The 57,671-nt window shown below is 40.4% G+C and carries 45 protein-coding genes, 1 pseudogene and 1 riboswitch (1 of these 47 only partly in view); of the genes and pseudogenes, 23 read left to right on the forward strand and 23 right to left on the reverse strand.

Features of this window, described 5'->3' with window-relative positions; all coding sequences use genetic code 11:
* Positions 1-63: 63 nt before the first annotated feature.
* Both AC27JL_RS12710 and AC27JL_RS12715 read right to left on the reverse strand, forming a co-directional pair.
* The gene (locus AC27JL_RS12710; RefSeq protein WP_487195756.1) at positions 64-1,227 is read right to left on the reverse strand and encodes an HDOD domain-containing protein; all 1,164 of its coding nucleotides are present in this window, start codon (positions 1,225-1,227) and stop codon (positions 64-66) included.
* A 46-nt stretch (positions 1,228-1,273) separates the two neighbouring features.
* On the reverse strand, positions 1,274-1,855 hold the full coding sequence (locus AC27JL_RS12715) for an anthranilate synthase component II (protein ID WP_010557686.1): 582 nt from the start codon (positions 1,853-1,855) through the stop codon (positions 1,274-1,276).
* 243 nt (positions 1,856-2,098) lie between these two features.
* Here AC27JL_RS12715 and AC27JL_RS12720 point away from each other — a divergent pair, with 243 nt between their 5' ends.
* Positions 2,099-2,341, forward strand: coding sequence for an HP1242/YdcH family protein (locus tag AC27JL_RS12720; protein WP_058430008.1), 243 nt, complete (start codon positions 2,099-2,101; stop codon positions 2,339-2,341).
* A 130-nt stretch (positions 2,342-2,471) separates the two neighbouring features.
* Here AC27JL_RS12720 and AC27JL_RS12725 read toward each other — a convergent pair whose 3' ends face one another.
* On the reverse strand, positions 2,472-3,281 hold the full coding sequence (locus AC27JL_RS12725; RefSeq protein WP_487195757.1) for an SDR family NAD(P)-dependent oxidoreductase: 810 nt from the start codon (positions 3,279-3,281) through the stop codon (positions 2,472-2,474).
* Positions 3,282-3,533: 252 nt separating this feature from the next.
* On the opposite strand from AC27JL_RS12725, the gene galE reads away from it, so the two are divergent.
* From galE to glpD, 7 genes are all read left to right on the forward strand, one after another.
* Positions 3,534-4,547, forward strand: a complete 1,014-nt coding sequence (galE, locus tag AC27JL_RS12730; RefSeq protein WP_487195758.1) for a UDP-glucose 4-epimerase GalE — start codon at positions 3,534-3,536, stop codon at positions 4,545-4,547.
* A gap of 1 nt (position 4,548) precedes the next feature.
* Positions 4,549-5,613, forward strand: a complete 1,065-nt coding sequence (locus AC27JL_RS12735; protein ID WP_058430005.1) for a UDP-glucose--hexose-1-phosphate uridylyltransferase — start codon at positions 4,549-4,551, stop codon at positions 5,611-5,613.
* Entirely contained in the window at positions 5,603-6,751 is a 1,149-nt protein-coding gene (galK, locus tag AC27JL_RS12740) for a galactokinase (RefSeq protein ID WP_006791295.1), read from the forward strand. The genes AC27JL_RS12735 and galK overlap by 11 nt, the downstream gene beginning before the upstream one ends.
* 14 nt (positions 6,752-6,765) lie before the next feature.
* Entirely contained in the window at positions 6,766-7,767 is a 1,002-nt protein-coding gene (locus AC27JL_RS12745) for a Gfo/Idh/MocA family protein (protein ID WP_487195759.1), read from the forward strand.
* A gap of 27 nt (positions 7,768-7,794) precedes the next feature.
* A complete protein-coding gene (locus AC27JL_RS12750) occupies positions 7,795-9,123 on the forward strand; it encodes an alpha/beta hydrolase family protein (RefSeq protein WP_487195760.1) in 1,329 nt (442 codons plus the stop codon).
* A 203-nt stretch (positions 9,124-9,326) separates the two neighbouring features.
* Positions 9,327-10,829, forward strand: coding sequence for a glycerol kinase GlpK (gene glpK, locus AC27JL_RS12755; protein WP_487195761.1), 1,503 nt, complete (start codon positions 9,327-9,329; stop codon positions 10,827-10,829).
* A 203-nt stretch (positions 10,830-11,032) separates the two neighbouring features.
* Positions 11,033-12,520 carry a glycerol-3-phosphate dehydrogenase gene (gene glpD / locus AC27JL_RS12760; RefSeq protein WP_487195762.1) on the forward strand — a complete coding sequence of 496 codons (1,488 nt, stop codon included), beginning with the start codon at positions 11,033-11,035 and terminating at the stop codon, positions 12,518-12,520.
* An 82-nt stretch (positions 12,521-12,602) separates the two neighbouring features.
* Here the strand turns inward: glpD and AC27JL_RS12765 are convergent, their stop codons facing one another.
* Positions 12,603-13,544, reverse strand: coding sequence for a 2-dehydro-3-deoxygalactonokinase (locus tag AC27JL_RS12765; RefSeq protein WP_033018828.1), 942 nt, complete (start codon positions 13,542-13,544; stop codon positions 12,603-12,605).
* A 3-nt stretch (positions 13,545-13,547) separates the two neighbouring features.
* Positions 13,548-14,306, reverse strand: coding sequence for an SDR family NAD(P)-dependent oxidoreductase (locus tag AC27JL_RS12770; protein WP_475604069.1), 759 nt, complete (start codon positions 14,304-14,306; stop codon positions 13,548-13,550).
* 197 nt (positions 14,307-14,503) lie between these two features.
* Here AC27JL_RS12770 and AC27JL_RS12775 point away from each other — a divergent pair.
* Positions 14,504-15,205 (forward strand): annotated as a pseudogene (locus tag AC27JL_RS12775) (FadR/GntR family transcriptional regulator).
* Positions 15,206-15,268: 63 nt separating this feature from the next.
* On the opposite strand, the gene AC27JL_RS12780 reads toward AC27JL_RS12775, so the two are convergent.
* From AC27JL_RS12780 to AC27JL_RS12810, 7 genes are all read right to left on the reverse strand, one after another.
* Positions 15,269-17,401, reverse strand: a complete 2,133-nt coding sequence (locus AC27JL_RS12780; RefSeq protein ID WP_487195763.1) for an alpha-galactosidase — start codon at positions 17,399-17,401, stop codon at positions 15,269-15,271.
* A 305-nt stretch (positions 17,402-17,706) separates the two neighbouring features.
* Positions 17,707-19,170, reverse strand: a complete 1,464-nt coding sequence (locus tag AC27JL_RS12785; protein WP_058429999.1) for an SLC5 family protein — start codon at positions 19,168-19,170, stop codon at positions 17,707-17,709.
* A gap of 2 nt (positions 19,171-19,172) precedes the next feature.
* Complete coding sequence (locus tag AC27JL_RS12790) at positions 19,173-19,922, reverse strand: SapC family protein (protein WP_010557672.1); 750 nt, start codon at positions 19,920-19,922, stop codon at positions 19,173-19,175.
* 22 nt (positions 19,923-19,944) lie between these two features.
* Positions 19,945-21,486 (reverse strand): tryptophan halogenase family protein, encoded by a 1,542-nt coding sequence (locus AC27JL_RS12795; RefSeq protein WP_487195764.1) that lies wholly within the window; start codon positions 21,484-21,486, stop codon positions 19,945-19,947.
* Positions 21,487-21,567: 81 nt separating this feature from the next.
* Positions 21,568-24,348, reverse strand: a complete 2,781-nt coding sequence (locus AC27JL_RS12800; protein ID WP_010557670.1) for a TonB-dependent receptor — start codon at positions 24,346-24,348, stop codon at positions 21,568-21,570.
* Positions 24,349-24,560: 212 nt separating this feature from the next.
* Complete coding sequence (locus AC27JL_RS12805; protein ID WP_487195790.1) at positions 24,561-25,526, reverse strand: aldose epimerase family protein; 966 nt, start codon at positions 25,524-25,526, stop codon at positions 24,561-24,563.
* Between the two features lie 246 nt (positions 25,527-25,772).
* Positions 25,773-26,162 carry an acyl-CoA thioesterase gene (locus tag AC27JL_RS12810; RefSeq protein WP_138740548.1) on the reverse strand — a complete coding sequence of 130 codons (390 nt, stop codon included), beginning with the start codon at positions 26,160-26,162 and terminating at the stop codon, positions 25,773-25,775.
* Positions 26,163-26,195: 33 nt separating this feature from the next.
* Between AC27JL_RS12810 and AC27JL_RS12815 the strand changes: the two genes are divergently transcribed.
* Positions 26,196-26,900: a 2OG-Fe(II) oxygenase gene (locus AC27JL_RS12815; RefSeq protein WP_006791311.1), complete on the forward strand. Its 705-nt coding sequence runs from the start codon at positions 26,196-26,198 to the stop codon at positions 26,898-26,900.
* Positions 26,901-26,961: 61 nt separating this feature from the next.
* Here AC27JL_RS12815 and AC27JL_RS12820 read toward each other — a convergent pair whose 3' ends face one another.
* From AC27JL_RS12820 to AC27JL_RS12850, 7 genes are all read right to left on the reverse strand, one after another.
* Complete coding sequence (locus AC27JL_RS12820; RefSeq protein ID WP_138740547.1) at positions 26,962-28,197, reverse strand: cysteine desulfurase-like protein; 1,236 nt, start codon at positions 28,195-28,197, stop codon at positions 26,962-26,964.
* 9 nt (positions 28,198-28,206) lie between these two features.
* Positions 28,207-28,839, reverse strand: coding sequence for a 2OG-Fe dioxygenase family protein (locus AC27JL_RS12825; protein ID WP_203985376.1), 633 nt, complete (start codon positions 28,837-28,839; stop codon positions 28,207-28,209).
* A 220-nt stretch (positions 28,840-29,059) separates the two neighbouring features.
* The gene (locus tag AC27JL_RS12830; RefSeq protein WP_487195765.1) at positions 29,060-33,229 is read right to left on the reverse strand and encodes a PKD domain-containing protein; all 4,170 of its coding nucleotides are present in this window, start codon (positions 33,227-33,229) and stop codon (positions 29,060-29,062) included.
* A gap of 225 nt (positions 33,230-33,454) precedes the next feature.
* The gene (acnB, locus tag AC27JL_RS12835; RefSeq protein ID WP_286889685.1) at positions 33,455-36,052 is read right to left on the reverse strand and encodes a bifunctional aconitate hydratase 2/2-methylisocitrate dehydratase; all 2,598 of its coding nucleotides are present in this window, start codon (positions 36,050-36,052) and stop codon (positions 33,455-33,457) included.
* A gap of 292 nt (positions 36,053-36,344) precedes the next feature.
* A complete protein-coding gene (locus AC27JL_RS12840) occupies positions 36,345-37,400 on the reverse strand; it encodes an OmpA family protein (RefSeq protein ID WP_006791316.1) in 1,056 nt (351 codons plus the stop codon).
* 389 nt (positions 37,401-37,789) lie between these two features.
* On the reverse strand, positions 37,790-39,199 hold the full coding sequence (locus AC27JL_RS12845; RefSeq protein WP_487195766.1) for a protein adenylyltransferase SelO: 1,410 nt from the start codon (positions 39,197-39,199) through the stop codon (positions 37,790-37,792).
* A 2-nt stretch (positions 39,200-39,201) separates the two neighbouring features.
* The gene (locus tag AC27JL_RS12850; protein ID WP_006791318.1) at positions 39,202-39,906 is read right to left on the reverse strand and encodes a DNA-3-methyladenine glycosylase I; all 705 of its coding nucleotides are present in this window, start codon (positions 39,904-39,906) and stop codon (positions 39,202-39,204) included.
* A 191-nt stretch (positions 39,907-40,097) separates the two neighbouring features.
* Positions 40,098-40,294, forward strand: a riboswitch (Lysine riboswitch).
* 128 nt (positions 40,295-40,422) lie between these two features.
* On the opposite strand from AC27JL_RS12850, the gene dapA reads away from it, so the two are divergent.
* The 5 genes from dapA to AC27JL_RS12875 all read left to right on the forward strand — a co-directional run bounded on the left by dapA (position 40,423) and on the right by AC27JL_RS12875 (position 45,633).
* Positions 40,423-41,307: a 4-hydroxy-tetrahydrodipicolinate synthase gene (gene dapA / locus AC27JL_RS12855; RefSeq protein ID WP_487195767.1), complete on the forward strand. Its 885-nt coding sequence runs from the start codon at positions 40,423-40,425 to the stop codon at positions 41,305-41,307.
* Between the two features lie 15 nt (positions 41,308-41,322).
* The gene (locus AC27JL_RS12860; RefSeq protein ID WP_006791320.1) at positions 41,323-42,063 is read left to right on the forward strand and encodes a 2,3,4,5-tetrahydropyridine-2,6-dicarboxylate N-succinyltransferase; all 741 of its coding nucleotides are present in this window, start codon (positions 41,323-41,325) and stop codon (positions 42,061-42,063) included.
* Positions 42,063-43,268, forward strand: a complete 1,206-nt coding sequence (locus tag AC27JL_RS12865) for a PLP-dependent decarboxylase (RefSeq protein WP_487195768.1) — start codon at positions 42,063-42,065, stop codon at positions 43,266-43,268. Before AC27JL_RS12860 ends, AC27JL_RS12865 begins: the two co-directional genes overlap by 1 nt.
* Positions 43,269-43,273: 5 nt before the next feature.
* Positions 43,274-44,395, forward strand: a complete 1,122-nt coding sequence (locus tag AC27JL_RS12870; RefSeq protein ID WP_487195769.1) for a succinylglutamate desuccinylase/aspartoacylase family protein — start codon at positions 43,274-43,276, stop codon at positions 44,393-44,395.
* 203 nt (positions 44,396-44,598) lie between these two features.
* Complete coding sequence (locus tag AC27JL_RS12875; protein ID WP_006791323.1) at positions 44,599-45,633, forward strand: phospholipase A; 1,035 nt, start codon at positions 44,599-44,601, stop codon at positions 45,631-45,633.
* Between the two features lie 67 nt (positions 45,634-45,700).
* Here the strand turns inward: AC27JL_RS12875 and AC27JL_RS12880 are convergent, their stop codons facing one another.
* Complete coding sequence (locus tag AC27JL_RS12880) at positions 45,701-46,594, reverse strand: bifunctional GNAT family N-acetyltransferase/hotdog fold thioesterase (RefSeq protein ID WP_008127021.1); 894 nt, start codon at positions 46,592-46,594, stop codon at positions 45,701-45,703.
* 172 nt (positions 46,595-46,766) lie between these two features.
* On the opposite strand from AC27JL_RS12880, the gene AC27JL_RS12885 reads away from it, so the two are divergent.
* Positions 46,767-47,492 (forward strand): spermidine synthase, encoded by a 726-nt coding sequence (locus AC27JL_RS12885; RefSeq protein ID WP_487195770.1) that lies wholly within the window; start codon positions 46,767-46,769, stop codon positions 47,490-47,492.
* Here AC27JL_RS12885 and dtd read toward each other — a convergent pair.
* A complete protein-coding gene (gene dtd / locus AC27JL_RS12890) occupies positions 47,476-47,913 on the reverse strand; it encodes a D-aminoacyl-tRNA deacylase (protein WP_487195771.1) in 438 nt (145 codons plus the stop codon). The genes AC27JL_RS12885 and dtd overlap by 17 nt on opposite strands.
* A complete protein-coding gene (locus AC27JL_RS12895; protein ID WP_305400248.1) occupies positions 47,914-48,816 on the reverse strand; it encodes a virulence factor BrkB family protein in 903 nt (300 codons plus the stop codon). It abuts the gene before it with no gap.
* A gap of 85 nt (positions 48,817-48,901) precedes the next feature.
* Between AC27JL_RS12895 and AC27JL_RS12900 the strand changes: the two genes are divergently transcribed.
* The 4 genes from AC27JL_RS12900 (at position 48,902) to AC27JL_RS12915 (ending at position 52,101) form a co-directional block, all read left to right on the forward strand.
* Positions 48,902-49,555: a DUF2959 domain-containing protein gene (locus AC27JL_RS12900; RefSeq protein ID WP_006791329.1), complete on the forward strand. Its 654-nt coding sequence runs from the start codon at positions 48,902-48,904 to the stop codon at positions 49,553-49,555.
* Between the two features lie 142 nt (positions 49,556-49,697).
* Positions 49,698-50,786: an MBL fold metallo-hydrolase gene (locus tag AC27JL_RS12905; protein ID WP_058429985.1), complete on the forward strand. Its 1,089-nt coding sequence runs from the start codon at positions 49,698-49,700 to the stop codon at positions 50,784-50,786.
* A gap of 88 nt (positions 50,787-50,874) precedes the next feature.
* Positions 50,875-51,300 (forward strand): BLUF domain-containing protein, encoded by a 426-nt coding sequence (locus tag AC27JL_RS12910; RefSeq protein ID WP_039038301.1) that lies wholly within the window; start codon positions 50,875-50,877, stop codon positions 51,298-51,300.
* 72 nt (positions 51,301-51,372) lie between these two features.
* The gene (locus tag AC27JL_RS12915) at positions 51,373-52,101 is read left to right on the forward strand and encodes a CBM9 family sugar-binding protein (protein WP_487195772.1); all 729 of its coding nucleotides are present in this window, start codon (positions 51,373-51,375) and stop codon (positions 52,099-52,101) included.
* A 299-nt stretch (positions 52,102-52,400) separates the two neighbouring features.
* Here the strand turns inward: AC27JL_RS12915 and typA are convergent, their stop codons facing one another.
* Positions 52,401-54,221: a translational GTPase TypA gene (typA, locus tag AC27JL_RS12920; protein ID WP_277053766.1), complete on the reverse strand. Its 1,821-nt coding sequence runs from the start codon at positions 54,219-54,221 to the stop codon at positions 52,401-52,403.
* A gap of 506 nt (positions 54,222-54,727) precedes the next feature.
* Here typA and glnA point away from each other — a divergent pair.
* The 3 genes from glnA to glnL all read left to right on the forward strand — a co-directional run.
* Entirely contained in the window at positions 54,728-56,134 is a 1,407-nt protein-coding gene (glnA, locus tag AC27JL_RS12925) for a glutamate--ammonia ligase (RefSeq protein ID WP_276754210.1), read from the forward strand.
* A gap of 114 nt (positions 56,135-56,248) precedes the next feature.
* Entirely contained in the window at positions 56,249-56,770 is a 522-nt protein-coding gene (locus AC27JL_RS12930; RefSeq protein ID WP_277053767.1) for a DUF4124 domain-containing protein, read from the forward strand.
* 83 nt (positions 56,771-56,853) lie between these two features.
* On the forward strand, positions 56,854-57,671 hold the 5' portion of the coding sequence (glnL, locus tag AC27JL_RS12935; protein ID WP_006791337.1) for a nitrogen regulation protein NR(II). Its footprint extends 253 nt past the window's final position; only the first 818 of its 1,071 coding nucleotides appear in the window; the start codon lies at positions 56,854-56,856; its stop codon lies off the right edge, out of view.

Here is a 57,671-nt window from a genome sequence, read left to right on the forward strand (position 1 = left end):
TTACGGATGAATCAGTGGGAATGAATGAATAGTCGTAAAAAAATTAACAAAAAATTTAATTTTTTAGTCAATTTGAATAGCAAGATTGGTAAAATTGCTTGTTTGAAGGGTTTTTAGTTCCGTTTTAGTGAACTGAAAATACGAAAACCACGCTGTGGTTTCGTCGGGCTCAATTAGTTGGTGTTCTTTTAAAATTAAGTACTGGGAGTAACACCGCGCTTTTAACATGACCTGCGTTAACGGTAAGGCACTATCGCCTTTATTTACGCCATTTTGTAGCTGTTCCATCACGCCTTTAAATGGCAAATATTTAAAGGCCATTTTGTCGATGACTCGCGCACTGACCTGAATTGACTTATTGCACAGCAATGTAGTTAAAAATAAAGGGTCGGGCTTTAGCTCTAATAATGCTGTGTGGAGGTCTTTTTGGTTTTCTTGACGTGCTATTTGTACTTTTCGTTGCCAAACCTGCTCAAAGGTTTTTAAGTACAAACGTACTAACGTAATACGCCCTACATCTAATAACATACCCAAGGTAAATGCGTGTATCTCGTTTGCGTCGTTTAGTTCTGCAATTTTTTGCGCGGCAATGGCGTTGGCCATTGCGCTGTCTCTGAGCCTACGTTTTAGTAACGAAAAAGGCTCGGTACTATGGGGCATCCAATGGCGAACTGCAAATGTGGGAATCACTAACTGTAAGTTATCAAGCCCTATGTAACGCAGAGCAAGTGCAGGGCTGTCTACTTTTACCGCGGTATTTTTTTTACTACGCTGGTTTCGGTAATACGGGAGGTTAACCAACGTGACCAATTCGCGCCCTAGCCAGCTTAAATCGTTTACTAACGGCTCTAAACGGCCAACTGAGGCCGACTTTACAGCTAATATATCTAAAATAGTGGCAACGCTGTCTTCAATCCCTATTGTTGTTTGAATCACTGCGTCCATATCTTCGAGCTGTTTAAATATAGCTGTTTCAATTACTTTATGAAGCTGTTCGCTGGCTTGTGCACGGTACTTATGATGAGCGGTACTTGTTTGCTTACGCTTTTGTTGCGCTGACACTTCAACCTGCAACAAGGTACGCTGCTTCATAGGCTCGCCGTAATCAATATCTAAGGTATGAATAAACCCAATTTGCTGATGCGCAAAACTATGACCCAACAGCAAATCGTGTGCCCGTTGATCAAGTATTTTTGCTGTACGCTGTTGTTGTGCAAGTTCAGTCATAGTGCTCGTTAAATAGTAAGTATTGAATACGTTCAGTGCTATTAGACTAGAAGCGAGTTAAAAAGTTATCAAGCAGCGTTAATCCCTGCTCGGTTAGAATAGCTTCAGGGTGAAACTGCACCCCTTCAATTGCTAACTCTTTGTGTTGCATGCCCATTATTTCGTCAAACTCACCTTGCGGTGTTTGTGTCCACGCTGTTATTTCAAGTTCGTTGGGCAACGACTGCGCTTTAACCACCAGCGAGTGGTAACGACAAACCGTTAACGGATTAGCTAATCCTTTAAAAACACCTTTATTGGTATGCGTTATGGGAGATGTTTTACCATGCATTACTTTTTTAGCGCGCACCACATCCCCGCCTAAAGCTTGGGCAATCGTTTGATGTCCCAAGCAAATCCCTAATATAGGAAATTGGCCTTTTAAGTGTTCAACTACACTTAACGATATACCAGCTTCATTCGGTGAGCAAGGACCCGGAGAGATAACTATATGCTCCGGATTAAGTTGTTTAATTTGCGCAATGCTCAACTCGTCATTACGTTTTACTAATACGTCTTGATCCAATCGCTGAAAGTACTGCACTAAGTTATAGGTAAACGAATCGTAGTTATCGATCATTAAAAGCATGTAATTAAGTACTCAATAAAGATAGTTATCGGGAGTATTTAGGCGTGCTGCATTCTAACCCAAGCCGTTATGAGTGTCAGTGATTTGCAGCTAGATAAATAGTAATTCCCTCTTTAGCATGACGTAACACTTACTTACCCTATTAAATTTTTGATGCGAGTGGTTGAATTCCCCTTATTTAAACCCAAGCTCATTAAGTGACAGCTTATTTTGTGTAAGCTTATTTTTTACTAAGGAGCGACTATGTTAGGCGAAGACCATTCATTAACAAACGACTTTCCTGAGCACATAAACACGATAAATACGTTGAACAAAAGTGATGCTGACTTTGCAGAAAAAGCCGAGCAGTACAATAAACTAGATAAAGAAATAAGAATATTAGAATTGGACGGTGCGCCTATTAGCGATGAGCAAATGCACCAGCTAAAACACGACCGTTCTGAATTAAAAGATTGGTTGTATCAGCGTTTAATAAACGCACAATAAATATAAAATTCCAAAAACAAAAAAGAGTTCGCCATTTTAAAGTGGTGAACTCTTTGTTTGTCTTCAATGAAACTTTATACGGTGTATAACTAGGTAATACACTCTATAACCAACGCTCAAATTGCGTTAGCTATATTGCTAGCTGTAATAACTTTAAATCGAGTGCATCTATTAGCTGTTGATTTTTAGCATCATTCAATGCATCTGCGTGAGGGGCTGAAAAGCACTCAGCGTCATTATCAAAGTAAAGCCCTGTTGAATTACTAAACTCATCGCTTAGTGCAGCGCGGCAAAATATATCGGCACCTAACTTTAAATCGCCGCCATTAAGGCCGTATGCGTCTTTAACCATTTTGCTGCCTAGTAGCGACTTAGGGTTAACCGATACAACCAATGGACCACTACCTTTAAGTTTTAAACCCATATGACGCGACCACATTGTAATTGCCAATTTGCTTTGTGCGTATGCTGCGTTATCTGACAAAAAGCTTTGCCCAATCAGTGCATCTAAGTTGACTGTTGCTTGCGCCGCTGACGACACATTAACAATTCGCCCTTGGGTATCAAAAAGCGGTAATAGTAAAGTTGTTAATAAATAAGGCGCTAATGTATTTACTGCAAATCGTGCATCAAGACCATCTGCAGTTTCAGGGTTGTCGAGCTTAAACACACCTGCATTATTAATAAGTACATCTAGGTGTTTATGGTCGGCTGTAATTTGTTTAGCCAGATTACGCACCTGCGCCATTTCACTCAAATCAGCCACGTAAGTTTGTGTGCTTGCTTGCGGATAATCGTTATTGAGTAAAGTGTGTACTTTATTGAGCTTTTGCGCATTACGCCCGTGAAGAAGTACGGTATGACCTTGCGCTAGCAACATTTTAGCCGTTTCAAACCCAATGCCATCTGTTGCACCTGTGATTAAAATTTTTTTGTTCATACCTAGCTCCATGTTATGTAATACAGCGCTTACACATTTAACGAATTACGATTGTGAAATAATAGCATTGCCATCTTTGAATGATAATTAGACCGTTGTTGAATCAGTTTATAGAAAATATTAATAAAGTGACGGAGATAGCAGTGAGTGTTTTTTAATCATTTATTTGAATTTTGAACAATTCATAACTATTGTTTTTAAACTTCCTTAATAGTAGTATTTATCATATAAATATATTTTTCGAGAAACCACATGAAAGTTTTAGTGACTGGCGGCATGGGTTACATAGGTAGCCACACATGTATTGCATTACATGAAGCAGGCATTACACCTGTAATTTACGATAACTTATCCAATGCGAGCCCTCGTGTGCTTGATCAACTCGAAAAAATTACAGGTACACGTTTTGAATTTATTTTAGGTGATATTCAAGACGAGCAGCAGTTTAAACTTGCGCTTAAGCACACTCATGCTGAGGCTGTATTTCATTTTGCAGCATTAAAAGCGGTAGGTGAATCGACCGAGCAACCACTACGTTACTACCAAAACAATGTATCGGGCACATTAAGCATGCTACAAAACATGCAAGATGAAGGTGTTAATCATATAATTTTCAGCTCATCGGCCACTGTTTATGGCGAGCCAGACTACCTGCCTATTGATGAAAAGCACCCAATACGCGCTACCAATCCTTATGGTTGGACTAAAGTCATGGTAGAACAAGCCATGCAAGATGTATGTAATGCCAACAGCAAGTTTATGGGTATAGCACTGCGTTACTTTAATCCAGTAGGCGCACACCCAAGTGGTTTATTGGGCGAAAGCCCTAATGGTATTCCAAATAATTTAATGCCATTTATTGCTCAAACTGCGGTTGGTAAACGTGAAGTTGTTAATATTTTTGGTGACGACTACGACACCGAAGATGGTACTGGCGTGCGCGATTACATTCACGTTTTAGATTTAGCTAAAGGCCATGTAGCGGCATTTATGCAACATAAATCAGATACCGCCTTTCATGCATACAACTTAGGCACAGGCCAAGGTTATTCAGTGCTTGATATGATCAACGCATTTAGCGCATCAGCAGGTAAAGCTATTCCGTATAAAAGTGCACCGCGCCGTGCAGGCGATATTGCCTGCAATTACGCCGATGCCACAAAAGCGCAAACTACCCTTAACTGGCACGCAGAACTAACACTGAGCGACATGACCACCGATACATGGCGCTGGCAAACTAATTACCCAAGTGGGTTGGAGAGTTAATATGGCTTTATTAGAAAGTACTCACAGACGTAAAAACCCGCTAACGGGGCGCTGGGTATTAGTTTCACCGCATCGTAATAACCGCCCATGGTTAGGCGCAACCGAAGCCGTTAACGAAACAGTATTGCCAAAGCATGACGAAAGCTGCCCGCTTTGCCCAAGCAATACACGAGCAAATGGCGACAGCAACCCAGACTACAAATACACCCATGTTTTTAAAAATGACTTTGGCGCACTAACGCCCAATGCCAGCGAACAATCACAAAGCGTAGAGTCAGATAGCGATTTATTTATTGCTGATGAAGCAAGCGGCGAATGCCGCGTAATTTGTTTTTCGCCAGAACATAACAAAACATTACCAGAGCTTGAGCACGATGCCCTGCATGCGGTAGTAAAAACGTGGAAAGACAACTATACCGAGCTTGCACAGCAATACGAGTGTGTTCAGGTATTTGAAAATAAAGGCGAGATCATGGGGTGCTCGCAGCCCCATCCGCATGGCCAAGTATGGGCGCATTCGCACCTATCTACCGAAATAGAAGCCGAAGATACTCAGCAGCGTGCTTATTTTGATAAACACGGCACTGCTATGCTTGCCGACTATGTAAAAAAAGAACAAGTCGATAAAACCCGTGTCGTATTTGAGAATGAACACTGGCTTGTTGTGGTGCCTTTTTGGGCAGCATGGCCTTTTGAAACACTGCTTGTAACTAAAGACAACATTCAAAACTTTAGTCAGCTTAGTGATGTACAAACCGATTCACTCGCTCAGGCATTAAAAGTATTAACCACTAAATACGACAACGTATTTAACTGCAGCTTCCCTTACTCTATGGGGTGGCATAATGCACCAGCAAATCGTGGCTCTGATGAGCAACACTGGCGCTTACATGCACACTTTTATCCGCCACTACTTCGCTCTGCCACCGTTAAAAAACATATGGTTGGCTACGAAATGTTAGGCGAAAGTCAGCGCGATTTAAGCGCAGAAACAGCCGCGTCTATTTTAAAAGCAGCAAGCACCACACACTATAAAAATACAGCAGGACACACAGATGAAGCTTAATGAATTTCAACACCACTTTTTATCACTGTACGGTGCCCCTGCTCAGGGTATTGCAGCTGCACCAGGACGTGTAAACCTAATCGGTGAGTTTACTGACTACAACGACGGCTTTGTATTTCCGTGCTCATTAGAGTTTCGTACCCAAGTGATGTTTAAAGAGCGCGACGATAATACGATTACCGTGCAGTCCCTCAATTACCCAGGCGAGCAAGACAGCTTTAACGTTGACGAACCGATTAGCGAAGGTCAATCGCAATGGGGAAATTATATTCGCGCCGTTGCATTCGTATTAAAACGCGCAGGCCACACCTTACGCGGTGCTGATTTACTTATTGATAGTAACTTACCGCAAGGTAGTGGTTTATCATCATCGGCAGCATTAGAAGTGGCTGTGGGTGGTATGTTTAACCATATTGCACAGCTTGGTTTAAGCGAAGAAAAAATTGCACTACTAGGCCAAGAAGCTGAAAACGACTTTATGCATTGCCAGTGTGGCATTATGGATCAGCTCATTTCGGCAAAAGGCGAAAACGGCCACGCATTACTAATAGATTGCGAAAATTTGGCAACTAAGTCTGTGAAAGTGCCTGATGACTTAAACATTGTTATTGTAAACTCTAACTACCCACGTAAGTTAGTAGACAGCGAATACAATCAACGCCGTATTGATTGCGAACAAGCTGCTGAAAAAATGGGAGTTAAAACACTTCGCCAAGCAACTATGGCTAAGCTAGATGCTGTTAAAGCACAACTTAGCAATAACGAGTACAAACGTGCGCACCATGTAATTAGCGAAAACGACCGCGTTATCGCCGCAACTACAGCATTGCAAGCCAATGATATGGAGCAACTTCGTGAATTGATGGCTGCATCGCACCAATCACTTAAACACGACTTTGAAGTAACGGTACCCGCAACGGATGGCTTAGTAGAAATATGTAAAGAAGCCATGGGTGAGCGTGGCGCAGTGCGCATGACCGGTGGTGGTTTTGGGGGAGCAATAGTGTGTTTATGCCGCGATGCAGAAGTACCGCTAATTAAAGCCGCCGTTGAAAAACATTACTTTGAACGCTTTAACTTATACGCAGATATTTATGTGTGCTCAGCAGGCTCAGGGTTACAAATAACGTCTTTTTAAAAGTAGGTATTAATATGGCAAAGGTTAACTGGGGTATTATTGGGTGTGGCAATATTGCTCACACCTTTGCTAAAAGCATTGCGCATTGCGCTGATGCTCAGCTTATTGGCGCAGCCTCAACTAGTGAGCAGCGCGCAAACGAGTTTGCCACACATTATTCAATTAAAGGCTATGAGAGCTACCAGGCCCTTATGCAATGCCCAAACATTGATGCTATTTACATTGCAAACACTCACGACCAACACTTTCAAAGCATCGCCCAATGCTTGATGCATAATAAGCACGTACTAAGTGAAAAACCTATTACCGTTAATGCACAGCAATTAAAAAACTTAACCGCACTGGCAGAGCAAAAAAATTGTTTTTTAATGGAAGGAGTGTGGATGCGCTTTTTACCCGCCATTATAAAATTAGAGAAGCTACTAAGCCAAGCAGTTATTGGCAAAGTACATACCGTGCAGGCCAACTTTAGTTTACCCGGCACCTTTGCCAACACCCACCGCTTAATGAACCCAAATACAGCCGGTGGCGCTTTGCTTGATTTAGGGATTTACCCGCTATCGATTGCTGATGTGGTTTTTAATAAAGCACCTGAAAAAATCAGCTCATTTGTGCATAAGGCAGATACAGGTGTAGATGCGCGAAATATTACCATGCTCGATTATGGTAATGGTCAGTTCGCACAACTTAGCAGCGCACTTGAGCAAAACGGTCCAACCGAAGCATGTATTACCGGTGAACATGGCTTTATACGCATACCTTGGTTTGTAGGTGCAAAAGGTCTTGAGCTTCATATTAATGGGCAAGCTATTCAACATTTTGACTACCCATTTAGTGATGATGAAAACTTTAAATTTGAAATTGATCACGTTACTGAGTGCATACTAAATAAACAAATACAAAGCTCTATATTACCACTGAGCACAAGCTTACGGGTTATGACGATGATGGATAGCCTAAGAGACCAATGGCAGATTGAATATAGCGCGACTGTCGAATCTCATGACATAAATTAATAAAAATACACGCAACAAGGATACACAATGACAACAACACACCGTTTAAAAACGCTTTCAAAAGCAATGTTATTAGCCACGGCCAGTTTAACTACCGGTGCGGTATTTGCCGAATCAAATAAGCCTGAGCAACTTTATCCGCCAATAACTAGCGAAGTGCTCCCTGAATTAGCAGCTAAAGGCACCTATAAAGTAGGTGTAAAAACCCTAGACTTAGTTAATCCAGCGCAGTTTGATCCCACAACGCAAAGCCAAAAAGATCGCCCTTTAAAAGTTGAAGTGTGGTATCCAGCAGATAGTAAAGCAAACAAACCACTAACCAGCTACATAGATATAACACGCTCAGGCAAACAATTTACCTTACAGGCTGATGCACAGCGTGATGTTGATATAAGTAACGCCGATAACTACCCAGTTGTAGTACTTTCGCACGGTTATACCGGCTACCGCACAATTATGTACTACCTTGGCGAGCACTTAGCCTCGCATGGCTACATAGTTGTTGCGCTTGATCATACAGACTCCACAAACGCCCATGTAGATTTTAAAAACGCGCCCTATGCGGGCTTTTTTAGCACCTTGATTAATCGCTCACGCGATCAGCAATTTGTGATTAATTATTTTAACGAGCAAAGCAACTTTGCAAGCGAGCAAGTGGATCAAACTAGCGCAGGTGTTATTGGCTACTCTATGGGTGGGTTTGGTGCAGTTAATACAATTGGTGGTTGTTATGCCTTTAACGAGCAAACTACAGCCATGTTTACGGGAATGACTGACCCTGCTCAAATTAAACAAGTACAGCAACTGCTCAATAGCTGTGCAGGCGGGCAATATCAAAACCCGCAAGTAGACCCTCGTATAAAAACAATGGTGGCTATCGCACCTTGGGGTGGACAACATAACTTATTTAACGCTAAAGCAATGAAAAACATTAAAGTACCTTCACTTTATATTGCAGGCGACTTAGATGATATTTCTGGCTTTGAAGGTATTAAAAACCTTTACAACCAAACTGGCAGCGCCGACAAGTACATGCTTACTTATAAAAATGCCCGCCACAATATTGCACCACACCCAGCCCCTGCTATTGCCCAAAGCAGCAGTGAATTAGACTTAGGTCATTACTACGAGCCATCGTGGTCGTTGCGCACCATTAACGAAATAAATAAGCACTTTGTACTTGCGATGATGGATTGCCACGTAAAAGGCGTAAGCAGCCAGTGTAAATACCTAGATTTACCTCAAAATGGCGATCAAGCCATTGTTGATGGTAAACCGTTACCGCAGTGGTACGGCTTTGATAACCGCTTCTCTTCAGGTATGGATTGGCAACAAAGTAAGCCTCACAGTAAGTAATACCTAATTTAAGCGGCTATAAAACTTGATAGCCGCCTTCGCCTTAAAATATTGCCAAATAAAATAGCTTTTATATAAAAGGGTTAACTACAAAACGAGAATGTTTGTTTTTTAATCGGCTATTTTAAGAAAAAACCATTGCCATTAACCTTCGTTAAAGGCAATCTAGTCATATATAAGATAAGATAAATAACATAAATATCATGTCAAAATACATACTCTCAATTGATCAAGGAACCACAAGTTCTCGGGCCATCTTGTTTACAAAAGATGCAGACGTTTTTGGATCAGCACAACAAGAATTTTCACAGCATTTTCCAAAAAATGGTTGGGTAGAACATGACCCTAACGATATTTGGCAAACAGTGCTCAGCACTAGCCGTGAAGTGTTATCTAAAAACGACGTGAAGCCTGATGAAATTATTGCTATTGGTATCACCAACCAACGCGAAACAACCTTGGTATGGAACAAAAAAACCGGTAAGCCAGTGTATAACGCCATTGTTTGGCAAGATCGCCGTACCAGTGATTATTGCGAAAGCCTAAGCACTGACGAGCTTTGCCAAACGATTAGCGATAAAACAGGCCTACTACTCGACCCATACTTTTCAGCCACTAAAGTACGCTGGATTTTAGACAATGTAGAAGGCGCCCGCGCACAAGCAGACGCTGGCGAATTAGCCTTTGGTACGGTTGATACTTATTTATTATGGCACCTAACCGGTGGACAAGAGCATCGCACCGATGCCACTAATGCCTCGCGCACCATGTTATTTAATATTCATACCCAGCAATGGGACCAAGAATTACTCGACCTATTCGACATTCCTAAATCTATGCTTCCACAAGTCATGGATTCAGCAGACGAGTTTGGCTCAACCAGCGAAGATATTTTTGGTGCGCCAATACGCGTATGTGGTATTGCAGGCGATCAGCAAGCTGCGCTTGTTGGTCATGCTTGCTTTGAACAAGGTATGGCTAAAAGCACCTATGGTACGGGCTGTTTTTTAATGCTGAATACGGGCGAAAAAGCCCTTACATCTGAGAACCGCTTACTGACTACGGTTGCTTATAGATTAAATGGCAAACCCACTTACGCCATTGAAGGCAGCATTTTTATGGCGGGTGCCACTATGCAGTGGATTGTTGAAGGCTTAAAACTGTTGAGTCATGCAGGCGAAAGTGAATCACTAGTGAAAGATGTACCACTTGATCATGGGGTATTTTTAGTGCCTTCGTTTACAGGTTTAGGCGCACCCTATTGGGACCCTAACGCACGTGGTGCAATTTTAGGCTTAACCCGCGACTCTGGTATTAGCACTATTGTTGCCGCAGCTTTGCAATCGGTGGGTTATCAAACCAAAGATTTACAAAAAGCAATGGAACGTGATGGACTTCGCCCAAGTGTACTACGCGTAGATGGCGGTATGGTTAAAAATAACTGGGTACTCACCTTTTTATCTAACATTTTAGGTGCAACCGTAGAGCGCCCAACAGTCACCGAAACCACCTCGTTAGGCGTTGCTTATTTAGCCGGCTTGCAAGCAGGTATTTACGAGTCAACTGAGCAACTCGCTAAAATGTGGACCTGTGACCGTCGTTTTGAGCCAACAATGAGTGCTGATGAACGTAATGATTTATACGCAAAATGGCAGCACTGTGTAGCGCAAGTTAGGCTATCTAGCGACGATTGCCAACAACAATAATGTATGCAGCCGCTAATGAAATTTAGCGGCTTCTGAACCAGCTCAAACGCTATTTAAAAGCGCGTTTTACGCAGTTTGATTTTAAAAAGATCAGGCTAAAAAATTTAAAATCAAAAAGCCCGGTTAGCTATTGTCAAACACTGACGGTCGCTTTATGATGGTATATGTCTTATTTATATTACAAATAAAAAGGTTAGCTCACAGTGGAATTAGCAGATAACGAATACGACCTACTCGTCGTCGGTGGTGGTGTAAACGGCACAGGAATAGCAGCTGATGCAGCTGGCAGAGGTTTAAAGGTACTTTTGTGTGAACAATCGGACCTTGCTTGTGCGACATCGTCAAATAGTTCTAAGTTAATCCACGGTGGTTTACGTTACCTTGAGCATTATGAATTTAGATTAGTAAAAGAAGCTTTAGCTGAACGAGAAGTGCTGCTTAAAAATGCCCCTCATATTATGTGGCCACTTACTTTTAGATTACCACATCAGTCGCATTTACGCCCTGCATGGATGATCCGCATTGGCTTGTTTATGTACGACAACCTAGCCAAGCGCGAAACACTGGCTGGTTCTCGAGGTATTAAATTTGGCGAAAATAGCGTGCTAGAGCCGTCTATTGTAAAAGGTTTTGAATACTCAGATGGATGGGTTGATGACTCTCGTTTAGTTATTTTAAATGCCCTTTCTGCACAAGAAAAAGGCGCTACCATTGCTACACAAACCAAATGTGTAAACGCTAAACGTGAGCAAAATAAATGGCAGGTAACGCTTGAGCAACAAAATACTAAAAGTAAATACACTGTATCGGCTAAAGGCATTGTTAATGCAGCAGGTCCGTGGGTTGCAAAATTATTTGATGAAGCGCTAATTGAAAAATCACCACAAAATATTCGCCTTGTAAAAGGCAGCCATATTGTAGTGCCTCGCATTCACGACGAGAAAGAAGCCTATATTTTACAAAATAAAGATCAAAGAATTGTATTTGTTATTCCATTTGAAGATGACTATTCATTAGTTGGCACAACCGATGTAGAGCATAACGGCGCAGCTCAAGATGTTAAAATTAGTGATGAAGAAATCGATTACTTAATCGATATTACTAACAGCTACTTTAAAAACCACATTAAACGCGAAGACATAGTTCATACTTTTTCGGGTGTACGCCCGCTACTAGATGACGAATCTATTAATGCGCAAGCCGTAACACGTGACTACAAGCTAGAGCTTTCAAGTGAGAGTAAACATACTCCATTATTAAGCGTATTTGGTGGAAAAATTACCACTTACCGTAAATTGGCAGAAGCCGCTGTTGATAAGTTAGAAGACTTTTATCCGCAAATGGGTAAAGCATGGACTAAACACAGCGCATTACCTGGTGGCGACTTTGATAATGTTGAAGCACTGACTCAAGAGCTTAAATCTTTATACAACTGGCTACCAGAAGTGACGTTGAAGCGTTTTGTGCGTACGTATGGCACACGTACAAAAATTATTTTAGGTAATTCCACACAGCTCGGTGATTTAGGACATGACTTTGGCCATGGCTTATTTGCTGCTGAAGTTGATTACCTACTAAAACAAGAGTGGGCTGGTAATGCTTACAACATTTTATGGCGTCGCAGTAAACTGGGTTTACGTTTTAGCGATGAGCAAATTACAGTTTTAAATAATTATATTGAAACACGCTGATTAATAAGCTGTTTCATGATCACTATTTCCCGTTTTTCCCTTTATGGTTAACAAGCTATAAAGGGGTTTTTATTATTAACTATTAAGCCGACTGGTATAAATAGTTAAACCCACTAAGCGTTGCCGATTTAATATCAAACTCACTGCACTGTACCCCTATTTTTGTAAGCGCCTTGGTAAAACACGTGTTAAGTTGCTTAGTACCAATAACCACAACCTGCGTGTTGCTGAGTAGCTGCCATTCACTTGCATAGCGTGCTGCACGTACATCACTGCCTATTAGCACGCCCGATAGGTATGCTTTAGCTTGAACAGGGGTTAGTTCTTTGGACAATTGGCGTGTTCTTACACTAAAAATACCATGCGCTAAGTTACCGCTATCACTGCCCAATGTTAAATCGCAGCCTTGTTCAAACGCTTGCCAATCAAATTCACCTTCAGCGCAATCATCAGGAATTAACACGCTTTGATGACATAACAGGTCGTATAACTCGCCGGTCATAGCGGTTTTAAAACATATTATTTTACCATTATTAATAAGTACCCACTTGGTATGTGTGCCAGGTAAACACAGTAAAACTTTACCCGTTTGATACTGCTCGTTTTGTTTTAAAAAACCCAGTATTTGTAATTCTTCACCTCGCATGACATCAATTAGCGTGTTTTGTAACGTGCATTTTGTGCCTGGTAAAGCATTAATGGTGTGCCCTTCACATTCAAAGCTAACAGCAGCATCAAGCAAGCCTTCAGGGTTAATTGGGCACTCTAGATAAGGGGTTTCATGCCAGCCAATCGTTGATGTAATTTGGCCTGCAATATAAATAGGTAGTACACCATATTGCGCTGTCCAAGGTGTAATTGCGTGAATGAGTGTTTGTTGAAAGTGTTGATTAACTTTTACAACGCCAGGCCCGTCACGTTGCTCAATTAACGTTAACTCACTGCCCTCACCTACTTTACACAAGTAAGCACGTAAATGACTTGTGCCCCAGTCAACGGCTATAAACAAAGTTGAAGTAGTCAAACTTTAAAGTCTCCCACCGTCAATTTTAATGCCTTGCCCGGTGATCATACTGCTTTCATCGGCGGCTAAGAAAAGCGCTAAATTAGCGACGTCGTCTGGCGTTACTAATTTTTTAAGCGCCATAGCTTCCATCCATTTTACTTGTTCTTCTTCGGTGAACCAGCTTGCTAATTGACGCTCAGTTGCAACCCAGCCTGGTAATATGGCATTAACGCGAATACCAAATTCACCATAGTCACGAGCGAGTGCTTTGGTCATACCTATTAAACCCGCTTTGGCGGTTACATAACCTGCCATTTGCGGTTGACCCATAATGGCATTAATAGAACTAAAATTAATAATACTGCCAGCACCTTCTTGTTGCATAAACGACATAGCCACTTGAGAGGCAAAAAAAGCAGGATTTAAATTAATTTGTAAACACTGGTCCCAATCTTTAACCGTCACGTCTTCACTGGCTTGACGACGGTCGTTTGCCACATTATTTACAAGTACATTTACGCTACCAAGGGCAGCACACGCATCGACCAGTGACTTTTGCAAAGCGTTCGAATCAGTGACATCAACTTGCCTGTACCATAAATTAGCATCGGGTAAATCGCTAATGAGTGTTTGCGCCGCTTCATCATCTATATCAATAAATGCTACTTTGGCTTGCTGTTTAACAAACGACTCAACCATGGCTCTGCCAATGCCTGACGCACCACCAGTGATAAAAATAACCTTGCCAGAAAGACTGTGATATTGAGCTTGAGTGTTCAAAATTAAATTTCCTTGCAGCATGTTTTCAGTTCAACTTAAACCCTTTAAAAACGATTACTTAGAGAAAAAGAGCCAAACCAAGTTGTTATTGCTGTGTTAAAATAATTAGCGATTTAAAAGTTTATACCATATCCTTACGTACATTAATATGATATATGATATATAATTAAGCAATAATGAACTCGGAAATTCGCACGATGAAAACTCAACCTCGCCAAAATTTAACTCACCAACTAACCCATGATTTAGGGTTTGCAATAGTGCGGGGCGTGTATCCTGTAAGCGAAGGATTACCATCGGAAGCTGATTTATGCATTAAGTACAATGTAAGCCGCAGTGCAACGCGCGAGGCAGTAAAAATGCTCTCTGCTAAAGGGCTTATTTCATCGCGTCCAAAGCAAGGTATTCGTGTATTACCAGAAAGTAGTTGAAATATGTTTGATACCGACGTACTTCGTTGGATTTTAAGCAGCAAACCGTCACTATCATTATTAAAAGAATTTACCCAAGTACGTGTTGCACTTGAACCACAAGCAGCCGCGTTAGCCGCAATAAGCGCTACGCCAGAGCAGCTTACAGAAATTGATAACGCACTTGCGCGCATGGCTGATGCCGATGAAGGGTTAGACGATCCGTTAGAAGCCGACATCGCCTTCCATACCAGTATTTTAGTAGCCAGCAACAACCGATTTTTTGTACAACTGACTGAATTTATTAGTACTGCTCTCAGAGTAAGTATTCGTTACACTAACCATATTAAAGGTGTACCAGGCGCTGACGTAACTAAACACGCTGATATTTTAGACACAATAAAATCTGGGAATCCCGAGCGCGCTAAAAAAGCGGTCGAAACAATTTTAGAAGAAGCGCTAGAGCTCATCGAATCTAAACTCGATTGATGACTAAAAAAATATCATTAAAAAAGGGAGCTACTTAGCTCCCTTTTTACTGCTTATTATATTTTAAGCTTTGTTAAGCTCAAAAATAAGTGATGTTTGCGGGAATGAAATTGGCATTTGTAGGCCAAATTCCATTAACGCTTCACCCGTAAAGGTTTGCCCGTTGACGGCGGCAATAGACGAAGGGCGGTATTCTTCAAACTTAACAGGCCACACTAAATTAAGTGTGTACTGTGTATCTGCATCCAAACCAACAAAACGAAGCTTATTAGGCGCAGTACGCGGTGTTTCGCGCACGCTGTTATACGCAAATAACGCTTTTGATTTTTGCTCGTCGATTAAACCAAAGTTAATTGATAAATCGTCGCTATCGAGGCGGTACAAATCGGCAGCATGAATAAATTCACGGTGCTCTTTGTGCAGCGCAATAGCCGCTTTAAGCGCATTGTATTCGTGATCGGTCAGCTCACGTGGGTCCATTTCAATTCCCATGTGGCCAAACATGGATACCGCAGCACGCATTTCAATGCTCACATTACGCCCTGTAATATGACAATCACGTGGGCCTACGTGTGCACCCATAACCGACGATGGGAAGAAGAACGAACAACCACGTTGAATTTCAAGACGGTCAAGCGCATCGTTAGAATCTGACGTCCATACACGGTCTGTGTGTTCAAGCACACCATAATCTACACGTGCACCACCTGACGAACAGCTTTCTATTTCAAGGCCTGGGTGCGCCGCTTTAATGCGATCGATTAAGCGATACAGCGCCAGTGTTTGCTGATGTACCGCAGGCTTACCATCAAAGTTACCCGCATGGTTAATATCGCGGTTCATATCCCATTTAATATACTTAATTTTTGGGTACTCAACCAAAATATCGTCAATGGCTTTGTATAAATATTCAACCACCTCAGTGCGCGTTAAATCAAGCACAAGCTGGTTTCTAAAGCTCAGTTGCTCGTTATTTTCTGAGCCTAAGACCCAATCAGGGTGAGCGCGGTATAAGTCGCTATCTGGGTTAACCATTTCTGGTTCAAACCAAATACCAAATTCCATGCCTAAGCTATTTACATGATCGATGACTGGCGATAAACCATCTGGGTAAATTTCGTAATCTACTGTCCAATCACCTAAGCCTGCAAAATCACCGCGGCGACCTTTAAACCAACCATCGTCTAGAACAAAACGCTCAATACCTAATGGTGCTACTTTATCGGCTAACTGCTTAAGCGTATCTACATCGTGGTCAAAATAAATACCTTCCCACGTGTTGTAATGCACCGGGCGTGTTTTTTCACGCTGTGCTTGGCTAAGTAAATTAGCCTTAACAAACTGATGAAAATTACGCGAAAGCGCGCTAAAGCCGTCGCTCGAAAACGAGCCATAAATACGTGGGCTCTGATACGTTTGGCCTTTAGCAAGGGTTAGCTCGCCCGGTAATAATAACTCACCCATTTGCACATAACGGCGCCCTTCTGGTAGTAGCTCAGCGCGTAGCTTGTTGTTACCACTCCAGCCTAAATGAAAGCCATAACACTCGCCTTGTTGCTCGCCTGCGCCTTCGCTATGAACTAATAAACCAGGGAATACGTCGTGCGATGTTTTACCTTTACGGTTTTCACGTACAAAGCTACCTAGTACTAAATCGACAGATTGACGTTGAAACTCGTTTGACCAACGCCCTTCAAAACTTATAATTTTGTTCACGCTATCGGGTAGCTGGAATGTGGGTGCTGCACAAAAATTAACGCTGAGTGGTGAATCACTTAAATTAGTTAATACCGTATGCGCGCTTAACACATTGGTATTGTTATCAAGCGTAATACTATGAACGACTTCAATTCCACGTAATGTATCTTCACTTACAAACTCAAGCGTTGATGATGATGGCTGACGAACCTCTTTTAACTTTGGCCCTACAGACCAAGCAATAGAGTCGTTTACAAGCTCAAGGCCAGGTGCACCAGTAAAGCCCTCACCTAAAAGTGGAGAAAGAGAAATAGGCGCTTCTTCAACTGAGGCACATTTTACCTCTTGACGGGTAGCAAGCTGAGCAAGCATCAACTCAGTTGTTTGCTCTGATAGGCGTTTACCAAAATACAGTAACGCAGGTGTTTTACTTTGGCAGTTGAAAATAACGGTGCTGTTTACACTGTCTAATCGATAAAATGATTTAGTGTTGGCCATGATTTTCCTATCCTCTTATTCATTGTGTGAGTTATTAATATACCGAGATGATGTTAGCGATAGGCGTTAACGCGATCTCTAAAGTGTTCAGGCACAATCTGATAGATGGCGAACATTAATAATAGTATATATCATATAAATTTAGTTTTAATAGTTTTTCTATCGCAAATACTGAGATAAAACCACTGGATATACCACTTAGGTTTCATTTGATGGTTAACTATAGTGATAATCACATTGTTTAAAATAAAAAATCGGCCAAAGCTATACTTTGGCCGATTATATTAACGTCGATTAATTAACGTTTATTGTTTTACTGTGTCGTCAATTGCTGAAGATTTACCCGCCCATTGCGCGTTTAATCCAAACACGACTTTATTCACAGTTAATGCAAATGCCACACACACAAACAACGTCACTGGCATTAAATGAATATAGTGAATAGTAGTGTGAAGCGGTGAGCTTTCAAATGTCAGCATGCCATACATAACAACACCTAAAATAACCGCAGCGATACCTGCGCGCGCATCCACATTTTTAAATAATAAGCCCACTACAAAAATTGAGAATATAGGCATACTTAACAAGCCGTTTAGCTGCTGTAGTAAGTTAATAATGCTGTCAGCTTGCTGGTAAATAGGTACAAGCACCAGCGTCAAACTAGTTAATAATAATGTGACATAACCACTTAGCTTTACAACACTTGGTTCTTTATTAAAATATGCTTCGTGAATATCACACACATATAATGCCGTAGATGAGTTTAGTAAACTGTTATAAGTTGAAAGCACTGCTGCGGCCATTGCTGCGGCAAACACACCTGTTAACCATGTAGGCATTACATCGCCAACAATTCGTCCGTATGCGGCATCACCAATATCGCCATACAACTTGTAAGAAATAATACCAGGTAGCACCACGATTGCCGGAACAATCAAAAGGCGAATACCTGCTGCCGCAAATATCCCTTTTTGCGCTTCTTTGACATTAGGTGCTGCCATAGCGCGCTGTGTAATCGTTTGATTAGTTCCCCAGTAAAACATCTGAATGAATATCATACCAGTCAGTAGCGTTGGCCAAGGGATAGGCGAATCAGGACCGCCAATTAACGTTAAGCGCTCTTGTGGGATGCCGCTAAAGTCGTAATCAATTGCGTTAAGCGCTAAGAACACGACTAGTATTGCCATACCTAGCACGAGTAGCCCGTTGTATGTATCTGACACCGCAACTGCACGTAGCCCACCAAAAAAGGCATAAATGGCGCCTACAATAGCAAAAGCGGTTGCTATGTACATTAATGGTATATCAACTTTAAACATGGTTTGCATAAATAGCGAACCCGAGTAAATAACCGCAGGCATGTAAATGAGTGCATTTCCTGTAAAAAACAAACTACCAATAACGGCACGGATATGCTTATTGTTGTAGCGCTTTTCTAATAACTCAGTGGTTGTTGTGCAGTTATATTTGTAATAAACAGGAATAAACACTTTAGCCAATAATATTAGACCTATAATCGCCGCAAGCTCCCACCAAACTAATAGAGCCATTTGGTTCCCATTCATGCCAACTAACTGGTCTGTACTTAAATTAGTAAGCGTGATTGAGCCTGCAACAAATATCCAAGTTAAACCGCCTCCTGCTAAAAAATATTCTTTATTTTGAGTTTGCTCACTACGCCCCTGATCGCGGCATTTTAAGTATGTAAATAAACCAATTAGGCCCGTTACAATAGCAAAAACTAACACTTGGATCATACTATCAGACATTTTTACTCTCCTGCATTAGCGCGCATTTGCACACCTAATATCGTATTTTCTGAGCAATGGTTATGGTGTTTAATTAATCGGTTAACTTGAACTAGCGACGATAACATTGCATGGATAGGTAATAAGTAATTTTGTTTATTAAGCTCAACAATATCAGTGTCTGGCAATTTTCTTAGGGCTTCTTCGTCGATTGTGTAGATGCCTTTTACTCGTGTTTTCTTTCCATCACTAAAATTAATAACCAATTCTATTTCTTTAAGTAAGCTCAAAGAGAGTAACTTTTGGGTAAATTCATGTGAAACCTGTTCCTGCTGATAGTACTCACTCATTTTATCTTGAACTTGATGCAAAAATTGGCTCGGTTCGCCATTTTGAAATAAAGCTTCGCCCTGTGAATTATTCACATAGTCGCTTTGTTCATTTATGTAAATAGTGAGTGTTTTATCTTTTTCTGGATCTGGCCCTAACTCAAAAGGGGCTCTTAAAAACGCTGAAGGAACATGAACTGCTAGCCACTCTTGTTCTGTGAAGAACACATTATGGCCAGCGACTAAACCAAGCAATCCGACAGCGCGAAATTGCCCTTGAGTTGGCTCTTTCATATAAACAACGGGAAAGCTACTCGCAGCTGCGCCAAACTCATGAACAACTAATGATGCGTGGTGCTGATTTTTTGAAAAGCCGAAATTGCTATGTGGTTTTATTTTTATATCCTGATGTTTTGCAGGATCAAGTAGTACATAGTTAGACATGTTTATCTCTCATCAAAGGGAATTACAGTTTTGCAAAACCCAATGAATTTACTTTATTAATAAGATCTCTGTGAGTGGGCAAATTATATTTCAGCTGATCTATACGTATTTTTGTCATCTGTAGCTGTTTTTTTGCTAACTCACCTTGATTATAAATATGTTCCATTTGACTAAAGTCAGACTTAAACCCAACACCATATAAGATGTACTGATAGCTAGCAGCACTAAATGCTTCTACATTATCAGTAAAGTCATACTCGCTTGGGGAGCTATAACGCCAAATAGACAATAACTCTTGCAAAGAATTAGGAATACTCTGTGTATCGCGATGCTCAAGCCAAAACGGTTCAGTACGCTCACTCAAAGCATAATGCAACTTAAGAAAATCAATTACACCGCGCCACTTTTTCAACATGATCGCATTAAAACGTTTTGCAGTAATAGGCATCAATTCTTTATTTGGAGGCAATTGATCCGCGATATAATTTGCAGACGCTTCAATAAGCATGAGCGCTGATGCCTCTAGTGGTTCTAAAAAACCTGCAGCTAAGCCAACAGCAACACAATTATTCTTCCAGAAAATTTTTCGATGCCCTGGTTTGAAATTTATTTTTTTAGCTGTTTTTACCTCTTCCAAGCCAATGTAATTCGCAAGTGTTTTGCGAGCTTGTTCTTCTGAACAATGTTTACTCGAATACACATAACCAACACCACGACGTTCTTGTAAGCCAATATCCCATATCCAACCCGCCTCTTGAGCTGTTGAAATAGTATGACAAGCAATAGGGTCATTTTCATTGATATAAGGAACTTGAGTGGCTATGGCCGTATCAGCTAAAAAAACATCATCGCATGGAACAAACGGAACTTTTAGAGTTTCACCAAGCAACAAACTTCGCATACCTGAGCAGTCTACAAATAAGTCAGCTAGTTGTGCGCCATGTTCTTTGGTCTGTAAACAACTGATATCACCACATGGAGCTTGCTCAATACGATCAACGGTATCGCTAATGTGCTCAACACCAAGTTCACTAATACAGTGCTTTCGTAATAAAGCGATAAACTTTGCCGCATCTAAATGGTAGCCATAATTAGCTATCACTTCGTACTCTTTATTCGCAATAGTTTTCGGGGCTAAACCCTGTTCACATAAATATTGCTGAAAGCTGACGGCTTCAGAAAACGAGCAAGTAGGCTCAACTACATACTGCCAGTAAGGTGCTGGATCAACTTTATTAAACCCTTGTGGTTCTGTAAACGGGTGATAATAGACATCATCTTTTGCATTTACCCAGTTAACAAACTTACTAGCTTGTTTGAAAGTAGCTCCGCATTCACGCATAAATTGCGTTTCTGAAATTCCCAACTGCGATAATGTTTTACGCATCGTTGGCCATGTCCCCTCACCAACGCCAACTACTGAAATTTCAGGCGATTCAATTAGGGTAACTTTAATGCCTTGGTTGGATAGATTGCTAGCGTGTTTCTTTGCAAGAATGCCTGCAGTTATCCACCCTGCTGTACCACCACCCAGTACAATAATTCGATTAATAACACCAGACAAAGCGTTTACCTTTTCATTGCATGTTAAACTTTAAGAAAAAAGGGGGGTAAATCCCCCCTTTAAACTTACATCATAACCTGACTAGAACGAGCCTCGAATACCTAGTGCATAGCGAGAACCTGAACGAACTTGTTCGGTAAAGTGACTTGCTAAGCTACCGTGTTTAGACGTGTACTCATCAGTAATATTGATACCTTCAAGAATAACTGTAAGGTTGTCGTTTATGTCATAACTGGCGCTAATATCCCACTGTCCATAAGTATCTACGTACTCAGGCTCACCAGTATCACCGTTACGAAGAGTTTGTAAAAACGATTCACGGTTATTGTAAGCAATACGAGCTTGGAAACCGTCTTTTTCATAGAAACCAATTAAGTTTTGTGAATCACCTAATCCTTCTAACTGAAAGCCATCTTCACTATCACTATTAACAATAGTTGCATTTGCTTGGAAACCAAAACCATTTTCAAACGTATGAGTCCAGGCCATTTCTAGACCTTCAACTTGTGCAGTCGCACCATTACGTGGACGACTTACTTCAAAATCATAGCTTCCACTTGCTAAAGAGAAAGACTCTGTAGCCGGCGTTACTGTGATAAAGCCTTCAACATCTTTGCTGAAAATACCAAAAGATACGGCGCTTGCATCATCATAGTACCACTCGTATGACATATCCCAGTTTGTTGATAGGAATGGAGTCAAATTAGGGTTACCACCGCTCGCCAGTAAAATATCTGGACGGGTTGTGCCTATATTTGTAACTGGACGCATTGCTTCTAATGTCGGACGAGTAATCGTTTCTGAGTAAGCAAAACGTAACAACATATCATCTTCAACTTCAAACTTAGCGTTTAAGCTAGGAAGTAAGTTGGTGTAAGAGTTTTTAAGCGTAATTGGAACAGAAGCTCGTTGGCCGTTTGCATCTTCAATGTAAACTTGGTCAAGGATTGTACCGTCTAGTGGGTTTTGAGCAATATCAACTAATGTAGCCTGGTTACCCGATGCTGTAGTTGTAGTTTCACTGTAGCGAACACCAACATTTACAGTCCATGGTATATCACCTAAATCACCTTGGAATACAAAGTCAGCATAAGCAGAAAATATTTCTTCTTCTATTTCAAAACTTGTACCTAACTCAACCGGCGTATAACCATTTAACGCTGCAAACGCTGCAATATTTGCATCTGCATCATCACCGCGGTTGGCTGACTGACCAGAAATAGCGGCATCAGATTCTAGGTACGATAAGTAATCATCTACGTTGTAACCAAAGAATGATGATGGAATACCATTAAACCAACCATTTGGTGTAACTAGATATGCTAAGTCATCTGGAACATCTAGACCGTAACCACAGTAGAAACAATTTGGTAAGCTTGGCGATTGGAATACTTTAGCTTCTTTTGTTCTATCTTGTGTATACACACCGTAGCGTAATTGAGTAAACGTTTCGCTATTTGGTGTATAGGTGAAATCTGCACGCATTTCTGTGATTTCATCAGTTCGTTCATCGCCTCCACGCTCTACGTAGTGAGCACGAAGTTTACTTGAGTCTGCTTGAGTGAATGGGCCGTTAATTCCATCAGAAGATAACCCCGGTAAATCACCACCACCAGTGAAGTCATATGTATAACCGTTTGCGTAACCCATTACGGTGAAAACACGACTTTGATCGCCACTTAAATCTTCAGCTTTAGAAGTAGAAATATCAATATCTACTTTTAATTGATCTGTTAATTTCCAATCAGCATTAAAGCCAAAAGATTGAATTTTAACATTGCGGTCTAAACCTTGTTGAACAAAGTCAGTTGCACCTGAACCACCACCATTTGGATCGTCAAACGCATTGTGTGACCAATAAGTTACTGTTTCTGTTGATGGATCTACCTGAAAATCACGGAAGTTACCTGGAGTAAACCAGTTTGCATAGTTACTTACTTGAGACTCAACTTCAAATTTTGAATAAATACCGTCAAACGTTAAAGTTAGATCATCGCTAGCAGCGTATTGAAATACCAGTGTACCACTTGTGCGTGTGCGGTCTTCAACGTTTGATGTTAAATCTAAATTACGTGGTACCCATACATTAAATGCTTCTTTACCTGTACCTGCAGCAGCATCAAAGTCATTTGTTTGGATACGATCGACACGGTAAAAGCCACGTGTATCAGCTTGGTTAATTTGTGCATCACGCTTTTGTACTGATAAAGAGGCTAGTACGCCTAATTTATCTTCCATAAAGGTGTCACTTATGAGGCCTGAAAATGCAGGGGTTGTGCTTTCAGATAAGCTGTCGTAAGTTGCTTTTACATTACCCACAGCTTTGAAACCGTCCAAATCAAAAGGCTTAGCTGTATTTAAATTAATGTATGAACCAATACCACCTTCTTGATTAGCAGCATTTGATGTCTTGTAGATATCTGCACCTGAAATTAGCTCTGAAGCAAGTGTGTCGAAGCTAAACTCACGGCCAGCTCTTTCCGACGCCATTTGACGGCCATTAACAGTAACCAGGTTAAACTGAGGGCCAAAACCACGCACAGATATAAGCTGACCTTCACCACCGCTTCGGTCAATAGCAACACCTGTAATACGTTGTAGTGACTCTGCTACGTTTTGATCAGGAAATTTACCAAGATCTTCCGCCGAAATACCATCAGAAACGATGAGCGCTTCTTTCTTATCAGAAAAAGAACGCTTAAGGCTACTTATTAAGCCGCGTACTTCAATGACTTCGATATCTTTTTCTGCTGTAGCTCCCTCTGCCTCTTGAGCTGCAACATGGCCGCTTGCCAGTACACCAGCGATAGCTAAACTGAGTGCGGTTTTCTTGTTGAACGATAACTTATTGTTAATTATCATTTTTTAAAAACTCCTGATTGTGTGTAGTTATTTTGTCGTTATGTTGATTGAATAGCTTCAAAATTATTTCAAATACTATTTATATTATAAATACTTTAAACAAAGCAAAAGTGCAACCTTTTCCTTAATAATACGTATCACTTCATTACTATTGATTTTCTTTTTGTTTTCTTTTAATTAACATTAAAATCAAATTAAGGTGTTGAGTTTAATTACGAAAATGAATAAATAATAACCTGATTATATTCTTCATCAGGCAATAAATTAGCTTTAGGATAATTTTCGCGATTTGGCGCATCAGGCCAATTTTGCGCTTCAAGGCACAGTGCTTGTCGCGGCTTAAAAGGAGCACCAACAAAGTTTGCTGTGTATAACTGCATGCCTGGCTGAGTGCTTTTGAGTGTTAAATTAATACCGGTTTGCTGCGACGTTAAAGTAGCCATGGTATGAAGGCTGTCGTCGTTTTCAAATACATAACAGTGATCTAAACCATTAGCTGCATCTAATTGGGTGTGACTTTGCGTTAATGCATCTTTAACTAATTTTGGCTTAATGAAATCAAAGCAACTATTTGCAACGGGGGCAGGCTCGCCCAATGGGATGCTGTGCCTATCAATGGGTAAATAGTGAGTCGCATTTACCTGAAGTAAATGGTTCTCAATAGTGTCGCTGCTCTCAAGATTAAAATAGCAATGGTTAGTGAAGTTAACGAGAGTTTCTTTATTGCAAGTCGCTTTAAACTTAAGTAGAAGCTGCCCATTTTCTGCAGTAATGGTTTGCCATACTTTTAACTCTCCAGGAAAACCCTCTTCGCCATCCACTGAGCAATAATAAAGCTCAACCTCACTGTCGGTTTGTTTGGTTACTTGCCAAAGTACTTTATTAAAGCCTTTAACGCCGCCGTGTAGGCTATTAGGGCCGTTATTTGCTTCCAGTTGATACTGCGAGCCAGATAAGTTAAAACGCCCTTCAGCGATACGATTAGCGTATCGACCTACTGTAGCGCCTAAATAAAATGGGTTTTCAAGATAGTGCTGAGGATCGTCGACGCTAAGCGTCATTTCTTGGTTTTTAAATTTAATGCTTTTAATTATTGCACCAAATGGCAATATTTCGGCAGTTAGATTCTTAGAGTCACTAAGCTGTATAACCCGCATTGGTTCATCAATGGTTGTCATCGTCACGCACATTCCTCAAAAGTTACCTAGAAAACTATATTAGTTAGATAAGGCAGCTATATATATTATAAATAGTATATAACTCATATTGGTAACTCAATTAAAAAACGTTAAATTTTTTAATAAAATTTACAATTGCGCTATTTATTTAACGTTAATACTGAGTACCTTTTTAATTATTGGCACTCAGTTACTTATAATGGGCTAAGTTGAAATGTGCGTAACACTGCAGTCTCGGTTTGTAAATTAAGCCATATGCTTCTCAAGTGCTGCTTTTTCTTCAGTGCTCAAAGCTTGCTTAGCTCTTTCAGCAAAGTTATATCTGACCATTACAACCTTTCCAATTGCACAGCATTTATCATGCTGAAATGCCTCTTGCTTGAGTACAAAAGAGCTTGTGCCGATGTGATCTACAGACGTTTTAATCGTGATCTCGTGGCCATAAAATAACTCCCCCACAAACGACACTTCTATTTTGGCAATGATTAGTTTCCAGTCATGTGGGTTTAAGTCTGGCGTAAAAAATTTAAAAATAGGGACGCGAGCGGCTTCAAACCACACGGGGAGTACGGTATTGTTGATGTGTCCTAGTGCATCTGTTTCGCTAAAGCGCGGTATCACTTTTTCAATAAACATATTAATCCAAAAATAATTATACAAAGGTAAACCATGACGGACTTTATTCGCGTTTATGAAAACGCATTGAGCGATGATTTTTGCGATAACTTTATTAATACGTTCACGCAAAGCCCGCATGTAAAACAAGGGGTTACTTCAGGCGGTGTTGATTTAAAGAAAAAAGACAGCCACGACCTACACCTAAATAGTCACCCCGAATACGCAGAGCAATTAAAACATATACAACAAACGACTGCACAACATGTTTTTAACTATATTGAAGAACATATTTTTATGATGATTGGCGCATTTGGCTTAAAGGTTTATCATCCAAAAACGGGGGAAGTAGTAGATTTAACTCAAGAAAATTTTGATGAAGTGGGTAAGCCACAGCTCCCTGTCCTTGTGCAGCAAATATTTAGATTAGGTAATATCCAAGCGCAGAAATACGAGGTAAATAAAGGGGGTTATCCTTACTGGCACAGCGAAGTGTATCCTCAGTTACAACACAATGAAGCCCTGCATCGTGTACTTTTATTTATGTTTTACTTAAACGATGTCGAGGAAGGTGGAGAAACGGAGTTTTATTATCAAAACCGTAAAATAGCCCCTAAAAAAGGCACCATGGTGATAGCGCCTGGCTACTTTACGCATACACATAGGGGTAATAAGCCAGTATCAAACGATAAGTATATTTTAACCTCGTGGGTGCTATTTAACCGTGCAGAGCAAATATATGGTGCACCTAAAAGCTAAACCAATAAATAAGCCATAAGTAACACTTATGGCTTATTTATATATTTAGTAGACGACCTATTTAACCAAGTAGCTCGTCAAACATATCAAACAGCTTATCAAGCTCTTCGACTGTGTTGTAATGCATACAACCAATACGTACTACACCGCCTGTATCAAGCACGTTTAATTGCTTACACAAACCTTGCGCGTAAAAATGTCCATCCCACACACATATATGCTGTTTGCCTAAAAACTCTGAAACGGCGCGTGGCTCTAAACCTTCAAACGTTAAAGCAAACGTAGGGGTACGTTCGTTTAATCGATCAAAGTCATCAATACCGTACAACTTTATACGAGGGTAATTAACTAAGCGCGTTAAAAAGTGTTCACTGAGCGCCATCTCGTGCTGTTTAGTTTTAGCAAATGCAGCTGTTAGCTTTTCACGGCGTGTATGGCCATCATCAAGCTCGCTAATTGCAGCAATGTAATCAACAGCGGCAATAAAGCCTGCCATTGCTTCAAAGCTTTGGGTACCTGTTTCCCAACGTCCCGGCGCTACATCTTTAGCAGGCTCTACTTTGTAAGGCGTAAAACCTTCAAGATGCTCTTTTTTACCGTACACCATCCCTAAGTGTGGGCCAAAAAACTTATACGCTGAGCAGGCTAAAAAGTCGCAATCAAGGGCTTGTACATCAATAAGCTCGTGCGGCGCATAATGTACCGCATCAACATACACAAGAGCGCCCACAGCATGAGCTAGCTCTATAATGCGTTCAATATCGTTAATTGAGCCTGTAGTATTTGAAGCATAGGTAACAGCCACCAACTTAGTCTTGCTGTTTAATAAGCTTTCAAACTGCGTCATATCTAGGCTGCAATCGGCTTCATTAATCAAGGCAGTATTAACCTTAACGCCTTTATCTTCTGCGGCTTGCTGCCATGATGACACGTTTGAGAAGTGATCGGCGTTAGTAACAATGATCTCATTACCGGCTTGCCAATCGCGCGATATAGCTCGGCTAAAACTAAAGGTAAGGCTTGTCATGTTAGGGCCAAACACAATATTTTGAGCACTTGGCGCATTGAGTAAATCGGCTGCAGCTTGGCGTGCATTTGCCATTAGCTCAACAGTTTTATCGCTTGAAAAAAACGCACCACCTAGGTTTGAATTGTAGTGTCCTAAATAAGCAGACATTGCATTAAGCACTGACTGCGGCACTTGAGAGCCACCAGGGCCGTCTAAAAATATCGGCGATTTACCATCAACGCTTTGCATTAATGCCGGAAACTGCTCACGTAATTGCGCTATATTCATGCTCATCCCTTAAGACGTAAGTACAAAGCAATCCAGGTAACCTGGTTTGCTGGCATCAACTTTGTTCATTGGTGTGGCGTTATGCCACACTTGACGGTCGTTTATAAGCGCAAACATGCCGTCTTTAATTTCCATTTTAAAACATGGCTCAGCTTGTTTGTTTTCGTATACAAGTAACTCGCCACCTTCTAAGTTTTCGTGCGAAACACCGCATATACATACATGATCAAAACCGTCTTGATGCACGCCTTCAGGCGCTGCTGGCGTATCGCTATCAATGGCTAACATTCTAAATTGATGTATTTCAATATCGCGATCTTCATCAATACCGGTAAGCTGGCAAAACTCACTGACAATACTTTTCATGCCATCTGATTCAAGTAGGCTTTGCTCTAAATTTTCGTAAGTACGTTCAACGTTACCTTGAAACGTATTAATTGAATCGTCTTGAACAAATGCTTTGGCAGCTTGCAATTTTAGCTCACCATTTTGAAATTTAATTACTGAATAACGACGCTTACGAAATTCGCCATCTGCATATGGATTTGCAGGTAGGTTATCAAAAGAAGGCTTAACCAAATCAATATTTGCTTGGTTAATAAAACGAAGTTGCAGTAAATTCTGGTTGTTTAATGCAGTCATGAAATCTCGCCTAAAATAATGAGAATATTAAAAGAGATTTTAATGCATGTAGCGAGGAATTTCTGAGCATAAATTGAGGTATAAAAGATTAAAAGTTAAAGTTTAAGATCTAAATTTATACTTTATTGAAAATTTAATTCAAAAAAATTGGCTACACTATGTAGCCAATCTATTGAGTTTAACAATCGCTGTAATTTACATCAGTAACCAAAAACAATATTTACTCTACTAGTTCGAATGAAACATTAATATTACAGCTTTGTGCCAAATAATGAATAGTGTATGTATTATCTTCTAAAACACCACCACACCCGCTTATTGACTCTAATTTATAGCCTGTATTTGCAAAGATATTAAAGGTTAACGTATCACCATGAAAACTTGTATAGTTTTCAACCCCGTTATTTAGTACTCCATTACCATCTGAATAGACAGTAACGTCATACCTTGGCTCAAAAATCGTAAAGATCATCTTTTCTTGATTTTGACATGTTGTTCCTTGTAAATACTCACAAAGTACTATCTCATCGCGATCATTTGAAATAAACTCAATGGCCTTACTTTGACCGTCTCGATCATAAAGAAACTTACCTTCAACTAATTCAAGTGATGTATATTTGATATCGTTTTTCCAAAGCTCATAACCATCAATATAGTAAACCCCCCACTTTACAAAGTTCTCACCACTGCGTTCGTAAATTTTAAAAGGGACTTCGTGATCATAAAATTTGTCAGCGCTTGTATTTGCGATATAGTTTTCAAAGTAAAGCGACGCGTAAGAAGAGCGTTCTTCCCCTGAGGTAGTATCAAATGCTCTAGATACACGCTCAACAACTTGATAGTCATCATTACTGTTAATAAGCCTATAATTCATTGAAAAATCTATTAAACATGTTTCTAAAGCCAAATCGCAATCAGAACCGTACCTCCCAGTTAGTTGATCATATTTTCGGCTTCGTCTAAAGCTGTCATCTTTAAATTCACCTTGAACGGAGCTTGTAGAATAAGTGAAGAATACTTGGCCATCTTCATATATTTGCAGCTCATCCCAAATGTTCTCTGAGTCATGACCTTCTTTGAATAAGTGACGACCAGCAAAGTTACTTGGTGTTATTGCTTGCTCTTCACGTCTTACCATTACAGCAACATTAATCTGCCTTTCATCTTCATATTCGCTTTGCATTATTACTTGATAACCAAGGTCTATATCTTTAGTAATATATATATCTTCAACGCTATTAGAGGTCGTAATTTTAAGGCCCATTACTGTTTGCTGCCAAGTAAAGCTTTCTGTTTGCGTTGCATCAATAGTATCGACTACGCTACCTGTTCCATTGTCATTTAGCAGTAGTTCCTTAACTGTTCTTTCAGATGGAATGTCTAAAGACCAGCTTCCAACCAAATCGTTTGAGGCTAAATCAACTTGAGGCTCTACTGAATCAAATAATTTAACATGGCTATCACTTTGCCATTCTTCAATAAATTCCTCGTTACGAAACTTACTTATACTTTGTTTCATTTCGTACCAGCCATCACCCAAGTCAAAACGCTCTTTCAAGGTAATATAGGTCATTACATCTTTAAACCTAACTTCTACTTGAGAGCCATCCACGTATTCATACGCTATACTTTCATTTAATACATACTCATCAGAAAAATTAACTCTAATTTCGTCAAAATATTTATACCAAGATGTTGCTACTTGAACATTACCAGTAAATGTACCCTCTTCATTTTCGTTAAGTTCTAATTTAAACGAAGTAGATGTAAAATAATCAGGGTTATTAATCAAAAATTGCCCTGATAGTGTTTCTGGTTTTTCCACAAATGTTGCATTGATCTCGCAGTCGTTGTGCCCGCTAAACGCAATATAATATTCCCCTTCAATATAACCTTCGCAGCCTTCAATTGAGTCAACTTCGTAACCTTCATTTGGTACTATATTAAAACCAACCAGTTGATAAAAAGGTACCTCTTGTACTTCTGGCTGTAATTGCCCAAATTCATTAGATACAGCTGTTAAAGTTACACGTGGGTTTTTAGATTGATAAACGATTTTATCGCTCTGTGTACAACTACTACCTTGTTGGTAATTACAAATAGTGTATGTTTCACCATCACCACTAACAATTTCAAAAAGCCATGTGCGCTCATCTTTTCGATATTCAATTACACCTTCATTTAACTGCGCTTCATACTCTATCCCGTCGATTGTTATCGTAAATGAGCTGTCATCATAATTAACTCTGATTCGATCCTCTATAACTAGATCACCAGCACTTTTATAAAGGTTAAAACTATTTTGTAATAAGTAAGGCGTAAACTCTGAATAGCTTAGCTCTTTACTATACTGATAAATAAGTAATCCCTTTTGAATATCATCAATATCGCCTTCAGAAGAAAACCATTTAAACTCTCTTAGTAAGAAGTAATGGCTGTCCTTTACTGCAACGATGTCATGAGTTACTTCAGCGCTTAAGTAACATGTTTCATCAAACCCTTCACAACTGCTAACGGTGTAGCCATTGTACTTATATCGACGACGAGTTAATTTACCATCCTCAAGAATCCCTTGGTAAGACGTAGTTCCTAGCCCTAACATTATTGTGCCATCGGCAAACACGTTCATATCATAAAGTTGTGACGTGCCAACAAAGCCCTGCCAACGCCCAACTAAATCGTCATTTGATAAAGACACCGCTTCTCTTTTTATCATTAAGCCATATTGACTATCAGCAGGGTCGGCTGTTGAAGTATCTAATGAAACTAATTGATAGCCTGCTTTAAGATTTTTAGTAAACCAAAAACTTGTTGTACCAACGCTACCGTCTTCATCATAGGTTACTATTAACTTATTATTTGTCAGCTCCCACTCAAACTGTGCTGCGTTATCACTTAAAACAGCACCGGTTCCATCCTCATAAAATGCAATAGTCTCTAGGTAGGTAATATAATTACGGCCTTCAGTTCGCTGCATTTCCCACTCGCCAACAACATCTTCGACCGTCAAACTTAATGTTTTACTTTTAAGGATAAGATTAGTAGTTTGTATTTCTTGCTTGTTTTGCGCCTCAATGCTGTCTTCGTAAACCGTAATATCGCTGTTAATATCTATTGTTTTAAAAACATCGTTTTCACCGAGTACTTGCAGTGAAAATGAATTTAAATGATCCTCATAAATAGTTTCAACATCGTCTTCTATTTGGGAATATTTGTTAATGAGTACTGGAGATTGCAAAGTAACTTCTATCTTACCACTTACTTCTTGCCACGTTACTGGGCTACCCGTAACTGCATGATATTGACCAGTGCCATTTTCATTTAAGGTTAGGTGACTGGCATGGTTTGTATAGTAACGCGGAGAATTAATTATATACTCACCAACCAATGGTTCTTTTGAGCCTGAGACCAAATCTTCGTCTTCTTTAATCTCAGTTTTAGTTTGCTCTATTAGGTCGGGATCTTGCTCGTTAACTTCTTCTTCAAACTGCTGTGCAGCTTCTTCATCGGTAACTAAATCGAGGGTGCTCTCTATCCCCTCCGGCAACTCATAATCAGAGTTATCTACAATAATTTTAATTAAGCTCGCAAGTTGCACTTTTTCGTCTGCATCAACATTTAAGAGTGCATTATCTAGCTCACTTTCACTAGTGGGCTCATCACCATCTCTTACAATTAATGCATACTCTGCTGTAGTTACATTGGTGGTGTTAACACCAAAGTTTTCGTCACTATCTAAAATGCCATCATCACCAGCCTGCGAAGCTAACTTTTTGACAGAGCTGAGCTGAGAGATAAACTCAACCCCTGGGTTTAAGTCATCTCGCCCTTTAGCCTTAACTTTTACTAGCGTGTGCTCTAAAGCCTCATCGACATCTAATACTATGGTGTAAACACCATTTTCATCTGCTGTAGCTAAATAAGTTTTATCACCTATTATTATTTCTACACTTGCAAAACTAATAGTATTGTCAGTAATTAAGCCATTAAGCGTAACTGCCGTTGAATTACGTTTAATTAATACTTGCTGAGTAGCGCTTGTTGTTGCCCCATCATTATCTTCTACAGTCACTGTGAAATTAACAGTTACATCTTCTGTAATGTCGGGTGAAAGGTAAGTGATTTCGTTGGAGTCGGGATTTTGCGCACTTAAATTTAGTGTAGAATCATGTTGCCAATTATAACTAATGATTTGACCATCTGTATCAATAGCGTTGGCTGTTAGAGTAAAAGCCGTTTTCTCTTGTATTTGATTTTGAGCTGTAATTTCAACAGTGGGGACTACGTTATCATCTTCAATAATATCATCAATATCACAACCTGATACAAACAGGCAGGCACTCATCGTACTTGCTAGTAAACCATATCGGTATTTTTTATTTACATCCATTATGTGCTCCAAGACTAAATTTAGATGGAGCAAAAAAATACTTGATGATCGCTCCCTCAATCATTAACAAGTGTTATCAAAACATATAATTGTTTATTTTTTGTTAAAAAGCAAACCTATTTCATTACTTTTAATAAACTAACCCTCTTCATACCTTAATTGATACATATAAACTTAAACAATAAAAAACCCGCCGAAGCGGGTTTTTTATTCAAACTCTATAAATTAAACAGCTTGCTGAATAATTACGTTGTCTGCTTTTTTAGTGTACTGAGGCATACGGTGGAAGTTCAAGTAACGGTATGTATCTGCAGCCGTTGCATTGATTTTCGCTGCATATTCTTGGTACTCAGCCGGAGTAGGTAATTTACCTAAAATTGCCGCCACTGCAGCAAGCTCTGCTGATGCTAAGAATACGTTTGCGCCTGTACCTAAACGGTTAGGGAAGTTACGTGTTGAGGTAGAAACAACCGTTGCTTTATCTGCAACGCGTGCTTGGTTACCCATACACAGTGAACACCCTGGAGTTTCAATACGTGCACCAACACGACCAAAGATACCGTAGTAACCTTCGTCTGTAAGTTGGTCTTTATCCATCTTCGTTGGTGGAGCAACCCAAAGCTGTGTTGGAATACGACCAGTAAAGCCATCTAATAATTTACCTGCGGCACGGAAGTGACCAATATTAGTCATACAAGAACCGATAAATACTTCATCGATTTTCTCGCCTGTAACGTCAGATAGTAAACGCGCATCATCTGGGTCATTCGGTGCACAAAGTACTGGCTCTTTAATATCAGCTAGGTCGATTTCAAGTACGTGCTTGTATTCTGCATCCGCGTCAGCTTCCATAAGTTCTGGGTTAGCTAACCAATCTTGCATTGCAGTAATACGACGCTCGATTGTACGAACATCGCCGTAACCTTCAGAGATCATCCACTTAAGCATAACAATGTTAGACTCAAGGTACTCAGAGATAGACTCTTTAGAAAGCTTAACAGTACAACCTGCAGCTGAACGTTCTGCTGATGCATCTGATAGTTCAAATGCTTGCTCAACAGTTAAGTGCTCAACACCTTCAATTTCTAGTACACGGCCAGAGAATTCGTTGATTTTACCTTTCTTCTCAACCGTTAATAAGCCTTCTTTGATACCGTAGTAAGGAATTGCATGAACAAGATCACGTAATGTGATACCTGGCTGCATTTCACCTTTAAAGCGAACCAAAATAGACTCAGGCATATCAAGTGGCATAACACCTGTTGCTGCTGCGAATGCTACTGCACCTGAACCCGCTGGGAACGAAATACCTAATGGGAAACGAGTATGTGAATCACCACCAGTACCTACGGTATCTGGTAATAACATACGGTTTAACCACGAGTGAATTACACCGTCACCAGGGCGAAGTGAAACACCGCCACGGTTCATGATGAAATCAGGAAGCGTATGGTGCGTGTTTACGTCAATTGGTTTAGGGTAAGCAGAGGTATGACAGAATGACTGCATTGTTAAATCTGCAGAGAAACCTAAACATGCTAAGTCTTTAAGTTCATCACGTGTCATAGGACCAGTAGTATCTTGCGAACCTACAGTAGTCATTTTAGGCTCACAGTATTGGCCTGGGCGAATACCGGCTACGTTACATGCTTTACCAACCATTTTTTGCGCTAGTGTAAAGCCTTTGTCTGACTCTTCAGTCACTGCTGGTACTTTAAATACATCAGTAGCACCTAAACCTAAAGATGTACGTGCTTTGTCTGTTAAACCACGACCAATGATAAGTGGAATACGACCACCAGCACGAACTTCATCAAGGATTACATCTGATTTAAGTTCGAAAGTAGAGATAACATCATCAGTACCATGGCGTTTAACAACACCTTCGTATGGGTAAATATCAATTTGATCACCCATGTTGAACTCGTCAACATTTAATTCGATTGGTAATGCGCCAGAATCTTCCATTGTGTTAAAGAAGATAGGTGCTATTTTGTTACCTAAACATACACCACCAACACGTTTGTTTGGTACAAATGGGATATCATCACCCATAAACCAAAGCACAGAGTTAGTAGCAGACTTACGAGAAGAACCAGTACCTACAACGTCACCTACATAAGCAAGTGGTAAGCCTTTAGTTTTTAATTCTTCAAGCTGTACGATAGGACCTACTTCACCTGCTTTATCTGGGTTTATGCCATCACGCTCATTTTTTAGCATTGCCAAAGCATGAAGTGGGATATCAGGACGTGACCATGCATCTGGTGCAGGTGATAAGTCATCGGTGTTTGTTTCACCCGTTACTTTAAATACAGTAACAGAGATTTTTTCAGCTACTGCTGGCTTATTTGTAAACCATTCAGCTGCAGCCCAAGATTCGATAATTTGCTTAGCAAACACATTGCCTGCTTTGGCTTTTTCTTCTACGTCGTAGAAAGCATCAAACATAAGTAATGTGTTTGAAAGGCCTTTTACTACGATTGGCGCTAATGATTCGTCATCAAGTAGGTCAATCATTGGCGCGATATTGTATCCGCCTAGCATTGTTCCTAATAATTCAGCTGCTTTTTCTTTAGAGATAAGAGAAGTAGTCGCTTCACCTTTAGCAACAGCGGCTAGGAAGCCTGCTTTGATGTAAGCAGCGTCATCAACACCTGGTGGTACACGATTGATTAATAAATCTAAAATGAATTCTTCTTCACCTGCCGGTGGGTTTTTTATTAATTCAATAAGATCAGCAGTTTGCTGAGCATCTAATGGCGCTGGTACGATACCTAACGCGGCACGTTCTTCTACGTGTTTACGATATTCTTGTAGCACAATATTGCCCTCTTGGTGACGTGAAAGTATTCGGTAGCGCTTCATGCGCACTTGTTACCCAATACTTATAGTATTCTAACGCGTAATTATAAAGCTTTTATAGATAGATGAAAATCCATCCAGTTACACAACTGATTATACCGACTATAAACACTATGAATAGTAGTTACGGGAAATTCTATTTCCATGAATACTTGTTAAGTAATAATCATTACTATTTAGGTAGACAAGCATAAATAGCGGCCATAAAAAAACCCAGCATAAGCTGGGTTTTTATAATCAAAATAATCTATTAACGTAAAACTTTTACTGTTTTGATTGTTTTGATGTGCGCTTCAACACGACGATTCTCTGCGTGTGCAGCGGCTGTGTTAGCTTCATTTTTAAGGCGCTCTTCACCTAAACCTACCGTAGTAATGCGGTCAGATGCAATACCGTCAGCTATTAATTGCTTAGCTACCGAATCAGCACGCTTTTTAGATAGCATTTTGTTGTAAGTCGCTTTACCTACTGCTGAAGTATGACCTTCTAAAAGCACTGTTGTATCTGGGTAATCTTTTAAGAAAGATGCAACTTGATCGATGTCGTCTAAGTAACGCTGTGATACAGCAGCTTTGTCGTTAGGGAACGTTACTAATAAGCTCACAGTTACTTCTTTATCTTCATATAAAGTACAACCAGTACCATCAACAGCATCTGTCATTGGTGTATTAGGACACTTGTCATCAGCATCTAAAATATTGTCATTGTCGCTGTCTACTGGCTCAACCATAACTTCAACAACCTCTGGCGCAGGCTGTACCGGCTCAGCAGGCATAGTGTTTTGTCCAAAGAAATAGTTAATACCTAATTTAGCGCCAACATCTGTGTAACCTTTATCAATACCTTGATATACAGCAGTTTCAACGTTAGCGAATAAGTTGTCAGTAATGAAGTGTCTGTAACCAACACCTGCATTTAAGAACGTGTTGTCATCAACAACGTCCATTGATTTAATACCAACTAAACCGTAGAAAGGACCGCCATCTAAATGGTAAAGCGCATCAATACCAAAACGGCTACCGTCGATGTTGTTACGGTTACCAGCGGCTTTGTCGAATGCATTGAAATCAAGATCTGCATACTCTAAACGAGCACTCCAAAAATCACTGAAGCGGTAACCCGCTTCAAGACCAAAGCCAGTCGACTCGTTTACGTCAAGACCAGCTTGTGCGCTCATATTTTCCCAAGACGCATCGTAGTAGTCACCAAATGCGCCAATGTAGAAACCTTCTTGCTTGTCAGCAGCAAATGTAGATACGCTAGTTGCAGCTAACGCAATTGCAATAGTTAGTGATTTTAATTTCATTGTTTTCTTCCCATTTTAACAACTAATAAATTGTGGCTAATTAAGTACTAGCTCACTAAGTTTTATACAGACTAACTCAACTTTTGTTAATCAATACTTAACGAAAAATAAAGTTTATAATTTTTTTCAATGCGATATAACGATATCCAACAAATCAGTTTAGGTGAAATTTAAAACTTTACCTAGCTAGAAACCAACTAGTTGATCATATAAATCGATAATCTGCAGAAGACACAAAGACAACTCAATCAATTGTTCTTGCTCACAATGAAACTAACTTATCTTTATGTTTAGATAGTAACACCGGAATTTGCTTTGCTCAATCAATGAACATCTCTGTGCTAAAATATCGTTATTTATAATCATTAACTTATCTATTTTTACAACACTTAAGTACCACAAAAAGTTTTATAGTCGGTATCATTTGACGGTACCTCTTGAAATTCGGTCATATCATCGCTGAACAAATACGGATGATTAGCTACTTTTACAAAACGGCTCATCAGTTTACTTGAACCAAACTCATTATATTCAGCTAATATTGTTTCAATTATATGATTTCGCGGAATTATACATGGATTGGCTGCTCGCATGATTTTGTAGCTATCGTTACTTGTTCGGCTTTGCCACTTATTCGCCCACTCAATTAATTCTTTAGGAATAGTTGCGTTGCCATTCACAAACTCCGTCAATGCATCAAAAGTATTGGTGTAATCAAGATGATGTGCTTGCAATAATGTTAGTAGCTCAGAAACAAGCTCTTTGTCGCCCTCTTTTGCACCAGCCAAGCCTAATTTTTTGCTCCACATTACTGTAAATTGAGTATTAAATTGTTCTGAAAAACGGTGTATGACTGGAGTAAGTAATGACACAGCTTTTTCTTCATCATCGCTAATTAATGGGATAAGGCTTTCAGCTAAGCGAGCACAATTCCAACTCGCCATATTTGGCTGATTACCGAAAGCGTAGCGGCCTTGCTTGTCTATAGAGCTAAATACGGTGTCAAAGTCAAAGCTATCCATCATTGCACACGGGCCATAATCTATAGTTTCGCCACTTACGAGCGTGTTATCGGTGTTCATAACGCCATGAACAAACCCAACGCGCATCCAATTAATAATCAAGTTCACTTGATTACTAATGACTGCTGTCAAAAAAGCGATATACCGCTCAGGGCCTTCACTCGTTATTTCAGGGTAATGGCGTTTAATTGCTAAATCAGCTAATTTTTTTAATCCCTCAGCATCGCCTTGGGTTGCTAAGTATTGAAACGAGCCAACACGAATATGGCTGCTCGCTAGGCGAGTAACAACAGCCCCTGGTTGAGGCGGATTACGGTAAACCGCTTCGCCGGTACCAACCACAGCCAAACAACGAGTAGTGGGAATACCTAATGCGTGCATAGCTTCACTCATTACGTATTCACGAATAGCAGGGCCTAATGCACATCGCCCATCGCCACCTCTAGAATACGGGGTAGCGCCTGAGCCCTTTAACTGAATGTCCCACAGCTGGTTTTTATCGTCATTTATAGCACCAAGCAGATGCGCTCGTCCATCACCCAAACGCGGCGAAAAGTGACCAAACTGGTGCCCAGAATAACCAAGCGCTACCGACTTTATTTGCTGTGATTCATTGCCTGCAAAGGTACTAGGACGCAGCTGCGGCTCAACACCTATATTAAACTGCTTTGCTAACGCTTCGTTCCACAAAAGCAGTTGCGGAGCTGCAACGCTTGATGGTTGATCTTCTATTGCGAAATTATCTGCTATGTCTGTGTATCTCGGCACTAGTTTCATGGTTAATTTCCTGACTGTTGACGTATACCTACGCGATTGTCACCCACACCATAGGCCACAATTAAACTTAGCTCTTGCATACTTAAACCACTTTGCTTTTGCATTTCGTTAAAAAATGCCTGCGCAGCAGTGAGTGATTTTTTAGTTTGCAGCCCACCATCAATAATTTTATGTGCCCTTAGGTAACTCTCTACATCTCGCGAAAGTAAAAAAGTGTCTTTGCCAAGTGCTCTTAAGGCATAAGGGCCTGTATTACCGCCTAATCGGGCACCGTGTTTTTTTAAATGCGCCCATAAACCAATAATATTATCTGTTGGCCACTGGGCAATAAACTTGCTAAAACTGCCATATTCCTGTGCTATTTCGTGGATCATGTAGGCATTTTCAGGAATTGTTTTCACTTTTTTATAATTACGAATAATACGCTCATCACTCGCTTTTTGCTCGAGCATATCGGGCGGCATCATTAATAGCTTATCAACGCTGAATTCCCAAAAAACCTCTCTAAAGCCCGGCCATTTGCTGTTTATTACCGACCAGTAAAAACCACTTTGAAAAACTTTTCGGGTAAATTCTTCAAGCCAATCGTCGTCACTTAACGTGCTTAATGCTTTTTTAGATAAGGGTTTTGCGAGTAATAACTTAAGCATTTTTTCAGAGCCTTTTCGCTCTACTGCTCGCTTATAAATATCGCTAAATTTTTCCATACTTATTAAATACCTCGCTGCTCATAGGATTAGTTTACGAGAAAAGCAGCCAATACGTAACCACCCACATTTTCGATGAACTAATCTGTACCCTGCAACTTGACACCTAGACGGCTAAAATGTTTTAATCGCCGCAATTACCCTATTTAAATTGTATTTTGTTAAACCTTTTGCGGTTAAACAAAATACAAAGGGCTAGAAGAGGTGCGTTATTCAGGTAGCGTATGTTAGGAGCGCAAACTCCAGTGAGCATACGTGAGGGGAATACCGCCGAGAGGTAAACGCTTTTGCGAAGCAATTACTTCGGGCGACTAGGTTGAATCCTAGCGACTGTCACCAATAGCTGTTTTAAAACAGCTTATTAGTTTGGTGGAGAGCTTCTGGTCTTAAATAATAAGGCCTTGCGCCCTATTATTTTAAGTCCATTCGCTCTTCGAATACTGTTCGAACGACGTTAATGCGGCTCACATCATACAGCCCCTTTAATATCTCGAACACCTTATAGGTTCGTAAGAGATGATCAATAATTTCAATTTAAACGACTACGCACTGTGGACAGCGCTTGTTACGCCGTTTGATCAACAAGGTAATGTTGATTACGACACGCTCACAACACTTGTTAGCGAACAAGAAGCAGCACACAACGGTATTTTACTGCTCGGTAGTACAGGTGAAGGCTTAGCCCTTACGCTTAAAGAGCAACAAGCGATTGTTGAGCATGTGTGCCAATTAAAACCCAGTGTACCGCTTATGGTTGCTGTTGGTGGTAGTAATTTAGCTCAACAAAAAGAATGGGTTAGCTACTGTAACCAATTACCTATTCACAGCTACTTATTAGGCTCGCCTCTTTATGCAAAACCAGGAGCTGTAGGTCAAACTCTTTGGTACGAAAGCTTGTTAAACGAAAGCGCGCATCCGTGTATGTTGTACAACGTACCTGGGCGCAGCGGTGTAAGCATTCCTATCGAAACCATTGAAAACTTAAAAGCGCACCCAAAACTGTGGGCCTTAAAAGAAGCCAGTGGCAACATCACCCAATTTGAAGCATACCGACAAGCCGCGCCTAATTTAGCGCTATACAGTGGCGACGATGCACTTATGCCCTACTTCGCACAAGCTGGCGCAAAAGGCTTAGTATCGGTTGCGGCAAACGCATGGCCAAAACAAACGCACGAGTTTGTAAAACGTAGCCTAAGCGGTCAACACCCCAATTTATTTGCTCAGTGGACTCGCGCTATTAATAGCCTATTTGCTGTAGCAAATCCTATTCCCGTTAAAGTGCTAATGCACCAACAAGGCCGCTTAAGTAGCCCGTTGTTGCGTCCGCCTTTAACGCATCTTGAGTTAACGCAAACCGATTGCATTACCACTGCAAACGACACCATTTTATCTTGGCATTAAATACAGGTTTTTATAATGAGCTGGTTAGAACTACTTAATAATTTAGAATCGGGCGCAGTACGCGCAGCATCACAAAACGAAAGCGGCCAATGGGAAGCTAACGTAGAAGTAAAACAAGGCATTTTAGAAGCCTTTAAAAATGGCACTAACACTGAGTTTGCAGGCGGGTTTGTTGATAAGCACAATCTCGCACCGCAAGAGTTTAGCACTGACGACGGCGTGCGTATGGTACCAGGTGGTTCAAGCGTTCGTCGTGGTGCCTACGTAGCTAAAGGCACTATTATTATGCCACCAGCGTACGTAAATATTGGTGCATACATCGACGAAGGCACGATGGTTGATAGCCACGCGTTAGTGGGCTCGTGTGCACAAGTAGGTAAAAACGTACATTTGAGCGCAGCCGTTCAACTTGGTGGTGTACTTGAGCCAATCGGGGCAAGCCCAGTTGTGGTTGAGGACGATGCGTTTATTGGCGCAGGTTGTGTCATTGTTGAAGGCGTAGTGGTTAAAAAAGGCGCGGTACTTGCACCAGGCGTGCGCTTATCTGCAACCATTCCGGTATACGACTGCGTTAACGAGCGTCAGCTAGATAAAGGCGAGCCAATTCCAGAGTACGCAATTGTAATACCGGGCTCTCGCCCGGCATCTAACGAATGGGCACGAGAGCAAGGCTTAAGCATGTCGTGTGCGTTAATTGTTAAATACCGCGACGAACAAAGCGATGCATCATTATTACTAGAAGAGGTTTTACGATAATGAGCTTTTTGAGCACGCCAATCAAAACCGCTGTTAATAAGCTTACTCAGCAACTTGATACCCCTTTTTTTGTTTACGACTTAGATAAACTAAACGCACACCTTACCCGTTTAGTTGCGCAAACCGATGTAAAGCTTTGGTATGCTGTAAAAGCGAATCCGCTGTCTAAGGTTATTCAAAGCTTAGATAGCGCAGGCTTTAACTTTGACGTAGCAAGTAAAGGTGAACTTGAACAAGTCCTTGCACAAGGTATTAGTTCGCAGCGCGTGCTCAACACAGGACCTGCAAAGAGCCCTAAACAAATTAAACACTTTATCGAGCGCGGCGTACGTATTTTTGTTGCCGAAAGCCTCAATCAAGTGCGTTGGTTAAACCAACAAGCGCAGCTGCAAAATACGCAGCTGCAAGTTTTATTGCGTGTGCAACTACGCTGGCCTGAAGGTGAAAAAAACCCACTAGGCGGCGACAGCCTAACTCCGTTTGGGCTTGGCTGCGATGAATGGCAAGCGCTCAATACTGGCGATTACCCAGCACTTAATTTTGATGGCCTGCATATTTTTCAGTGGGGCAACATGCTCAGCACGCAAAAGCTAAGCGAGCTGTGGTCGCAAATGATTGCACCGCTTACCACCTTGGCTAATAACTTAAATATAAACCTTAAAATTCTCGATTTAGGCGGCGGTTTAGGTATTCCTTATACACAAAACGAGACAATACTTGAATGGGATGGCCTTATTGCCGCGCTGGCAAAAATTAAAAAAGAGGCGGGTGTAGACGAGCTTTGGATGGAGCTTGGCCGCTACGCTGTAGGCGAATGCGGTCATTATGCTAACCCCGTAATAGAGTGCAAACAAAACTACGGCCAACAGCAAGTTATTTTAACCGGTGGGATTAACCACTTATTGCGCCCTGCTGTTACAAGCCAAGATTTTCCTGCGGCGTTACTTCGCGAGTCAACAGCACCAGAACAAGCAATGAGCCTATATGGCCCATTATGTACTGCCCTTGATTGCTTAGGCGAGCATACCCTACCAAGCGATTTAAACGAGCAAGACTGGCTGGTGTTTAGCCAATGTGGCGCCTATGGTTTTACCGAAAGCATGCCCTACTTTTTATGCCATGAACTAGCCGCAGAATACGTTTTACAAAATGGCGAGCTCACCTGTGTGCGCCAAGCAGAAAATGCCAGTCACTACTTAAGGTAATAAACATGAGCATAACAACACCCATTAGCCAAGAAAACATTGTAGTAGGGGAAGTAGCAAATGGCTTGCCTCTCACTATTCCGGTGTATCGCTTAAAAGGCGATGGCAGCGGGCCAAGCGTGTATATTCAAGCCAACATGCATGGCGCAGAGGTACAAGGTAACGCGGTCATTTTTCAACTGCTAGAGCAGTTAAAGCAGCTCAATTTAAAAGGCGACATTACCTTAGTACCATATGCTAACCCTATTGGTTGCAATCAAAAATCAGGGGAGTTTACCCTTGGCCGATTCGACCCTATTACGGGCACCAACTGGAACCGTATGTATCACTACAATAGTGATTTAGTTACCCAGTTTGCACACGAGCATAGTCAGTACGACGATGCAGCTTTAAAAAGTAATTTTAAAGCTGCCCTAATTGATGAAATAGATGCCAAACTTAACGGCCCCGCATATTTACTTAATACCGGTAAACGCATTGCGCTTAATTTGCAAAAGCTTGCGCACCAAGCCGACATAGTACTCGATTTACACACAGGCCCTATTTCAAGTAAGCATTTATATTGCCCAACCTATGCAACAGACAGTGCTCGTTATTTTAATATTGAACATGTACTGCTGATCCCAAGCGACTTTGATGGCGCTATGGATGAAGCTAGCTTTTGCCCATGGTGGCACTTAAGTAATGCACTTAGCGCGCAAGGGCGTTCGTTCAACGTGCAGGTAGAAGCCTTTACAGTTGAGCTAGGTAGCCAAGAAAAAATAGATTTAAAAGAAGCACTCAACGATGCAAAGAGCATATTATGCTACCTAAATCATAAGAACGTATTAGTAGATGCACCGCATAAACCAGCTAATATAATTCGCTATGCGTGTAACCTAGATGACTACTTTGCCTATTACGCCCCTATTGGCGGCATGGTTGAATATGTAGCACCACTTGGTGGTCATATTAAAGCAGGCGAGCCCATCGCACATATTTTACGTATGGAACGCTATCTAAGTGAACAACCATTACAAACGCTGACTCTTGATTGCGATGCTATCGCTATTTTGCACTTTGCCTCAGCAAGCGTTAATCAAGGCACTGAGTTGTATAAATTTTTTACAAACGTATTTGAGCTATAGCTCACCCTTCTCATTGCGTGAGAGTACATTAATCTCCTAAGTTAATGTACATTAGATAAAGCGGCTTTGGCCGCTTTTCTTTTGATCTGTTAGTACCGCCTTTAACGTAATGTAAACAGTTCAGTAAAAGTTCACTGTACCTAATGTAAAAAGCGTTATAATAAAATAAATCACAACCTACCCAATACTCACAAGGAATTACAATGAGCTGGCGCCACTGGATCACCCTTTCAGCTTTACTAAGTACCGCAGCATTTGCGCAAGACGAAGTACAAACAAACGAGCAAGACAGCAGTATAGAACTCGTCAAGCAATGTATTTTGAATGAAGTGATTGGGGGCGATGGCAAGCAAACACTCGATGAGCTTCGTAAAAAATGTTCTGCACTGGAAGAAAACAAACAACTGACCGCACTCGATAAACGCCAAGCACGTGAAGAGGTTGGTAAAAAAAATCGTAATGTAATCACACCCCACAAACGAAATTACATATTGCCATTATCATACGTATCGCATCCTAACGATCGCCCTTTTGACCGTTTTGATGAGCTCACCGATGAACAAGATGGTGATACGCTCGATAACTTAGAAGCAAAATATCAACTTTCAATCAAGGTTCCCTTGTTTGACGAATTTTCTGACGAAGACCAAGCCTTGTATTTTGGTTTTACGCTGCAATCGTATTGGCAAATTTATAATTCAGAAATTTCATCGCCATTTCGTGAAACCAACTACGAACCTGAAATTTTTTGGATAAATTACCTGGATCCAGAAAACGTACTTTGGGGCGATGAAATGGCTATTGTGTTAGGTATTTCACACCAGTCAAATGGTCGAAGCCAACCAAACTCGCGCTCGTGGAACCGTATTTACGCCGACTTCATATGGGAAAACCGAGGCTTTGTTTTTAGCTTTAAACCTTGGTATCGCATAGCTGAAGACGAAAAAGAAAACCTGCTAGATGCAAAAGGGGATGATAACCCTGATATTTACAAATACATGGGGTACTTTGAATTTAGCGGTGCATATCGATATCACGATCATGAATTTAGCTTTATGACTCGTAATAACTTAAATTCAGACAATCGTGGTGCACTTCAGCTTGATTGGTCATTTCCTTTGTGGGGCCGCGTTCGTGGCTACGCGCAATACTTTAACGGCTACGGTGAAAGCCTAATAGATTATAACGCTGACGTTGAGCGTATTGGTGTAGGTATATTATTAACTGATTTGTTGTAAAATCAGCTTATAAAAAAGCCAAGCATTAATTATTAAATGCTTGGCTTTTTTAATTAAAAATTACTCGTTATTTTTTTACGGCAAAAACACCTTCAAACTCAGCAACTACGTTGTCACCATCATAAATGATTACCGGTACCACATAACTTGTTTTACCATCGGCTTCTAAATCGCTTAATTTGCCTTTACACGCTTGTAAATCTACACAACCGCGCGGATCTGTATTGAGTGGTTTCAGGTACTTAATACTTGCATCGGCTAAAACTATGCTACCTTCAAGTCCCGCTTCTTTGAGCGCCAAATACGTTGCGCCCCAGCCAGTTAATGTGGCTAAACTATAAATAGAACCAGCAAACATGGTGTTATGTAAATTTAAATTAGCGTCTAAATCAGCGCTGGTTGTAAATTGCCAATCAGTGTAACTTTCTACTTTAATGCCCATTGCATCACTAATAGGAATTGATTCTCGCCAGATATTTTGCAGTACCTGAGTCCAATTTGGATGGCGGAACCAACCCGGCTCACTCGGTTTTTGCTTAACCATTTTATAATGCTGTACGTCACCATATGCCAAGTGCGCTTTTTCTTTTAATTCGTACCCATGACGCTTATAAAATTCAAGTGCCCGCTCACGTGCAAATAACACCAGTTCATCGGCATTTTGTGTCCACGCTATTTTTTCTAAATCGTGTAACAGGCGACTACCAATATGCTGATTTCGGTTACCTTCAGCCACAGCCATATAACGAACCTGAGCTTGCTCGTGGTTATTAAAATGTAATCGAGCCACACCTAATACGTCACCCTCTTTATTTTTTATAAAGCGGTGTTCAGCATCTTGTTCTAAATCATCTTGTTCAGAACCTCTTGGTTCCCCCCAAGGAGCGCGTAAAACCTGCCAGCGTAATTGATAATAAGCTTGCCAATCTTCGCTACTTTGTGGGGTACTTACCTGAAACATACTTACTCCTGTTGCTGTAAAAGCCGCATGTAAAAATTTAAAAAGGCCTCAACCTGTTGATGGCAAATACCATACTCCATCTTAACAAAACTGCAAATACGACTTTGGTGAAGCTTTTAAAATACGTAAAAAATTAATGACAGATCCCATTGCGCTTTACTAAAGCTGGTTTATGCTAAATACCATGACCACATACATTGATACCTCAACAGGCCTAATTAACAGTCATTTTATTGAAAACAGCCAAAATGAAGGAACGCTACTTTATTGGCAAAACGTAAATGGCGATCACATTCAAGTTCGCGAGCATGGTAATTTACGCTGGCTGTTAATAAACAACACGTTGCAATCCATTATCGACGTTAATAATCCACAAACTCTGTTGTTTCCTCACTTGCAATATTTAGCAGCGCAATGGCAAACACTGCCACCACCTAATAACGTGCTTGAACTTGGATTGGGCGGTGGGGCTATTCGTAACTATTTACTTAAGCAACACCCTCAAGTAAATATAACGTCAGTTGAAAAAAATGCAGGCATATTGGCATGTTATTCGCAGTTTTTTGCATCAAGCAGTAACGAAAATTTACTATGCGATGATGCGCAGGTGGTACTTACTACTGCGCGTGATATAGATTGGGTTATATTAGATTTATTCTGCCAGATAGATGCGCCACGATTTTTATTTGAGCTCGCATTTTATGAAAAAATTCACGCAGCACTTAACACTACCGGCAAACTATTTATTAACTTTTTATCGCAACATAACTCACAGTTAAAACAGCTCCAAAAGCTATTATTCGATGTATTTGGTTATACAGTATACCCTCATAAAATTTCAGGTTACGTTAACCATATAGTGGTCATTAGTAAACAACACCCTAAACAGATAAGTTAAACGTAACCGGTCCATCGTTGCATAAACTCACTTGCATATCAGCACCAAACTCACCGGTTGCAACACTAATACCTTGCGCTTTAGCTTGATCAACAAAGTACTCGTAAAGCGCGTTAGCTTGGCTTGGGGTCGCTGCCGATGAAAAGCTCGGACGCATTCCTTTTTTAGTATTTGCGGCTAACGTAAATTGCGAAACAACTAATAATTCACCACCCATGTCTTTTAAACTTAGATTCATTTTATCGTTTTCGTCGGTAAAAATTCGGTAATTACTTACTTTATGTAAAAGCTTATCAGCTGCCTCATTATCGTCTGCCTTTTCAACACCTAACAAAAGTAAAATACCTTGCTCTATTTGCCCTATTACCTGGTTGTTAACTTCTACCTTTGCGTGTTTTACGCGCTGTATTAACCCTTGCATTTAACTTATATCCTTTGATTTAGGTTCTTCTTCCAGTTCTATTTCTGGGGTATCCTCAATATCATTTGGGCTAATACACGCCGTAAATTCGGCGCCCAAAAGTACAACTACCCACGCTAAATACACCCACACAAATAAAATAGGAATTGTTGCTACCGCACCGTAAATAACCTCATATGAAGGAAAGTGGCTAATATAAAGTGCAAACCCTTTTTTTGTTAGCTCAAATAAAAGTGCAGCAAACAATGCCCCTGGTACTGCGGCTTTAAACGATACACGTGTATTTGGCACTAAGGTATAGAGCATGATGAAGCCCATCATTGAAATTCCATAGGGAAGTAATTTTAATAAAAACCCACTAAAACCTGGAATACCTTGATCAGCAAACGATACTAACGACACAATGTATGAAGTTACACCAATACTTGCCCCCAGTAACACTGGGCCTAAACTCAGTACCATCCAATACACTGCAAATGAAATCATCATTGGGCGCTTTTTCTTAATACGCCAAATGCGATTAAGTGTTGCATCTACATTACGTATTAAAAGTAAGGCAACAGCGGCTAAAAAACCTATACCCACTGCAGTCATTTGATTGGCATTGCCTGCAAAAGAGCTAATATGCTCTCTGATCACATCCGTAGAGGTCGGCACAAAGTTAGTAAACAAAAAGCTTTCTATTTCCATACGAGTCGATTCAAACCCCGGGAACGCTGAAAATATTGCAACCCCTACAGCGATAAGCGGTATTAATGAAAGCAGAGTTACGTAAGCAAGGTAACCAGCATTGACTGTAATTTGATCGTCTATACAACGATTAATATATTGCATCCACCAACCGGGTTGCTGGCGCATAAAGGACTTAACTTGCTGTTTGTAATGGGAGAGCTTATCATTCATACAATTGACTTGTGCTTATCGAGTTTTGATTATCATAACAATCAGCACCGGAATTTACAGCACTTACACGTAAATAGGGAATCAAATGAAAAAACAAACACTGTTAAGCGCATCAATACTTGCCCTAACGTTAGCATTATCTGGGTGTCAATCAGCTTACTATTCTGCAATGGAAAAAGTAGGTGTTCACAAACGTGACATTCTTATTGACCGCGTAGAAGAAACCAAAGAGTCACAAGAAGAATCTCAAGAAGAGTTTCAGTCAGCGCTTGAGCGTTTAACTACACTAATTAATTTTGATGGCGGTGAGCTCCAAGATGCTTACAATCAACTAAATGACGATTACGAATCAAGCCTTAAAGCCGCAGACGACGTTACTACCAATATCAATAAAGTAGAAGATGTTGCTGAAGCCTTGTTTGACGAGTGGAGCGATGAATTAGAACAGTACAAAAGCGCTTCGTTAAAACGCGAAAGCAGTAAAAAACTTAATGCCACTAAGCGCCAATTTGATCAGCTTCTTCGTTCTATGCGCAGTGCTGAAAGTAAAATGGAACCAGTGCTATCATCACTAAAAGATAACGTTTTGTACTTAAAGCATAATTTAAATGCACAGGCAGTTGCTGCTATAAAAGGTGAATTTACTAACCTTAAACGTGACATTCAGATACTGATGAACGACATGAACAAGTCAATCGCCGATTCAAATAAGTTTATTGAGCAAATGAACAAAGCCTAATAATGCTATTTTTATAACAACTCTAAAAGCCTGTTAATTTTAACGGGCTTTTTTGTGATTATTTTTTGTTACGATTAACACATTGTTTAATAAATAGCTTTTGATAAGCTTTACTTTCTTTTAAACAATAACAACAGTCGAAATGAAATTACATACTCTGTGCTTACTTATTACCTCAAGCTTTTTAGCCGCCTGCAGCGCAAACACTGTAAATGTAATTGCTGGGCAAGACAGCATAACGCCAATTCATAAATCAGGTGAGCGTGAAGGGCGTTATCACAACCTTTATGCGGGCGATAAAACCTATCCGGTTACCTGTGAAGCTGACTGCTACCCACAACACCCGAATGTAATATGCGAAACCACGGCTGAAAATTGCACATTTAACGCTGAGCAATTAAAGCCACGGTTAAACCTTGGCTTTAATATACGCTGGTTAGGCCATGCTGGCTTTATGATCCAAACACCAAATGGACAGCATGTAGTGTTCGACCCCGTAAAAGAGCAGTTTGACTCACCCGTTGATTTAGCATTTAAGCTTGCCTCTGGGTTTTATAGACAACCTGGTGATTGGCTTACTCAAAGCGAACTTAAAAACCTAGATGCCGTTATGTATTCGCATATTCATTACGATCATTTTAATAAATCAGACATAGAAGAAATAGGTAATCAACCTCGCTACTTAGCACCATTAGGCATGGCAGATAACTTTCCAAACGCAGGACTTAATATTAGCGAAATGGCGTGGTATGCAAAAACTAAAATTGATGATTTAACCATTCATGCACTACCAGCGCATCACTTTAGCAGCCGTGTATTAGTACCCTTTATTTACGAAGACAACGATAAAGACTTATGGAATGGCTGGCTACTTGAACAAAATGGCAGCACCTTATTTTTTGCAGGCGACACCGGCTACTCCAAACACTTTAGCGATATTCAGCAAAAGTATGGCGATATTGATGTGTGCTTAATGCCTATAGCCTCTTACTACAGCGAAGATAATCCCAAGTGGTATCGTTATGTTCATACAACCCCAGAAGATGCTCTTAAGGCCGCACACGAGCTTAACTGTAAAGTAATGATACCGTGGGGGTACGGTAACTCATCATGGAAAATGGGCGACCGAAGTAGTCATTCGGCTTTACTACGTTTATTACACATGCATGAAACAATGAAATCACCCGTGCCGCTTTATATTTTAAATGAAGGTGAAAGTATTAAATTTTAAATTGCCCACCAGCTGAAATACATCAACATAATTCGTAATAACCCTCTAGCTGAACTATCTTTAATTAACTAAGCAATGTGGGGTTATTATGTTTCTAGTACGACTAATTTACGCAAGCAAAATTTCAGACGGCTTTGGCCCAAAAGATATAGAAAGTATTTTACAAAGTGCTCGTACCTATAATGTAAAAACACATGTTACCGGCATGCTTTGCTTTAGTAACGAATACTTTTTACAGTGCCTTGAAGGCTCCAGAACCGCAGTAAATAATACCTATCAACAAATATTAAACGACAAACGTCACCACAATGTAATTATGCTTAACTATACCCAAATTCCAGAAAGAGAATTTGAAAAGTGGTCTATGGGTTATGTTCCACAATCTAGAGTAACCCAATCACTGAATCTGAAATTTTCAGGCTCTGTTGATTTTAATCCATTTAAAATGTCTGGCGAAAGCGCCCACTTATTAATGCTAGCGTTAAAAGGCAGCATTACAGGTGCTATTAGTTAAAATACGCATATATTATTGTTTTTATTGTTAACTTAAGCCAAGCTAAGCCAACTTTAATTAATGGAACAATTAATGAAAAAAGTACTGTTAGCCACGAGCTTAGTGATCAGCAGCCAAGTAATGGCTGCTGACGTTGAATATACGTCAACCCCTATTAATATTGACGGCGTATCTGAAAGCGCATGGGATAAGGCTGCTTGGCACGATATGCCACATTTAATGGATGGTACATTGCCTTCAAACGATGCCGATTTTAAAGGCCGCTATCGCTTATTATGGGATGAAAAATTCTTATACCTACAAGCCGATATTGTAGATGATGTTTTAATAGACAACCACCCAGACCCTACCTATAAATATTGGGATGACGATGCCCTTGAAATATTTATAGATAGCGATGCATCGGGCGGGATTCACCAATTTAACCACACCGCTTTAGCGTACCATATTGGCCTTGATAACCAAGCTGCCGATTACGGCCCTGATAAAAAAGCGCACTTGTATACCGACCACTTAGTTAGCAACTGGAAACGCAATACCACTGCACCCTATAACATTACTTGGGAGGTTGCGATAAAACTCTACCCGAATGATTATCAACAAGGCGCAAAAAATACACCGCTTAAATTAACAGAAAAACAAGTTATTGGCTTTATGCTCGCGTATTGCGATAACGATGGCAGTGAAACACGCGAGCACTTTATGGGGTCACACGAAGTACAGCCAGTGAACGGTGACAGAAACCGAGGATTTATAGACGCAGATGTATTTGGCAAAATCACCTTACTACCAAAAAAGTGATGTAAGTTAGCGTGTAGGTTGGTTTAAGCGCAGCGAAACACAACGAAAAAACCAACCAACAAAATAGAAGCTTTGAACTATCAGTTGTTTTAGCGCTTGCTCTTTTACTTCTCATTATCTTCTCTTTGTGCAAATATTTTTTAAGCATATTTTTCACAAAGAGGACAAGAGGCGCTGTGCTTTTAGAGCTCAATATTGATAACTAAAAACTGAAAGCTTCTCTTGCTTTAAAAACAAAAAAGCCGCTGTATTTTGCAATACAGCGGCTTTTGAAATCATTTTTCTAAATTAATAGATTATTACTTAGGAGCACGACCCGCACGTTTACGCTCATTTTCAGTTAAATGACGCTTACGAATACGAATGTTCTCAGGTGTAACTTCTACTAACTCATCATCAGCAATAAACTCAAGCGCTTGCTCAAGTGAATAGTTCAGATGTGGTGTCAATGTTTGTGCTTCATCTGTACCAGATGCACGAACGTTAGTAAGTTGCTTACCTTTAAGCGCGTTAACTGTAAGGTCGTTATCACGGCTATGAATACCGATAACCATACCTTCATAAACCTCAACACCGTGACCGATGAATAAACGGCCGCGCTCTTGTAAGTTAAATAATGCGTTAGTAAGTGCTTTACCTGTTGCGTTTGCAATCATTACGCCGTTCTTACGAACACCTAGCTCGCCACCTTTGTGCGGACCGTAGTGATCGAACGTATGGTAAAGTAAGCCAGAACCAGACGTTAATGTCATGAACTCAGTTTGGAAACCGATTAAGCCACGGCTTGGGATCATAAAGTCCATACGCATACGGCCTTTACCATCTGGTGCCATGTCAGTAAGTTCACCCTTACGAAGACCAATTTGCTCCATGATAGAACCTTGGTGCTCTTCTTCACAGTCAATAGTTAGTGTTTCATACGGTTCTTCTAACACGCCATCAACAGTGCGCAGGATTACTTCTGGACGAGATACAGCAAGCTCATAACCTTCACGACGCATGTTCTCGATTAAGATACCAAGGTGTAATTCACCACGACCTGATACGCGGAAGCTATCTGGGTTATCAGTATCTGCAACACGAAGTGCTACGTTGTGTACTAATTCTTTGTCTAAACGTTCACGAATATTACGTGATGTTACAAACTTACCTTCTTTACCACAGAACGGAGAGTTATTTACAGAGAACGTCATTGTAACTGTAGGCTCATCAACACTTAGTGGTGGTAATGCTTCAACGTTGTTAGGACAACAAATAGTATCTGAAATCTTAAGCTCGCCTAAACCTGTTACAGTAACGATGTTACCAGCATAAGCTTTATCAGTGTCGATACGCTCAAGGCCTAGGTAGCTTTGTACTGAACCAATCTTACCGTTACGAGTCGTGCCGTCAGCGCTGATAACTGTAACTTGTTGATTAGTCGCAACAGAACCACGTTTAATACGACCAATACCGATTACACCTTTATACGAGTTGTAATCAAGCTGAGAGATTTGCATTTGGAAGTCACCTTCAGGATCTGCATCCGGTGGTGATACTTCGTCAACGATCATCTTGAACATAGGTTCCATGTTGTCTGATGGCTCGTCTAAATCTAATGTTGCCCAGCCGTTGATAGCTGATGCGTAGATTACTTTAAAGTCTAACTGTTCATCAGTTGCACCAAGGTTATCGAATAAATCAAAGATTTGATCCATAACCCAATCTGGGCGTGCACCTGGCTTATCAATTTTATTGATAACGACGATTGGCTTTAAGCCTTGCGCGAATGCCTTTTGCGTTACGAAACGCGTTTGTGGCATTGGGCCTTCTTGAGCATCAACAAGTAATAATACTGAGTCAGCCATCGAAAGTACGCGTTCAACTTCACCACCGAAATCGGCGTGTCCCGGGGTATCTACGATATTGATGTGGTAGTCATTCCAAGAGATAGCTGTGTTTTTAGCTAAAATGGTAATACCACGTTCTTTCTCAATGTCGTTTGAGTCCATCACGCGCTCTTCGTTACCGCCGCGTGTTTCTAATGTACCTGATTGCTCAAGTAGTTTGTCAACCAGAGTTGTTTTACCGTGGTCAACGTGCGCGATAATCGCTATATTTCTTAACTGTTCGATGCTCATATATTTACTCAGAGAAATTAAATTCTCAATGATCCTGCAAGATCTACGCACTCATCTGCGTTTTCACGAGATGTCCAAGCATAGGATTTAAAAGGGCGCATATTATCCCTCATTAATGACATGGATGAAAGTTTATCCAATACAATTTTCAAAACTTTCTCAATACTTTTACTAAGTATCTGTTTTATATATGACAATTATATGAAATAAATTGTCATTATTTTTTCAAAAATGCAGTTTACACTATTTAGACGATATTTTTGGCACTCTTTTACATTTAGGTTATGCTAATTTCGAGCGATTAAATTAACAACAAATTGTAGTGCACATAGCCTGCACCAAAGTGGAATTTGACCGCACCATATTGGTGCTATTTTATGCCCCACATTGTAGCAACTAAGTTTTTTTAACCTATAAACATAGAGTTATAAAAATGGCACAAAATCAGCTTAATAAATCCCAAAGCAATTATGCAGCAATAATAAAACCCAATAGTTGGAGGACACATGTCACAATCGGTTTTAGATTTTATTAAAGAAAATGACGTTAAGTTCATTGATTTACGCTTTACTGATACAAAGGGTAAAGAGCAACATGTATCTATTCCTCATCACCAAGTTGATGAAGATTTTTTCGAAGACGGTAAAATGTTCGACGGTTCTTCAATTGCTGGTTGGAAAGGCATAAACGAATCAGACATGGTATTAATGCCTGTTGCTGAATCAGTAAAACTTGACCCATTCACTGAAGAAACAACATTAATCGTACGTTGTGACGTTGTAGAGCCTTCTACACTTCAAGGTTACGAGCGTGACCCACGTTCAGTTGCAAAACGCGCTGAAGAGTACATGCGCTCTACAGGTATCGCTGATACTGTATTATTTGGCCCAGAACCAGAGTTCTTCCTTTTTGACGATGTTAAATACAAATCAGACATGTCTGGTTCAATGTACAAAGTTGACGCTGTAGAAGCGGCATGGAACTCAGATAAAGATTACGAAGGCGGTAACACTGGTCACCGTCCAGGTGTTAAAGGCGGCTACTTCCCTTGTTCACCTGTTGATTCTTCACAAGATTGGCGTTCAGCTACTTGTTTAGTACTTGAAGAGCTAGGTCAAGTAGTAGAAGCACATCACCACGAAGTAGCAACAGCTGGCCAAAACGAAATTGCAACTCGCTTTAACACTATGGTTTTAAAAGCAGATGAAATCCAAGAAATGAAATATGTTATTCATAACATGGCTCATTTATACGGAAAAACAGCTACATTCATGCCTAAGCCAATTGTTGGCGATAACGGTTCTGGTATGCACTGTCACCAGTCTTTAGCTAAAGACGGTGTTAATTTATTTGCTGGTGATAAATACGGCGGTCTTTCTGAAGAAGCGCTTTACTACATTGGCGGTATTATCAAGCATGCTAAAGCTATTAACGCATTTGCTAACGCATCAACTAACTCGTACAAACGTTTAGTACCAGGCTTTGAAGCGCCAGTAATGCTTGCATACTCTGCACGTAACCGTTCTGCTTCAATCCGTATTCCAGTGGTACCATCTGCGAAAGGTCGTCGTATCGAAGTACGCTTCCCAGATCCAACAGCTAACCCATACCTTGCTTTCTCAGCAATGCTTATGGCTGGCCTTGACGGTATCAAAAACAAGATCCACCCTGGTGATGCAATGGATAAAGATTTATACGACTTACCAGCAGAAGAAGCAGCAGAAATTCCACAAGTTGCATCTTCACTTGGTGAAGCACTAGATGCATTAAGTGCTGACCGCGAGTTCTTAACTCAAGGTGGTGTTTTCACTGACGACCTAATCGATGCTTACATTGCACTTAAAGGTCAAGAAGTTGAAAAACTTAACATGACAACTCACCCAGTTGAGTTCGAAATGTACTACAGCTGTTAATGTGACACTGTAAAAGAATGTGTGTTCTCAAGCCCGCTTAGCGGGCTTTTTTAATGGTAAATTAAATCAAACTCCACTAAAGTTAAGCAATCATAAAAATTGCAGGGTAGCAGTGTGAATAGTAAGATTTTATTGCTAATGATTACTTTAGGATTAAGTAATTATGGTTATGCGGGTGAAAAAAGAATTTACGCTTGGAAAGATCAAAACGGCGTTTTAGTGTTTTCAGATACACCGCGTAAAGGTGCTACAGAGGTAAAACTCTCTAGCCAGAGCTTAACTATGCCCGCTAAAGATATAGCGACTCTCAGCAGCCAATCCCATACTAAAAAAACAGGGTTTGGTATTGCCATTACGTCACCTGAGCACAATCAAACCATTCATGAAAATACCGGCACAATATACGTCACCAGCCGCGTAATGCCGAGCTTTAAAGCAGGCTATACCATTCAATTGCTTGTTAATGGAGAAGCAAACGGCCCTGCAATAAATAACTCAGTATTTGCAATTGCTGATGTTGAAGCCGGTGAACATATGCTTCAACTAAGACTGTTTAACGAGAAAAACCAAATTATCGCTGTGAGCGAGCCACGTATATTTAATATGCGCAGAAAAGGCAAAATCCATAGCAATTAAAGCGAAACTTAATACTTAGGCGCAGCAGCTCATTTAAGATAAAACCTGGCCTGTAAACACCTGCGCACTAAAATGGTGCAAACATGATTAATAACGAAAATTTTAGCCCCGAATTGCTTGATGCCATATGGCAAAATCAAACAACGGCAGTTATGCTTCTCGATAAAAATTTTACCGTTTTTTATGCCAATACCAGTACCAGTGAGTTACTTGGGCTTGCCACTAAACGCTTACTCGAACAGCCCTTTGATACCCTTTTTAATTACCATTCAATTGACTTAAAACGCATCGCGCAGTTTTCATTAATTGATGGCGTTGATTGCCAACAACACAGAGCTGACGTAGTCTTTAGCGATTCTCGCCATGCCAAAGTAAGTGTTAATTCAAGGCGAATTAACTTTAAAGGTACTGCGTATATTTTATTAGAATGTCGTCAAACGGACGATGAAATAAAGCACGATCAAGCTTCAAATCAAATGCATCAATACCAAGCAGCACGTAACTTAATAAGAGGCTTGGCACACGAAATTAAAAATCCTTTAGGTGGAATTCGCGGAGCGGCGCAATTATTGCAATATGAGGTTGATCAGCAAGAAAGAAATCAATGCGCTGAGCTCATCATTGAGCAAGCAGACAGATTACGTGAACTAGTAGATAGACTTTTAGGGCCTAATCAACTGCCACAAAAATCTTACGTTAATATACACCAAGCGTTAGAGTCGGTAGTGAAGTTAAGCACACTCGATAATTGTTCAAATATCGAATTGAAAAAAGATTACGATCCTAGTATCCCTAATGTGTTTATTGATCAGAGTAAAATACAACAAGTGGTTTTAAATATTGTTCGTAATGCTCAGCAGGCGCTTACTGAGGGTGGTGAGATAAAAATAAAAACGCGTAT

It is taken from the genome of Pseudoalteromonas sp. 4NS20-0020 (genome assembly GCF_057554385.1).

Excerpts from the sequence above, each read along its gene's own strand:
- AC27JL_RS12780 (WP_487195763.1), bottom strand. The coding sequence starts at position 17,401 with ATGGCCAACACTAAATCATTTTATCGATTAGACAGTGTAAACAGCACC.
- galK (WP_006791295.1), top strand. The coding sequence starts at position 5,603 with ATGAAGCTTAATGAATTTCAACACCACTTTTTATCACTGTACGGTGCC.
- AC27JL_RS12745 (WP_487195759.1), top strand. The coding sequence starts at position 6,766 with ATGGCAAAGGTTAACTGGGGTATTATTGGGTGTGGCAATATTGCTCAC.
- AC27JL_RS12830 (WP_487195765.1), bottom strand. The coding sequence starts at position 33,229 with ATGGATGTAAATAAAAAATACCGATATGGTTTACTAGCAAGTACGATG.
- AC27JL_RS12810 (WP_138740548.1), bottom strand. The coding sequence starts at position 26,162 with ATGTTTATTGAAAAAGTGATACCGCGCTTTAGCGAAACAGATGCACTA.
- glpK (WP_487195761.1), top strand. The coding sequence starts at position 9,327 with ATGTCAAAATACATACTCTCAATTGATCAAGGAACCACAAGTTCTCGG.
- AC27JL_RS12815 (WP_006791311.1), top strand. The coding sequence starts at position 26,196 with ATGACGGACTTTATTCGCGTTTATGAAAACGCATTGAGCGATGATTTT.
- AC27JL_RS12865 (WP_487195768.1), top strand. The coding sequence starts at position 42,063 with ATGAGCTTTTTGAGCACGCCAATCAAAACCGCTGTTAATAAGCTTACT.
- AC27JL_RS12875 (WP_006791323.1), top strand. The coding sequence starts at position 44,599 with ATGAGCTGGCGCCACTGGATCACCCTTTCAGCTTTACTAAGTACCGCA.
- AC27JL_RS12905 (WP_058429985.1), top strand. The coding sequence starts at position 49,698 with ATGAAATTACATACTCTGTGCTTACTTATTACCTCAAGCTTTTTAGCC.
- AC27JL_RS12820 (WP_138740547.1), bottom strand. The coding sequence starts at position 28,197 with ATGAATATAGCGCAATTACGTGAGCAGTTTCCGGCATTAATGCAAAGC.
- AC27JL_RS12870 (WP_487195769.1), top strand. The coding sequence starts at position 43,274 with ATGAGCATAACAACACCCATTAGCCAAGAAAACATTGTAGTAGGGGAA.
- AC27JL_RS12725 (WP_487195757.1), bottom strand. The coding sequence starts at position 3,281 with ATGAACAAAAAAATTTTAATCACAGGTGCAACAGATGGCATTGGGTTT.
- AC27JL_RS12750 (WP_487195760.1), top strand. The coding sequence starts at position 7,795 with ATGACAACAACACACCGTTTAAAAACGCTTTCAAAAGCAATGTTATTA.
- AC27JL_RS12825 (WP_203985376.1), bottom strand. The coding sequence starts at position 28,839 with ATGACTGCATTAAACAACCAGAATTTACTGCAACTTCGTTTTATTAAC.
- dtd (WP_487195771.1), bottom strand. The coding sequence starts at position 47,913 with ATGCAAGGGTTAATACAGCGCGTAAAACACGCAAAGGTAGAAGTTAAC.
- AC27JL_RS12895 (WP_305400248.1), bottom strand. The coding sequence starts at position 48,816 with ATGAATGATAAGCTCTCCCATTACAAACAGCAAGTTAAGTCCTTTATG.
- AC27JL_RS12885 (WP_487195770.1), top strand. The coding sequence starts at position 46,767 with ATGCTAAATACCATGACCACATACATTGATACCTCAACAGGCCTAATT.
- AC27JL_RS12910 (WP_039038301.1), top strand. The coding sequence starts at position 50,875 with ATGTTTCTAGTACGACTAATTTACGCAAGCAAAATTTCAGACGGCTTT.
- dapA (WP_487195767.1), top strand. The coding sequence starts at position 40,423 with ATGATCAATAATTTCAATTTAAACGACTACGCACTGTGGACAGCGCTT.
- AC27JL_RS12710 (WP_487195756.1), bottom strand. The coding sequence starts at position 1,227 with ATGACTGAACTTGCACAACAACAGCGTACAGCAAAAATACTTGATCAA.
- AC27JL_RS12880 (WP_008127021.1), bottom strand. The coding sequence starts at position 46,594 with ATGTTTCAGGTAAGTACCCCACAAAGTAGCGAAGATTGGCAAGCTTAT.
- AC27JL_RS12715 (WP_010557686.1), bottom strand. The coding sequence starts at position 1,855 with ATGCTTTTAATGATCGATAACTACGATTCGTTTACCTATAACTTAGTG.
- AC27JL_RS12800 (WP_010557670.1), bottom strand. The coding sequence starts at position 24,348 with ATGATAATTAACAATAAGTTATCGTTCAACAAGAAAACCGCACTCAGT.
- AC27JL_RS12900 (WP_006791329.1), top strand. The coding sequence starts at position 48,902 with ATGAAAAAACAAACACTGTTAAGCGCATCAATACTTGCCCTAACGTTA.
- AC27JL_RS12845 (WP_487195766.1), bottom strand. The coding sequence starts at position 39,199 with ATGAAACTAGTGCCGAGATACACAGACATAGCAGATAATTTCGCAATA.
- glnA (WP_276754210.1), top strand. The coding sequence starts at position 54,728 with ATGTCACAATCGGTTTTAGATTTTATTAAAGAAAATGACGTTAAGTTC.
- galE (WP_487195758.1), top strand. The coding sequence starts at position 3,534 with ATGAAAGTTTTAGTGACTGGCGGCATGGGTTACATAGGTAGCCACACA.
- AC27JL_RS12735 (WP_058430005.1), top strand. The coding sequence starts at position 4,549 with ATGGCTTTATTAGAAAGTACTCACAGACGTAAAAACCCGCTAACGGGG.
- AC27JL_RS12860 (WP_006791320.1), top strand. The coding sequence starts at position 41,323 with ATGAGCTGGTTAGAACTACTTAATAATTTAGAATCGGGCGCAGTACGC.
- AC27JL_RS12915 (WP_487195772.1), top strand. The coding sequence starts at position 51,373 with ATGAAAAAAGTACTGTTAGCCACGAGCTTAGTGATCAGCAGCCAAGTA.
- AC27JL_RS12790 (WP_010557672.1), bottom strand. The coding sequence starts at position 19,922 with ATGTCTAACTATGTACTACTTGATCCTGCAAAACATCAGGATATAAAA.
- AC27JL_RS12850 (WP_006791318.1), bottom strand. The coding sequence starts at position 39,906 with ATGGAAAAATTTAGCGATATTTATAAGCGAGCAGTAGAGCGAAAAGGC.
- AC27JL_RS12805 (WP_487195790.1), bottom strand. The coding sequence starts at position 25,526 with ATGACAACCATTGATGAACCAATGCGGGTTATACAGCTTAGTGACTCT.
- AC27JL_RS12720 (WP_058430008.1), top strand. The coding sequence starts at position 2,099 with ATGTTAGGCGAAGACCATTCATTAACAAACGACTTTCCTGAGCACATA.
- typA (WP_277053766.1), bottom strand. The coding sequence starts at position 54,221 with ATGAGCATCGAACAGTTAAGAAATATAGCGATTATCGCGCACGTTGAC.
- AC27JL_RS12785 (WP_058429999.1), bottom strand. The coding sequence starts at position 19,170 with ATGTCTGATAGTATGATCCAAGTGTTAGTTTTTGCTATTGTAACGGGC.
- AC27JL_RS12840 (WP_006791316.1), bottom strand. The coding sequence starts at position 37,400 with ATGAAATTAAAATCACTAACTATTGCAATTGCGTTAGCTGCAACTAGC.